Source organism: Deinococcus aquaedulcis, assembly GCF_019693445.1.
Classification (GTDB): Bacteria; Deinococcota; Deinococci; order Deinococcales; family Deinococcaceae; genus Deinococcus; species Deinococcus aquaedulcis.
Window position 1 is genome coordinate 1 of the sequence record NZ_JAHRBL010000003.1, and the last position, 55,086, is coordinate 55,086.

Sequence of the window (55,086 nt, forward strand, 5' to 3'; positions counted from 1 at the left end):
TGCACGGTGGAGTGCCGTTTTGGTGGCCGTGTCGAGAAACAGAGCGAGCGCAGCCCCGAGGCTGCGCTGCTGGTAGCAGGTGGTGGGGATGGCCAGAAATGCATCTGCCAGAATGCGAACGCGCTCCCCCGGAATCTGTGACGTAGACACTCCCAGAGTCTCCCGGCTGGGAGCGCTCTCCTGCTGTTATGCAGGTGCAACTCCTGAGTTATCCTTCCAACGATCCCTCCGTTACTGCCTTGCCCGGCCAGCTTCTGCACCCATCGTCTAGAGGTAAGGACCCCTGACTTTCACTCAGGAAACACCGATTCAATTCCGGTTGGGTGTACCACTCCTTGGGGTGGGCCGACCGCCATGAGTTCTCCCTTTCCAGGACATCTGCTCATGGTTCTGCCTTGCCCACCCGCCACCACGCAGGTTTCTTCTAATCAGCAAGATGCCCGGCAACCGTCGGGAGATGGCGGTGCAATTCCGACCAGCCTGCTCCACGGGACTTTGTGTCCCTTGTACACCCTTGCCCAGCCTGTGGGCCGACGCGCAGGGGTGATCTTCCCCACCGCTCCCCAGCCCTTACGAGGTCTCCTATGCTCCGGTATCCCAATCTGGTAGAGGAACACGGCTCAGAACCGTGCCAGTGCTGGTTCGAGTCCAGCCCGGAGTACCAGGTCCGTTCAGGATCTTTCATGGTGGGTGTCACGGCCCCTCATTCCCTCCTGACCGGTGTGGGCCAGCACTTTGGGGTGATTGGCGTTCGTGGTAGGAATCCAGACCCCCAAGCCACGTTCAGGCAGGGACGAAATTTCCATTTCCCACACATGGACGGCGCCGCTGATGCATCACGCGTGGGTATGTACCTTTTGCATTGGAATCCACAAGCCTGACACCCATCCATTCAATACGCAGCGGGTAGCTCAGCTGGTAGAGCAATTGGCTGCCCGAAAGGGCAGTTTCCTTCCACGCCCACTTGCCCGCTTTTGGGCCGACAGTGCAAGGTTACCTTTTCATCAATGGGGCGCGGGTTCGAATCCCGCCCCGCTGCACCCCTTCTTCAATCATCACCGTGGGGACGGTGGTGGAACTGGTCAACACGAATGTCGCTTCCCCTGAGGGGCTCTGCCTTTACAGCCCCTTGCCCGTCAACGCGGGCCGACGGCGAAGGCTGATCTGGAACATTTGTCGCAAGACGTTGCGGGGTCAAGTCCCGCCCGTCCCTCACGCAATTTCTGGAACGGTAGCTCAGTGGTTAGAGCACTTGCCAGCGCCGCACCTTGCCCGACTGGGCCGATGGCACTGGCTTATCGACTGCGGATCGAGAGGTCGTGGGTTCGAATCCCACCCGTTCCCCCGTGAACCGGTCGCTCAGAAGGCAGAGCGGCTGGCTGAAGCCCAGCAGATGCAGGTTCGATTCCTGCCCGGTTCACCACCCTGGCGCGTCGCGCCGGGTCGCTGCTGGCGCATGTCCAGCACCCATCTCCCCTGCCCCCACAGAAGGAGGGCCGATGCCCATGAAGAACCTCTTGAACGCGATCACCCCCGCCCGCACCCCCCAGACGGAAGCACTGGACCCCCGGCAGGTCAAAAACAACGCCGGCGGTTACGTGTACAGTCTGCCGGACGAGGCGCGCCTGACGCGATTCCTGATTCTGGGCACGGATGGGGGCACGTTTTACGCAGGTGAGCGCGCCCACACGGTGCAGGCCACCGACTTTGTGAAGACCTTCGTGCAGGTGGACGCCGCTGCGGCCCTGCGCATCACCCTGGATGTAGTGCGCGCTGCCCGCGCCCCCAAACCGGCCCCCGCGCTGCTGGTGCTGGCCCTGATTGCCAAAACCGCCCCAAACGCTGCCGACCGGCAGGCCGCCTGGGCGGCGCTTCCCGAGGTGGCGCGCACCGGCACCATGCTGCTGCACTTCCTGGCGTTTGCAGACGCCCTGGGGGGCTGGGGCCGCCTGACCCGCCGGGGCGTGGCGAACGTGTACGAAACCGCCGATGTGGGCAGGCTCGCCCTGTGGGCCGTGAAGTACAAGAGCCGCGACAGCTGGAGCCAGCGCGACGCCCTGCGCAAGAGCCACCCCAAGGTGGCCGACCCCGAGCGCAACGCCGTGCTGAAGTTCATGGCTAATGGCGCGCTGCCTGACCTGGGGGCAGAGGTCACTGCTCCAGCCCTGCGCGTGATTGAAGGGCACCTGTTGGCCACCAGCGCCGGCACCGACCGAGACGCGGCCACACTGATGCGCGGCTACGGCCTGCCCATTGAAGCGGTGCCCACGCACCTCCGGGGCCCGGAGGTTTACCGCGCGGCCATGGCCACCAACGGCCTGACGTGGCTGCTGCGGAATCTGGGCAACCTGGGCCGTGTGGGTGTGCTGAACGTAAATGACCGACACACCGTCCAGGCCGTCACCGAGCGCCTGACCAACCCGGACGCCCTGAAACGCGGGCGCATTCACCCGCTGGACGTGCTGAAGGCCCGGCTGGTGTATGCCCAGGGCCGGGGCGTGAAGGGCAAGGGCGAGTGGCTACCCGTCCCCCAGGTGGTGGACGCCCTGGAAGACGCCTTTCACCTGGCCTTCGGGAACGTGCAGCCGGCAGGCACGCGGCACCTGCTGGCCCTGGATGTCTCGGGCTCCATGACCTGCGGGCAGGTGGGCGGGGTGCCCCGCCTAAGCCCCAACATGGCCGCCGCTGCCATGAGCCTCGTGGCCCTGCGCACGGAAGCCCGCGCGCTGACCATGGGCTTCGCCGATCAGTTTCGGGCCCTGAACATCACGGCGCGCGACACGTTGGAAGCGGCCATGCGCAAGGCGCAAAGCGCCAGCTTTGGCGCCACCGACTGCGCGCAGCCCATGCTGTGGGCCCTGAAGGAGCGCGTGAACGTGGACACCTTCGTGGTGTATACCGACAACGAAACCTGGGCCGGGCCGGTGCACCCCACGGTGGCGCTGGACCGCTACCGCCAGAAGATGGGCATTGGCGCCCGCCTGATCGTGGTGGGTCTGACCGCCACCGGGTTCACGATTGCCGACCCCAACCGCACCGACATGCTGGACGTGGTGGGCTTCGACACGGCGGCGCCCGGGGTCATGGCGGACTTCGCCCGGGAGGCGCTGTAAGGGCAAAGGGCAGACGGCTTGTGGCAAATGGCCAGGGCCAAAAGGCAGATGGCAGAGGCCCCAGGGCGCCATCTGCCATCTGCCTTGTGTTATTTACCTGTTAGGGCAGAACGACGATGCGGCCCTTGACCGTGTTCGTCAGGCTGGGCCCCTTGGCCTTCAGGTAATTGCTCAGCACATCGGTGTCCGCGAGGCCCGGCAGCTGCACCACATCGGTGGCGCTCTTGAAGGCGGCAAAGTTGTCGCCGCCGCCCGCCAGGAAGTTGTTGGTCACGATGCGGTACTTGGCCGTGGCGCTGATCGGCGTGCCGTTCAGGGTAATGTCGGCGATGTTCACCTTGTTGCCGGCCGGCGCGCTCTGGCTGTACTTGTAGCTGAAGCCTTCAGACACCTGCAGCAGCTTGACCGAGGTGGCGTTGGCACCCGAGAACTGCTGCTCCAGGACGTCGTCAATCTGCTGGCCGGTCAGGCTCAGCACCGTGGTGGTGTTGCCAAAGGGGTGCACGGCGAACACATCACCGAAGTTCACAGCGTTGTTCGGCTTGATCTTGGTGCTGTCGGGCAGATCGGAGCGGATACCGCCGGGGTTCATCAGGCCGATCTGGGCGCCCTGGGGCTTACCGGCTTCCAGCAGCGCGTCGGCCACCACGTCACCCAGCGCGCTTTCAATGGTGCGGTCCTGCGCGCCAGCGGGCGTGTAGCCGCGCTTGATCTGCGGCGAGCCCAGGCGGGCAATTTCCACGCTGCTGATGGCCTCCACCTTGCTCTTGGCGGTGGTGACCAGCTGGGTCATGCCGAAGTCCAGCTGTCCGGCCTTGGCGCGGGCGTCGTAGTCCACCACGAGGTTGGCCGACTTCACGGTCATGACCTTGTGGTTGGCCTTGTCCACGGTCAGGTCCAGGCGCTGCAGCAGGTGGCCATACTGCTCGCCCTGAATCACGATGCGGTCCTTGCCCGCCGGATCAGGCACAAGGCAGTTGTAGCCCTTGTGGCTGTGGCCGCTGATGATCGCGCTGACGGCCGGGTCCACGGCCGCAGCGATCTTGTAGATGGCGCTGTCGGTCTTCAGGGTCTTGCAGCCCACGGTGGCGTAGTTGTCGGTGCTGCCCGAAGCGATTTCGCCGCCCTCGTGGATCAGCATGATGATCGCGTCGGGGTTCTGGGCCTTGATCTCAGGCATGACCTTGTTCACGGCGGCGGCCGGGTCGCTGAAGGTCAGGTCCTTGACGCCTTCGGGGGACACGATGCCGGGGGTTTCGGCCGTCACAGCGCCCACGAAGGCAATGCGGGCGCCGCCCACCTGCTCAATCACGTAGGACTTGAAAGGGCTGCCCGTTTTGCCAGAGGCGGCGTTGTAGGCCACGTTGGCGGCGATCCACTGGAAGCTCGCGCCCCTGTAGTTGGGGTCAAACTTACAGGCCTTGGCGGTGTCGTTGCTGGCGCAGCCGCCGTTTTGCATGCGCAGCAGTTCGCTCAAGCCCTGGTCGAATTCGTGGTTGCCCAGGGCGCTGACCCGCATGCCCATGGCGTTCATGGCGTACACGGCGGGCTCGTCGCGCAGCAGGCCCGAGGTGATGGGGCTGGCGCCGATCAGGTCACCCCCGCCCACGAAAATGGTGTTGGGGTTGGCCTTGCGGGCGTCGTTCAGCTCGGCGGCGATGGCCTCCACACCCCCGGCCTTGATGTCGGCCGTGGCGCCCGCCGGGCGGAAGCCACTGGGCTCCAGGTAGCCGTGGAAGTCGTTCAGACCCAGCACCGTCACATTGACTGGATCAGCGGGCAGCGTGGTGTTGGGCGGCGTGCAGGCGCTCAGGCCCAGGGCTACGGTCAGCAGCAACAGGGGGGTTTTTTTCATAAAGAACATTGGCATTGTACTCATTTGCTCTCATGCCTCTGTGAGCTTGTTGGCAGTTGGGGCCGCTCCACCTGCTGGGGGGGCCGCCGTCTCTGGTAGCCTCGCGCCATGCTCGACCCGCGCGCCGTGCCCTTTGCCGCCCACCTGCACCCGGGGGCCCGCCCCGCCACCCGCCTGACCTGGGACTCGCGGGAAGCTGGCCCCGAGACGGCGTTCGTGGCCCTGCCCGGCGAGCGCATGCACGGCAACGCCTTTGTGGACGCGGCGCTGGCGGCCGGCGCGCCCTTTGTGCTGACCGATCTGGACGTGCCGCGCGCCCTGCGCGTCCCAGATGCCCGCGAGGCGCTGTTTGCCTGGGCCCGCGCTGAGCGCCGGCGCGCGCCCCTGGTGGTGGGCATCACGGGCAGCGCGGGCAAGACCACGGCCAAAAGCTACGCCGCCGCCGCCCTGCAAGCCCTGTACATGCCGGTGTACAACACCATGCCCGCCATCGCCTGCTTTCTGATTGAGCACAGTGGCGCGGGCGCGCCCCTGGTGGTCGAAATGGGCATTGACCGCCCCGGCGAGATGGCCGAACTGGTGAACTTGGTGCGGCCCGATGTGGGGGTGGTGACCTCTATTGGGCCCGCGCACCTCGAACAGCTGGGCAGCATTGAGAACATTGCCCGGGAAAAGGGCGGGATTCTGGAGGGCACGCGCGGACTGGTGGGCACCCAGGCCGCGCCGTACTACCCCGGCGTGCAGAGCTACGGCTTTGACAAGGCCACCTTTGCTGGCGAGACGCTCCGGCTGAGCCCTGAGGGCGCGCGCTTTACTTTTGCGGGGGTGCCGGTCTCTCTCCCCCACGCGGCCCGGGTGCAGGCCGAGGCGGCGGTGCTGGCTCTGGTGCTGGCCCGCGAAGCCGGCGTGTCCCTGCCCGACGCCGCCGCCCGCCTGCGCGGCGTGGAGGTGCCCGGTGGGCGCTACCGGGTGCATCCGGGCCGCGTGACGGTCATTGACGACGCTTACAATGCCTCGCCTGTGGCCGTGCGGGCCGCGCTGGACGCCCTGACGGCCCTGCCGGGACGGAAAATCAGCGTGCTGGGCCGCATGCTGGAACTGGGCCCCACCGAGCGCGACCTGCACGCCGAGGTGGGCGCCTATGCCCGGCAGCGCGCCGACGTGACCTATGGCGTGGGGGCCTTCGCGGCCGAACTGGGCGAGCGTGCCTACGCCACAGTGCCCGAATTGACCGCCGCCCTGCTGGCCGATCTGCAGGTGGGTGACGTGGTGCTCGTCAAGGCCAGTCGCGGGATGTCCTGGACCCCCGAGCGCCGGGCGCAGGAGGGTGTGGGGCTGGACACGGTGGTGCAGGCGCTGCTGGCCGCCCGCGAGCAGGTGCCAGGGGACGCTGGGGCTTAAAGCCTTCCCCCTTTTTCACGCTGCCCCCTTTTTCACGCCCCTCAGGATGGCGTGCGGCCAGAATGCAGGCATGCGCTTCCTGCTGCCCGTGGCCCTGCTGCTTTCTGCGTGCGCGCCGACTGTGTCTTCTGGGCCTGCGGCGTGGCCTTTCCGGGCCGCCTTCAGTGATCTGGGCGTGGCCTGGACCAGCGGCGGGCAGGCCTGTGTGGCGCGCGCCCCGTCGTTTCAGGCGGTGTGCCCGAAGCTGTCCGGTGTGGTGGACGTGGCCTGGGCCCAGGGAGACGCCTGGGCCGCCGTGCCCGCCCAGGGACTGGTGGTCACCCTGGACCGGGCGCCGCGCACCGTGAATGTGGGCCGGGTGGTGGCCCTGAGTGCCAGCCGCGCCTACCGCGAGGACGGCAGCGCCGTGGACTACGCAGGCCAGCCTGCACCCGGCGTGCGCGGCGCCCCCCAGGCCGCGCTGACCGGTCCCCAGGGCGAGGACGCCGTGTTGCTGGGCGGCCGGGTGATCTCGGTACCGGGCCCCGGGGCCAGCCAGGGGCCCGCCGCCTTCCTGGCCCTGACCCCCACGGGCGTGGTGGGCGCCGCGCAGCCCCAGGTGCAGACGGCCACCGGGACCTACCGCCTGACCGGCCAGGCCCTGGTGCGTCTGGACGCTGCCGGGCAGGTACGGGCCCAGGTGCCCCACGGCGAGGGCCGCGTGGGCCTGGTGGGGACCGAGATCGTGACCGTCAGCCCAGCCGGGCAGGTCCGCCGCTTCAGCCCTGACCTGCAGGAGTGGCGCTGAAGCAAGAGGAAGGAATTCGGAGAGGAGTGAAGGGGTACGGTCGGCTCAAGCGTGCTGTTGCCATTCTTGAGGCTCAACAGCCAACCCCCAACCAAGGCCTCGCCGCTGAATAGGAGGCTCGTCATTGTTCGCACGGGCCGCCTGAATGCGCACAGCGGTTTCACCTTCGTGGCATCGGGACCTGGAAAGCGCTGGGCACGGCCGGACCAATGGGCATTGTTGAGCGAAACCGCTCAAGCACCGGCATCAAATTCAGAGCCGAAAGAGGATGGGACTTGAGGCTCAACCGTAGTCACGCCTGTTTCTCCTGATTCCCCGGACCGTAGAGAAGCTCCAACCCGGTCAATCTGCTGAGCTCATTTCTCCTTCAACGTGCCTGCCAAAGCTGGCACGTTCGATCTGACCTCATAGGGTGCAAGGGGCCGCAGCAAGACAGCTGGTCAGGCTCAAGAGTGGCTAAACAGTGTTCTCAGAGTGCCTTACCCCTCCTCTGTCCAAACCCAGGCCCTAATCCTGCACAAGGTCTCATTTTGCCGGCCCAGGCGGCAGTATTCGATTTTGTACAGATGTAAGTGTTCGGTAAGCGGAATGATGGTCATATGGCCCAAGCCCATGACCCTCACGCCGCTTTCCTGTCGCTCTGCTCGCATGCGCCTCCAGCCCCCTTCCCTCAGTCAGATGAGGGAATGCTAAAATCCACGTGATCCTGGAGGGAGAATGTCGAGTTTCCTGAACCGCTTACTGAATCCACGGCCAAACGCGCTGGGGGTCGAGATCGGCACCAGCGCCATCAAGGTTGTGGCCCTGCGTCCCGGCTCTCCGCCTTCCCTCCAGCACGCCATCATGGTGCCCACGCCTATTGGCAGCATGCGCGACGGACTGGTGGTCGAGCCCCAGGCAGTGGCCACCGAGCTGAAGAACCTGCTGGCCGAACACCGCATCACCACCCGTCACGCCGTGACGGCTGTGCCCAATCAGGCGGCGGTCACGCGCAACATCATGGTCCCCAAGATGGAGCGCAAGGACCTGCAAGAGGCCATCAAGTGGGAAGCCGAGCGCTATATCCCCTACCCCATTGATGACGTGAGCCTGGACTTTGACCTGCTGGACGACCCCGCCAACGTCCCCGACGACGGCCAGATGGAGGTCGTGATTGCTGCCGCCCCCACCGAGGCCGTGGCCCGGCAGGTGGAGGTGCTGCGCCTGGCAGGCCTCGAGCCCACGGTGGTGGACCTCAAGAGCTTCGCCTCACTGCGCGCCCTGCGCGGCAACCTGCTGGGCGAGCACCTGACCAAGAGCACCCTCACCGGCAGCAACTACACCGAAGCCGGCGAGGTGGCGCTGGTGATGGAGATTGGCGCGAGCAGCTCGGTCATCAACCTCGTGCGCGGCGACCGCGTGCTGATGGCCCGCAACATCAACGTCTCGGCCGACGATTTCACGATGGCGCTGCAAAAGGCTTTTGATCTGGACTTCTCGGCCGCCGAGGACGTGAAGCTGGGCTACGCCACCGCCACCACCCCCACCGAAGACGAAGAAGACCTGCTGAACTTCGATATGGCCCGCGAGCAGTACTCCCCGGCGCGCGTGTTCGAGGTGATTCGCCCGGTGCTGGGCGACCTGATCACCGAGATTCGCCGCAGCCTGGAGTTCTACCGCGTGCAGAGCGGCGACGTGGTGATTGACCGGACCTTCCTGGCCGGCGGCGGCGCCAAGCTGCGCGGGCTGGCCGCCGCCATCAGCGACGCGCTGGGCTTCCGCGTCGAGGTGGCCAGCCCCTGGCTGACGGTGCAGACCGATCAGGCCAACGTGGACACCGGCTACCTGCAGGCCAACGCGCCGGAATTCACCGTGCCGCTGGGCCTCGCGCTGCGGGGGGTGGGCAGCCGTGGTTGAAATCAACCTGCTGCCCCAGCAGTACCGCAAGCAGGCCGAGCCCAACGCCTGGATTCCTGCCGCCATCGGTGTGGCTGTGGTCACAGGGCTGGCCCTGCTGGCTGGCGAGATCGCCACCGGCACCCGCTCGGGCGAACTGCGCAAGCAGCTCGATGCCCTGAACGGCGAGGCGGCAGCCCTGGCCCCAGCGAACGCCGAATTTGTGCAGCTCACGCAGCAGAAGACGCAGCTGGAGCAGGTGACTGGCGTGGCCCAGCAACTGCGCGCCAGCAAAACCTACTGGACCAACGATCTGGCGGCCTTCACGGCGCAACTGCCCACGGGCAGTGGCGTGGCCCTGCAGAGCATGAGCATCAAGGCGGTGGATGCCAATGCTCTGGGCTCGTTGCAGCAGAATGGGGTCTACACCGGCAAGAATGTGACCCGCGAAATTGACCTGACGGGCAACGCCAGCAGCCAGCAGGCGGTAGTGAACTTCCTGCGCACTTTTGAAAACAGCCCCAATTTCGGGGTGAACTTCCGCAGCCTGCAAAGCGAGGGGGACACCGGGCGCTACACCTTTAGCGCCTCGGTGGGCATCGTTCAGGCCAATGCCCCGGCGCCGGCAGAGACCCCAGCCGCACCCGGGACGACCCCCCCCCCGCCCAGTGCACCAGCGGGCACCACGGGAGGCGACAGTGTCAACTAAGCTTGCCCCGCGCAACATCTTTCTGCTGGTGCTGGCCGCCTGCCTGATTATAGGTGCGCTGTGGTACACCATGCGCTTTCAGGCCCGCCAGGCCGAAATCAGCCAATTGCAGACTGAACTCGACAGCGTCAATGCCCGCGTGCTGACCCTGCGCGCCAACGCGGCGCGTCTGCCCACCCTGCGCGAAGAGGTCGCCAAGCTGACCCAGGAGCAACAGGTGTTCCTGGCGGCACTGCCTCAGACCGCGAACTACAACGCCGTGCTGGACGAGGTGCGCCTGAATGCCAGCGCTGCCGGTGCGACCATGAGCGGCTTTACTGTGCAGAGTGGCAACACCGCCAGCCTGCCGGCAGGCGTGCGGCCTATCAACCTGAACCTGAGTGTCAGTGGGCGTTTTAACGAACTGTTCCGGCTGCTGCGCTCGCTGGAGACCATGAACCGCTTCTCCACCGTGACCTCCGTGAACCTGCAGCTGCCCGCTGCCACCAGCCTGGACCCGCGCCTGGAAAGCACCATGGGCCTGACGGTCTACACCTTTGACCCTACCCAGGCGGCCACCAGCCCAGCTGGCACGCCTGACGCGCCCAACGCCGCCCCTGCGGCGCCGGCGGCGCCTGCCGGAGGCACCCAGTGACCCGCGCGCCCGTCAAGCTCTCCCGCGAAATGAAGGTGCTGCTGGGCCTGCTGCTGCTCGTGGCGGCCATCAGCCTGTGGTATTTCCTGACCAGCCAGCGTTCAGGCACGGACGATCTGACGGCCACCCAGCCGCCCGTCACCACCGACCCAGGCGCGACGGTCCCGGTGACCCCTACCCCCGGAGGCACCGAAAACGAACCGACCGGCGTGCAGCCCGACGGCCAGGTGGACGTGGAGGTGATCCCGCCCTTCCCCACTGAAGCCGCCCCCGACCCGGACGCGGCCCCTGAAGACGTGCCCCCGACCCCCGGCGGAATCAACCCGGACACCGCGCTGGCCTCGGTGCCGGGCAGCAACCCCTTCCGGCCCCTGGCGGTCAACGCGCAGGACCAGGGCAACGCGGGAGGCACCACCCCTGCGGCCACCACCCCAGTGCCCGGGCCCGTGGCGACCACTCCCACACCCCAGCCCACGCCCAACGTCACCCCCATTACCTCCACGGGCGGCGCCCTGGGCCTGAGCCCGGTGGCAGGAAGCGCGGGCGACAGCAGCGGCAGCAGCAGTGGCCCCATTCCCGTGCCCCAGATTCCCGGCGGCAATGGCCAGACCAGCGCGGGCAGCGGTCCCGTGGATGTCATCCCACTGCCCACCGTGGACGGCCCCGTGGTGGTGGGCGGTCCGGGCACCGGCGCGAACGGCGCTGGCGGCACCGCCAGCGGCGCCAATAGCAGCAACGCCGGGGGCAGCAACAGCAGCGGCGCCAACAGTGGCGCGCCTGCCCCCCGCCCCCCAGCGCCCCCTGTGGCCGGCGTGAGCGTCCCCAGCGTGACCCGTCTTCCCTCGGCCACCCCGGCGGCGCCCGGCGCAGGTGCCCCTGGCACCAGCCCCAGCGGCACACCCGGCGTCAATGGTGCGGCCGGCGCAGGCACCTCGCCTGCCACGGCGGCCCCCACGCCCGGCACCCCCCAGGTCATTACCGATCTGAGCGCGCCGCCTGCCGCTGGCGGTACGGCGGCCCCCACCAATGCGCTGGACACCTTCGTGCAGACGCAGCAACTGGCCTTTAACGCGGTGGTGCTGGGCCCGGTGAACACCGCCATCTTCCGCAGCAAGGACGGCTTTGTGGTGGTGTCGGTGGGCCAGACCCTGCCCGATACCCAGGTGACGGTCAAGGAAGTCACCGCCACGGGCGCGACCCTGAGCCTGGGCAACAACACGACGACACTCGAACTGGAAAAAAGGTGAGCCATGACTAAACGCTTCGCATCCCTCCTGCTGACCGCCGCGCTGGGCATGGCCGCCGCGCAGACCGCTGGCCCGGCCGCGCCCGTATCCCCCGCCGCCGCCGATCCCTCGCTCTCCGGGGCCAACGTGACCATCGAGATTGGCCGCTACGGCGGGCCGCTCTCCAGCCTGCTGGCGGCGCTGGCCAAGTCGGCTGGGTACGGCTTGATTCTGGATACGAACGTGGACGCCCTGCCGGGTGCGGGCAACACGGCGAGCCCCGACGCCGCCGGCACCGGCACGGCGACGGGCACCCCAGCCACGGGCACAGCGCCCAGCGCGGCCGGCACGGCCACTGCGCGGCCCATCGTGTACTCCTTCCAGAACAAGCCCTTCAACGAGGTCTGGCCCCTCTTGATGGACGTGTACGGCCTGAGCTACGACGTGCTGCAACTGGGCGGCCAGCCAGTGCTGCGCGTGAGCAACACGCCGATTCAGCGCACGATCACGCTCCGAAACGCCGACGCCACGCAGGCGGCCCAGCAGGTCAAGCTCTTTTTCGGCACCCCCACCTACAGCGAAACCCCGCAGCGCGACGCCCAGGGCAACACCGTAGGGGTTACGCGCACCCTGGTGGATGTGAAGCTGGACTCCCCGACCCTGCGCATCGTGCCCGACGTGCGCAGCAACGCCGTGATCGTGCGCGGCACCAACAAAGAGGTGGCGGAAGTCACGCGCCTGCTGGGCCAGCTGGACACCAGCGCGGCGGCGCCCACCACCACGGGCACCGCCCCCTCGGCCGAAACGCAGACCGTGCAGCGCGTCTACGCCGTGCGCGGTGCCCAGGCGGATATCACGGCCCTGCTGGCCGCGCAGTACCCCGGCCTGAAGGTGACCCCTGTGGGCCAGACCGGCCAGCTGGTGATCACCGGGCCGCAAAACCAGCTGGATGCCGCCCTGACTCTGCTGGGGCAGGTGGACCGTCCCGCCCCCTCTGTAACCAGCGCGCAGATTACGCAGCGCGTCTTCCAGCTGGTCAACGCCAGCGCCGAGGAAGTCAAGGCCACTCTGGAAGGCACCCTGGCGCGCGACGTCACCAGCACGGCCAACACGCCCGGCAGCGGCACGACCTCCAGCACATCGGTGAGCACCTCGGTCACGACGGGCACAGGGACTGGGACGGGCACGGGCACCACGCCCAGTGCCCAGGCGCCCACGCCGTCCGCTGCCCAGGCCAACGCGGTCACCATCATTGCCGACAAGCGCACCAACACCCTGATCGTGCGCGGCACACCCGATCAGGTCACACAGGTGGCCGAGCTGATTCCGCAGCTGGACCAGCGCGTACCGCAGATCAACGTGCAGGTGCGCATTCAGGAAATCACCGAGCGCGCCGCGCGCAGCCTCGGTGTGAACCTGCGTGCGGGCTTCGGGGGCTTCACGGTGTCCACCAGCGGCGGCACCGGGCTGGCGGCGTCCTTTGACCCCACCCAGAGCCTGATTGGCTTTAACCTGGGCGCGACCCTGAACACCCTGCAAAACCAGGGCCTGAGCAAGAGCGTGTACGACGGCAGCATCACCATGCAGAGCGGCCAGCGCTCGCTGGGGGCTTCGGGCGATACGCAGAACGCGTCAAGCACCGCTGCCGCCACCATCAAGAGCGGCGGACGCCTGGAAGTGAACATTCCCTCGGCAGCGGCCAACGTGCAGGCCATTCAGAAGCAGATCGATTATGGCGTGAACCTGGACTTCTATAGCCCCCAGGTGGCCCCCGACGGCACCATCACCCTGCGCGTGCGCGGGCAGGTCAACGCGCTGCAAACGGCCATCAACGCCAGCACGCTGCCCAACCTGCTGCAGTTCACCAACAGCGAGGCCCAGACCACGCTGACCTTCAAGAATGGCGAAACGCTGCTGCTCAGCGGCCTGCTGGCCACCAAGGAATCCACCACGAACGCCGGTGTGCCGTTCCTGTCCAGCATTCCGGTGGTGGGCGCGCTGTTCGGCAACCAGAGCACCACGCGCGAGCAGACCCAGCTGCTGGTGGTCATCACCGGCAACATCGTTCGCTGACCCCCTCTTGCCCCCGCCGCGCTCCCTTCACCGGGGGCGCGTTTGTTTGTGCAGGGAGCGCCGCCCAGCCTGGCACGCGCGCTACAGTCGCCCCCATGAGGTATCTGACCGCCGGGGAATCGCACGGGCCGCAGCTGACGGCCATCATCGAGGGGTTACCGGCACAGCTGCCGCTGGGCAAGGCCGATATTGACCCCTGGCTGAAAAAGCGGCAGGGCGGCTACGGGCGGGGCCGCCGCATGGTCATCGAAACCGATGAAGCGGACATTCTCAGCGGCGTGCGCGCCGGGCGCACCACCGGGGCTCCGGTCACCCTGGCGATTGCCAACAAGGACCACCGCAACTGGGTGGAGATCATGTCGCCCGAGCCCGGGGGCGAACCCCGAAAGAAGGCGCTGACCGACGCCCGCCCCGGCCACGCCGACCTGACCGGCGGCATCAAGTACCGCCACAAGGATCTGCGCGACGTGCTGGAACGCGCCAGCGCCCGCGAGACCGCCGCCCGGGTGGCGGTGGGCAGCGTGGCCCTCAAATTGCTGGCCGAACTGGGCGTGGAGGGCGCGAACTACGTGTCCAGCCTGGCGGGCATCGAGACGGGGGTACCGTTCTCCTGGGACACGCTGGCCGCGATTGAAGACAGCGACCTGCGCACCCCCGACCCCGACGCCGCCGCCCAGATGCGCGAGCGCATTGACCAGGCCAAAAAGGACGGCGACACCCTGGGCGGCATTCTGGAGGTGCGCTTCCGGGGCCTGCCGGTGGGCCTGGGCAGTTACGTGCACGCCGACCGCAAACTGGATGGCCGGATTGCCGCCGCCTGCCTGAGCGTGCAGGCGATGAAGGGCGTGGAGATTGGCCGCGCCTTCGAGAACGCCCGCAAGCCCGGCAGCGGCGTGCACGACCCCGTGTTCTACCGGGACGGCACCTACGCCCGTGACAGCAACGGCGCCGGGGGCCTGGAAGCGGGCATGACCAACGGCGAGGAACTGATCGTGCGCGTGGCCATGAAACCCATCGCCACCCTGATGAAGCCGCTGCCCACCGTGAATGTGGTGACCCACGAGGCCAGCGACGCCGCGCGCGAACGCAGCGACACCACCGCCGTCCCCGCCGCCGGGGTGATTCTGCAGTGCGCCGTGGGCTGGGTGCTGGCCGAGGCCATGCTGGAAAAGTTCGGCGGCGACACCCTGCCCGAGCTGCAGGAGCGGGTGGCTGCCGCGCGCGCCTACGCGCAGCACTACTGAAGGCCGCGTGTTCAGCGACGCGGCGGGTGAGCCGCCCCCCACCGACTGGCAGGCCCGCCTGGACTGGGCCCTGAACACCGAACTGCGCGGCCCTGGCCCGGTGCCAGAGGGTGCGCCCGTCACGCCGCCCGGGGAGGACTGCCGTACACTGTCCCCCATGTTCAGTTCCGGCCTGATTGAGCGCCCGGTGTCGTGGGTGGCGCTGGCGGGCTTTATGGGCACGGGCAAAAGCCGCATCGGCTGGGAACTGTCGCGCGCCCTGGCGCTGCATTTTGTGGACACCGACAAGCTGATCACCCGCGTGGTGGGCAAAAGCATCCCCGAGGTCTTTGCCCAGGAGGGCGAGGGCTACTTCCGCGCCTGCGAGCACGAGGTGGTGCGGCGCGTGACGCGGCTGGAACACGCGGTGATCAGCCTGGGAGGCGGCACATTCATCAACGAGGACAACCGCCACGAACTGCTGGAACGCGGCCCGGTGGTGGTGCTGTGGGCCAGCCCCGAAACGGTCTACCAGCGCACCAAGCACAGTGACCGCCCCCTGCTGCGCGCCGAGGATCCGCTGTCCAAAATCCGCACCCTGATGCACGAGCGAGAGCCGGTCTACCGCCAGGGCACCATCCATGTGCACAGCGACGGCCGCCCCAGCGAGGAGATTGTCGAGGAGATCATCGAGCGTCTGTGGGCCTGGGCCGACGTGCAGCAAGCGTGGGCCGATGCCGGCCCCGAGCGGCCCGAGCTGGGGGACCGTGCGGCGGATTGAGGTGGGCGGCGCCTCGCCCTACACCGTGCAGGTGGGCGCTGGGCTGCTGGGCACGCTTCAGGTGCCCGGGCGCCACACCGCCCTGATTCATCCGGTGGACCTGCCCCCGGCGTTCGTGGCGGCGGTGCAGGCGGCCACGCAGCCGGTGGTCACCATCCCCGTCCCCGCCCGCGACGACTGCAAGACGATGGCGGTGCTGAGTGGGGTGCTCTCGGCGCTGGCGGGCGCGAACATTCCGCGCGACGGCGCCGTGATCGGCCTGGGCGGCGGCGCGGCCACCGATCTGGCGGGCTTTGCGGCGGCCAGCTACCTGCGCGGCGTGGCCTTTTACACGGCGCCCACCACCCTGCTGGGCATGGTGGACGCGGCGGTGGGCGGCAAAACCGGCGTGAACCTGCCCGAAGGCAAGAATCTGGTGGGCGCGTTCTGGCCCCCGAAAGCCGTGTGGTGCGACACCGAGACGCTGTCCACCCTGCCCGGCGCCGTGTTCCGCGAGGGCGCTGCCGAGGCGTACAAACACGGCCTGATCGCCGACCCTAGTCTGCTGGAACGTGTTCTCTCTCCTGATTTCCGTCCCGGTGGCCCTGGCCTGCAGGACACCCTGGCCGACGCCATTGCCGTCAAGGCGGGCGTGGTCACCCGCGACCTGACGGAGCAGGGCGAGCGGGCCTTTTTGAACTTCGGGCACACGCTGGCCCACGCGCTGGAAGCGGTGACGCACCACGCCCTGTCGCACGGCGAGGCGGTGGCTTACGGGATGCACTACGCCGCCCGGCTTTCCCGCGCCCTGGGCGGCGCCGACCTGACCGCCCACACCCTGGCGTTCCTGCACTGGCAGCGGCCCCAGCCCCTGCCCCCCCTGACCTACGACGACGTGGCCCCCTACATGGCCCGCGACAAGAAGGCCGATGCCGAGGGCGTGCGCTTTGTGCTGCTGCGTGGCCTTGCCCAGCCGTATCTGGCGCGGGTGCCAGAAGGGGTACTGCGGGCGGAGTTTGAAGGGTGGGAAAAAGAGGTGCGCGGGTTGCGGAAAGCGGAGGACGGGGAAGGCTGAGGGCCGCCAGTTTGTATGGCGGCCCCTACTCCATCTCTGGGCCTGAGCGCTCAACATCTCCCGCGCACTGCCTCCTGCACACTGCTACCCTCCTCTCATGCTGCTCGTGCTGAACGGCCCCAATCTGAACCGCCTTGGCCTGCGTGAACCGGGCGTGTACGGCTCGCAGACGCTCGAAGACCTGGAGCGGCAGTGTGAGGCCTGGGGCGCAGAGCTGGGTCAGTCGGTCACCTGCCGCCAGAGCAACTACGAAGGCCAGCTGGTGGAATGGGTGCAGGACGCCGAGGAGCACGGCTTTACCGGCATCGTGATCAACCCAGGCGCCCTCACGCACTATTCCTACGCCCTGCGCGACGCGATTGCCGGGCAGCGCGTGCCGGTGGTGGAAGTGCACATCAGCAACGTGGACGCCCGCGAGGAATTCCGGCACCAGAGCGTGACGGCCGCCGTCTGCCGGGGCAAGATCAGTGGCCTGGGCTTCCTGGGCTACCGGCTGGGAATGGAGGCGCTGGTAGAGGGGTGAGCAAGAGGTTCGCCTGCCCCTGCTGCGGCTTTCTCACCCTGGCGACGCTTGGGGAATATGAGGTCTGCCCGGTGTGCTTCTGGGAAGACCAAACCGACTGTGCGCTCAAACCCGATGAGCTGAGCGAAGCCAACGGTCTCTCGCTGTCACAGGCCCGGCTTCACTTCAACCGATATGGTGCCTGTGAGCCTGGCCTTGCGGCCCATGTCCGTCTGCCCTTGCCACACGAACTCCCGTGAACCGCTTGCCCCGCTTCCCCCCTTTCTGATACCTTGGCCTTTAGTGTCTTGTGCTTGGTAGGGCACGGGGCGACCGGGAGGCACCCGGACACGCACGCTAGTTTCTTCCCCCGAAAACGCGGGGCGTGTCGCAGCCAAATTCCCTTCTGTATGGAGTTTCACGGTGAAAACCTACATCCCCAAAAATGACGAGCAGAACTGGGTCGTCGTGGACGCCGCCAACGTGCCCCTGGGCCGTCTGGCCACCCTGATCGCCAGCCGTATCCGTGGCAAGCACCGCCCCGACTTCACCCCCAACATGATCCAGGGTGACTTCGTGGTCGTGATCAACGCCCAGCAGGTCGCCCTGACCGGCAACAAGCTGGACGGCAAGGTCTACACCCGCTACACCGGCTACCAGGGTGGCCTGAAGACCGAAACCGCCCGTCAGGCGCTGGCCAAGCACCCCGAGCGCGTCATTGAGCACGCCGTGTTCGGCATGCTGCCCAAGGGCCGTCAGGGCCGCGCCATGCACAGCCGCCTGAAGGTCTACGCCGGCGAAACGCACCCCCACGCGGCTCAGAAGCCCCAGACCCTCGAGGTTAAATAATGGCGATTCAGCAACCTGAACAGTTCTACGGCACCGGCCGCCGCAAGAGCGCCGTGGCCCGCGTGTTCCTCCGCCCTGGCGAAGGCAAGATCATCGTGAACGGCAAGGAGTTCCAGACCTACTTCCGTGGTCTGCTGCGCGCCGTGCACGCCCTGCAGGCGTTCCGTGAAACCGGCACCGCTGGCCGTTACGACGCTGTGATCACCGTAGCTGGCGGCGGCCCCACCGGTCAGGCCGACGCCATCAAGCTGGGCATCGCCCGCGCGCTGCTGAAGGTCAACCCCGACTTCCGCGCCCAGCTGAAGCCCAAGGGCCTGCTGACCCGCGACCCCCGCGAAGTCGAGCGCAAGAAGTACGGCCTGAAAAAGGCCCGCCGCGCCCCCCAGTTCAGCAAGCGCTGATCCTTTCCCGCCCCCTGCCCCCCTTCTTCGCGGAGGGGGGTTTTTCCTGTCGCGGAAGCCGTACGCTGCTTCCGTGCCCAAGGAGGTGTTCGTGACCCCATCCAATCCGGCCATGACCGTGCCTTCGCCCACCTCGGCGGCCCCCGAAGGCGTGACGCTGGTGATCACCGAGCGGGTGCGCCCGTCGCAGGTGGAGCCCTACGAAAGCTGGGCACGCGGGGTGCATGCCCTGCTGGCGCAGCAGCCCGGCTTTCTGGGCCTGCACGTGCTGCGTGACCCCTCTGGCCCCGTGCCCGAGTACATCACCCTGCTGCGCTTCGCCACGCAGGAGGCGCTGGACGCCTGGCGGGCCAACCCGGCCTACGCGGCGGCCCTGCGCGAGTTGCCCAGCTTTACAGCGTCCGATGTGGACTACCGCGAAGCGCGCGGCCTGGAGGCGTGGTTCGACCTGCCCGGCAGCCTGCCGGCCCCGCCACTGTGGAAGAACATCGTGGTGGGCTTTGTGGGCGTCTACCCCCTGATTCTGCTGTTCAGCTACCTGTGCGGCTTTTTCACGAAAGGCTGGCCCTGGTGGGCGGCGATCATTCCGTCGGCGTTTCTGGCCACCGTATTCCTGAACTGGCCGGTGCTGCCGCTGCTGTCGCGGCTGCTGCGGCGCTGGCTGTATCCGGCTCAGGCTCGCTGAACCGGGCTATCGGCGATGGGCCATGAGCTGTGGGGCAACCCCCCACAGCTCATGGCCCATCGCTCATCGCCCCTCAGGTCCAGGTGCCGTTCACTTCACGCACGTGCAGGGTGGCGCCGTCGGCAGCCACGATCAGCACGCGGGCGCCTTCAGGGGTGTCGGGGCCCGTAACGCGCCACTCGCCGTCGCCCACGCGCACGCGGCCCACGCCATTTTCGATGGCGCGGGTGACCACCACGGTCTGCCCCACCAAGCGGTGCGAACCCTGGTTCAGGCGCTCGGCTTCGGGGGAATCGGGGAGCAGCCGGGCCATGTAGCGGCGGCCCAGCACCACCGCCACCACGCTGAGCACCGCAAAGAGCAGCAGTTGCACCGCCACCGGCAGCGGCAGCACGAACACCAGCAGCCCCAGGGCAAAGGCCGCCAGCGCCAGCCACACGAAGAAAACGCCGGGGGCCGCCACCTCCAGCATCAGCAGCAGGGCGCCCAGCACCCACCAGTGCCAGGGCGCCACGCGGTTCAGGGTGGGCCACCAGTCCACCGTTACCCCTTCCGCCCGCCGAAGGCCTCGCGGGCCACCTCGGCAATGCCCTGCAGGCTCCCCAGCACGCTGGTGGCCTCAATGGGCAGAATCAGGGTTTTCTGGTTGGGAGCCGCCGCCACGTCGCGCAGGGCCTCCACGTACTTCTGGGCCACGAAGTAGTTGATGGCCTGCGCGTTGCCGGCCTCAATGGCCTCGCTGACCATACGGGTGGCCGCCGCCTCGGCCTGGGCAGCGCGCTCTCTGGCCTCGGCCTCCAGAAAGGCGGCCTGCCGGCGGCCCTCGGCCGACAGGATCTCGGCCTGCTTTTCGCCTTCGGCCTTCAGAATGGCGGCCTGACGGAAGCCCTCGGCATCCAGAATGTTGGCGCGTTTTTCGCGTTCGGCCTTCATCTGGCGGGCCATGCTGGCCACCAGATCGGCAGGCGGCTTGATGTCCTTGACCTCAATGCGCGTGGCCTTCACGCCCCACGGCTCGGTGGCCTCGTCCACCACGGTCAGCAGGCGGGCATTGATCTGGTCGCGGTTCGAGAGCAGTTCGTCCAGGTCCATGCTGCCCATCACGGTGCGGATGTTGGTCATGGTGAGGTTCAGGATGGCCTGCTGCAGGTTGCTGACCTCGTAGCTGGCCTTGGCGGCGTCCAGAACCTGATAGAACACCACGCCGTCCACCGTGACCAGCGCGTTGTCCTTGGTGATGACCTCCTGGCTGGGCACGTCCAGCACCTGCTCCATCATGTTGACCTTGCGGCCAATGCGTTCAATGTACGGAATGATGACGTTCAGGCCCGGCTTCAAGCTGCGCTGAAACTTGCCGAAGCGTTCCAGGGTCCACTGCGAGCCCTGCGGCACACTTTTGACCCCGGCAAACAGCGTGACGATCACCAGCAGCACCAGCACCGCCACAAAAATCGTAAATCCCATAACTCATTCCCCCCCGTGTGTTTCCAGCATTTACGCGGCTGGCCCGGCGTGGGTTCCCAGGAGGTGCCCGTCAGACGGGTTAAGCCACCGCGCCGTCCCGGCCCGCTAGACTCGCAGGGATGCCGCCCCTGGTTCGCCTGCTGAACGTGACTGCGCTGCAAGGCGGCCAAGCGGTGCTGCGCGGGGTGGGGCTGGAGGTGGCCCCGGGCGAGGCCCTGCGGCTGTGGGGGCCCAACGGCGGCGGCAAAACCACGCTGCTGCGCCTGCTGGCCGGGCAGGTGGCCCCGATAGCGGGCGAGCGTACCTACCACCTGGGCCGGCAGAACCAGCGCTCGGCGGTGCAGGCCCGGCGCACCCTGCGCGTGGTGGGCCCCGACGCCGAGGCGTTTTACCTGTCGCGCGACTGGGTGCAGAGTGCCGAGGACGTGCTGCTGGCCGCTTACAGCGGCGAGGTCCTGAACCTGTGGACCCCCAGCCCAGCGGCGCGGGCCCGGCTGCAGGCGGTGGCGGCCCTGACCAGCCTGGGGCCGCTGCTGGCGCGCGATTTTCGCACCCTTAGCCACGGGCAGCGCCGCCGGGTGCTGCTGGCCGCCGCCCTGATGCCCGCCCCCGAGCTGCTGCTGCTGGACGAATTCACCGATGGCCTGAGTGAACGCGCCCGGGCCGAGCTGGGCGCGGTGTTGGCGCGCGTGCACGCCGCCGGGGTGGCGGTGGTGCTCGCCACGCACCGCCCCGAAGAGGCGCCCCCCTTGCCCTGGCGCACGCTGCGGGTGGGGGGCGGCCAGGTGACCGAGGCCACGCCGCCAGAAGAACCTGTGGTCCGGCCCATGCCCCTCCCCCGCCTGGGCGCCCACGCTGGCACGCCCCTCGTGCGGCTGCAAGACGCCACCGTCTACCGCAACGGCGGGCGCGCCCTGGGCCCCCTGAGCTGGACCTGGGCGGCAGGGCAGCACTGGCTGGTAACGGGCGAGAACGGCAGCGGCAAAAGCACGCTGACCCGCCTGATCGCCGGTGAGCTGCACCCGGCCGTGGGCGGGCACATCGAGCGCCCCTTCCTGAACCGCGACCGTCTGGAAGATCGCCGCGCCGCCACGGGGCTGGTGGGCGCCGAGGTGGGTATTCGCCAGCGGCGCGACTGGACCGGCCGCGAGGTGGTCGGCAGCGCCTGGAGCGGCAGCGAGGGCTTTGCCCCCGCACTGACCCCGGCCCAGGCCGCCGAGGTGGAGCGCCTGGCGGCCGAGCTGGGCGCCCGCGAACTGCTGGAGCGCCCCGCCGAGGGGCTGTCGCAAGGGCAGTGGCGCCGCCTGCTGCTGGCCCGCGCGGTGATTCACCGTCCCCGCCTGCTGCTGCTGGACGAGGGCCTGGATTTTCTGGATGCGCCGGCGCGCGCCGCCTTCCTGGCCCTGCTGCCCAGTCTGGTGCAGGGTGGCACGCACCTGCTGGTGGTCGCGCACCGCGCCGCCGACGCCCTGCCGGGGCTGACCCATCACCTGCACCTGCAGGCGGGGCAGGCGGCCTTTACCGGGCCACTGGCGTCAGATTGGGCTCACCTTCAGGCTCTACCTTGAGGCCCATGAACCGCGTGTTTCTCAGCCTCGCCCTGCTTGCTGCCCCCCTCGCACCTGCTCAGGCCCAGACGACGCCTGCGACCTCTGCGCCGGCCACCACGGAGCCCCGCGTGATCGAGGCCATTACCGCCACCAGTAACAAGGGCTACAGCATCCGCGTGCCCAGCGGCTGGACGCCACTGAAAAACGTGCCGGGCGCGGACATCGCCTTTATCAACAGGACCATCGGCGCGCTGCGGCCCACCGTGACGGTGGTCGTGCAGGACATTCCCGCCGATCTGAAGGCCACCCTGGCCGACGTGCGCGACATCAACGAGCGCAAGATGCCCGAAGTGGTCACCAAGCTGAAGTTTCTGGGCGAGAAGAACGTCAAGGTGAGCGGCCAGCCCGCCATCCTCTGGAGCTACACCGGCGACGGCGAGGGCGGCACCGTGCGCTGGACCCAGCTGTTTACCCTGAAAAACAACCGCCTGTACACCGCCACCCTGATGCTCCCCAGCGGCACCCCCGCCGATCTGGCCGAGCAGGGCCGGGCCATTCTGACCAGCATGACGCTGAAGTAAGAGCGTGCCGTGTGGGGGTAGAGCGTGGGGAGAGGTCCCAGACGCTCTGCCCCTTTCCGTGTGGGCGTGAAGGCCCGCGCCGGTAGGCCATGCTTCTTCTGGACTGCGTTAGGAACGGCTGTCCATTTCAGTGTTCAGGTTGAACAGGGTTCAGGTGGCGAGGCGCTCGGTAGCAGGAACCGGAAGAGCGGTGGCATAGCCTGTGCCCGCCTGCCCGGCCTAAATGGTGACTCCTCTTAATCCCAGAGCCCGTATCAGCACCTCACGGGCCCCAGCACTCCTTCACCACGTTCTACAGGCCACGCTCCACGCTGGCCCCTCCCCTCTCCATCCGCTCGGCCCAGGCGTGCAAAAACGCCCCCAATTCTTCCTGCACCGGCACCTGGGCGCGGGCGTGGGGGGCCAGAAGGGGCAAGGTACCCACCTGCACGCCGTAGCCAGCGACTTCCAGCATGGCCTCGTCGTTGTCGCTGTCGCCGTAAGCCACAGTGCGGTTGTGGGGGATGCCCAGGGTGTCGGCAATCAGGGTCAGTGCGGCGCCCTTGTGCGCGCCTTCGGGGGTCACGGTCAGGAAATGGGGGTAGGGGGCCTGCGCGCCCGTCAGCACGAGGTGGGGGTGAGACTGGCGCAGGCGCGAGGCCAGATCGGCCACGCCGGGGTGGTAGAAGCCCACCTTCAGAATGCCGCTGCTGGGCGCCTCGGCCAGGGGGCGGAACTGCCGGGCCACCATCCAGGCTTCGGGCTGGGTGCCGGGGGGCAGATCCACGTACAGGGCCTCGGCGGTAAACAGCACCACCCGCGCGCCGTGCAGTTCGTGGGCCAGCACCGCTTCCAGGTCGGTGTCCGAGAACTGCGCTTCCACATGCAGGTCCTCGCCCACCAGAATGCGCCCGCCGTTGTTGGTGGCCACCGCGTCGGGCTGCACGCTGAGGCGCACCTGGGCGGGGGGCGTGTCGCGCCCGGTGATGATCGCCACCTTCACGCCCAGCGCCCGCAGCCGCGCCAGGGCGGCAGCGGTCTCCTGGGGCACCTCGCGCCCGGCATCGGGAATCAGGGTGCCGTCCAGGTCGAAGGCCATGAGCAGCGGCAGCGTGGTCGGCACGTCGGCAGGCAGGTCCCTCACGGGCGGCAGCCTAGCGCATTTGGGTCAGCGCGGCGGACAGGTGGGGAGGGGCAATGCCCTGCCGCAATTGCCGCAGCATCCGGCCCAGCGCGGCGGGATCGGCCACGGTGTGGTCGGCGTGGGCCAGCGCCACCTCCCCGCCCACCCGCACGAATACGCCCGCCTGGGCCTGCATGGGGGCGTCGGCCGGACCGTCGCCGGCCGCCAGCACCCGTGCGCGGGGCACGCCCAGCCGGCGGCGCAGCTCGGCCAGGGCCGCCCCCTTGTCGGCGCCCCGGGCCACCAACACCACGCGGTCGGCGCGCTCGCGGATCACGCCTGCACCTGGCAGGGCGGCCCACGTCGCCTCCACCTCGTCCAGCCGCGCCGGGTCGGGGCCGCCATGCACCAGCTTCAGGACCCCAGGGGCCACCGCCGCCCGGCGCGCGAAGTCCGGGTCCGTGTGGCGCAGGGCCGCCGCTGGATCGCGGGTGACCACCACGGTCTTGCCCCCACCCGCCAGATCCGCCGGGCGCAGCGTATTCAGGGCTGCCGCCACGGTTTCGGGCGCCAGCGCCCGCTCGGAAATCACCTGCCCGCCCTGGAGCAGTTGGGCCCCGTAGCAGCGCGAGACCGTGCCCACTGGCCAGTCGGCCAGGAAGGTGGGCACCCAGGCCCGCGCGGTCAGAATGGCGAGGTGCGCGCCCCCGGCCTGCCACGCCCGCAGTTCGGGCAACAGGTCGGGGGGGGTCTCGCCCGCCGCGTTCAAGAGCGTGCCGTCCAGATCCAGGGCCAGCAGGGCAAAAGGCAGAGGCGACACCCCTCTACGGTAAACCGGCCACTGCCTGGCCAGCCACAAGAAAGCCGCCCCCGCACGTGGCGGGGGCGGCGCAGCGGAACCGTCGCTTATTCGGCGTCGCTGGCCGGGGCTTCTTCGGCCTGGGCCTGGGCAGCGGCAGCAGCGGCCTGCTTGCTCTGCTGGGCGCGGGCGGCGTCCTTCATCACGCGGCTGCGGTCGCTCTTGATACGGGCGGCCTTGCCGCGCAGGTCGCGCAGGTAGTACAGCTTGGCGCGGCGCACCTTGCCGCGCTCCAGCACGGTCACCTTGGCAACCAGGGGGCTGGAGAAGGGGAACACGCGCTCCACGCCCTCACCGAAGCTGATCTTGCGCACGGTGAAGCTGCGGCGGCTGCCCGCGCCGTTGATGGCAATGACCACGCCCTCAAAGGCCTGGTTGCGGGTACGGTTGCCTTCCACCACTTTGGTTTCCACGCGCACGGTGTCGCCGGGGCGGAACTCGGGGTGGTCGGCCTTGATGTGGGGCTGCTCGACGGCGCGCAGAATGGCGCCACGGTTCACTTTGATGCTGCTCTGCATGATGACTCTCCTTTGGGCAGCGGACCGTCCCACACTGCTGCGGCGAGGCAGCCAGAGACGTTCTTACTCCTGCACTGGCCCCGGCAATTGCCGCGCGGCCAAACCGGAAAAGTATACGCGCCCCGCCCCAGTGGCGGCAAGGGGCAAGGCCAGCGCAACCCAGCTCACCATGTGCGGCGCGCGGGTGCGGCACCCTGAAGACTTGATGAACGGCGGCGAGACGGCACAGCGGGTGGGCGAGGTCCGGGCAGCTTCTCTGGCGCAGCGCCGCCGGGTGGCCGAGATGCGCGCCCGGCAGCATGTGGGCGCCGCTGGCTGGGCCCAGAGCAGCGCCCTGGACGCCATCGTGCGCGCGGGGCGTGAGGGGCTGGCCGCCACCGACGCCCTGCGGCAGGTGATGCACCTGACCACCGAACAGCTGCGCGCCCTGCCCCTGGGTGATACGGCCGGGGAGCAGCTCTCGCAGGCGCGCGCCCTGCAGCAACTGCTGGAAAGCGGCGAGGCCCAGCTGACCGCCGCCCAGGCCCTGGACGCCCTGGTGTGCGAGGCGCTGGGTGACGTGGCCGATACGCCCGTGGAAGAAGTGAACGTGCGCCGCCTGAAAGACATTCACGCTCGGGTGCGCCAGCAGGTGGCCGCCCTGGACACCCTGGTGCACGCCGCGCAGGTGCAGGCACAGACGCTGGAGCAGGTCAGCGAACTGTCGCGCGTGAGTGCCGAATTCCACGACAAGGTGGCGGGCCTGGGTCAGCTGAGCGCCCATGAGGAAGCCGAGGCGCTGGGCGAGGCTGGCGAGCAGGTGGTGGCCCGCCTGGGCCAGCTGGACGACGCCCCCCCGGCCCAGGTGGCGGCCCTGACCCGGATTGGCGAGGCGGTGGCCGCTGGCCTGGGGGACAGCGGCGCCCCGCCCGCCCAGCAGGCCCAGGCCCTGGACGAACTGGCCCAGCTGATGGGCGAAAAAGCCGAGGAAGTGCGCCAGGGTTAAGACGGACCGCCGTCTCTGTCCTTTGCAGCCCGATAAGAGCGGCATGTTCCCCGCCTTCGGCGCTGTTCCAGTTCACTTCCCGGACATCCGTCTTTTTCCCCCTCCTTCCAGTCGGAAACAGTCCAGCATGTCTTACGCATGCTTCGGAAGTCGTGTAAGACAGCCTCCCAGGCCTCTGGTCCGGAGGCTGGCGTCACGCGGGGAGCGGCGCCTTTCTCCTGTTCAGGTTGAACCGCCGTGCCAACGATTCACCCCACGTCAGACACCCTGGGGCCCGCCGCCGGGGTGGGCACCCAGTAGCGGCGGATGGGTTTGTCGTGGTCTAGCACGGTGAATTCGCCTTCTAATTCGCCGCCGTTGGCTTCAATCACGGCGCGCGAGCCTAGGTTTTCCACGTCGCAGCTGACCAGGGCGCGCGCTATGCCCAGTTCGCGGGCCCGCACCAGGGCCAGCTGCAGGGCCAGGGTGGCGTGACCCTGGCGGCGGGCACTGGGCCGGATCTCGTAGCCGATGTGGCCGCCGAATTCACGCAGGCGTTCGTTCAGCGTGTGGCGAAGGCTCACGCGGCCCAGGTAGGTGTCGCCCTGCACCAGCCACAGCGCCTCGGAGTGTACGTAGCCCGCTGGCAAGGCGTTGCCGGGTTCATACGCACGCAGCGCGGCGAGAAAGGCCGGGAAGTTGGCTTCTAGCTCGGACAGGTTCCAGTTGAGGGTGTCCCCCAGGCCGCTGCCCTGCACCTGGGCTTCGCGCACGGCGTCGAGAAAGCTGGCTTGATACCGAAGGGCGGGAGGCACAAGGTCCGGCATGGCCCAGGGTAGGGGCCCCAGCCCCAGGCCGCCCTCGGCCATCTGGCGCAGGGCCTGCCCCGCCGTCCCCGCTGCCCGGACGGGCGCGACCAGCGCAGGGCGCGGGATTCACCAGCCTCCCTGGTCAATGGGGGGCAGACCGCCGCCTGTGACACGGTGAAAAGGGCCTTGCGCGGCGTACCATGAACCCCATGAGCGACCCCGCCTTTGCCGTGCTGGACCTGGGCACCACCGGGTACCGGGACGCCTGGGACCTTCAGAAAACCCTGCACGCGCAGGTGGTGGCGGGCGAGGCCCCGCCCACGCTGCTGCTCGTTGAACACCCGCCCGTGCTGACGCTGGGCCGCAAGGCCAGGGAAGGCACCAACATCGTGGTCACACGCGAGTACCTGCGCGCGCAGGGCATTGAGGTGCTGGACGTGGAGCGCGGCGGCGACGTGACCTACCACGGCCCCGGGCAACTGGTGGCCTACGCCATTTTTCCCGTGGGCCGTAAAGTGGCCGACTTTCTGCGCCTGCTGGAACAGGCCACCATTGGCGCCCTGCACACGCTGGGGCTGGAGGACGCCCGCCCCAACCCCGGCTACGCGGGCGTGTACGTGACCCCGCGCAAGGTCAACGGCCTGACCTACGAGCAGAAAATCGCCTCGTTCGGGGTGGCGGTGCAGCGGCATGTGGCCCTGCACGGCCTGGCCCTGAACGTGACCACGCAGCTGCAGCACTTTGACCTGATCGTGCCCTGCGGCCTGCACGGCACCCAGATGACCAGCGTGGCGCGCGAGTACGAGTTGCGCGGCCTGCACATGGCCCCCACCATGACCGACGCCAAGGCGGCCCTGACAGACGCCTTCACCACCACTTTCGCCCCCTACGACTGGACGCTGCCCACCTTTGCCGCAGCCGGGAGCTGAGACCCCACCATGACCCAGACCGACCCCACCGCCAAAGAACCCAAGTTCATCAAGAACGGCATCTACCGCAAAGACAGCGTGCCGGTGCGCGACAAGAAGCCCGAATGGCTGAAGGTGACCATCCCCACCGGGCAGGTGTTCACCGAGGTGCGCAAGATCGTCAAGGAGCACCGCCTGCACACCGTGTGCGAGGAAGCGATGTGCCCCAATATTGGCGAGTGCTGGTCGCGCGGCACAGCCACCTTCATGCTGATGGGCCACATCTGCACGCGGGCCTGCCGCTTCTGCGCCGTGGACACCGGCAACCCTATGGGCAAGCTGGACCTGGATGAGCCGCAGGGCGTGGCCGAGAGCGTCAAACTCATGGGCCTGAAGTACGTGGTGCTGACCAGCGTGGACCGTGACGACCTGCCCGACGGCGGCGCCTACCACTTTGCCAAGACCGTGCAGGCGATCAAGCGCCTGAACCCTGAGACCCGCGTGGAGGCCCTGACCCCGGACTTTGGCGGCAACCCCCACTGCGTGGATCTGGTGCTGGACAGCGGTGTGGACACCTACGCCCAGAACCTGGAAACCGTGCGCCGCCTGACCCACCCGGTGCGCGATATCCGCGCCAGCTACGACCAGACCCTGAAGGTCCTGGCCCACGCCAAGGCGGCCCGCCCCGACGTGATCACCAAGACCAGCATCATGCTGGGCCTGGGCGAAACCCGCGAGGAACTGCGCGAAACCATGCGCGACTGCCGCGCGGCGGGTGTGGACGTGCTGACCTTCGGGCAGTACCTGCGGCCCACCATGCACCACCTGCCCGTGGAACGCTACGTCTCCCCGGCCGAATTCAACGAGATCCGCGAGGAAGCCATGCAACTGGGCTTTCTGGAGGTCGTGTCGGGGCCGCTGGTGCGCAGCTCGTACAAGGCCGAGCAGATCGTGATGGACAAGCCGGGCACCCTGCCCGAACATCTGGCGCACCTGGACGGCAGCGAACAGCTCAGCCTGATCTGAGGGCGCAGACAGGGGGCGCGGCCGGGTCTTGGCACCCACCGCGCCCCTGCGCCTGCCGTAATGCCTTCGTAATCCGCGCGGGCCACCCTGAGGGCAGGAGGTTTCACCATGACCATGCCCACCCGGGTTCAGGACGCCATGCACCCCCGCGCCGTGACCGTTTCGCCCCACGACCCCCTGCCCTCTGCGGTGGTGACGATGGAGGCCCTGGAGATCAAGCGGCTGCCGGTGGTGCAAGACGGGCGCGTGGTGGGCATCGTGACGGACGGCGAGGTACGGCGTGCCCTGCCCACGCTCACCGAGGGCCTGAGCCCCTGGGCCTTTACGGCGCGGGTGGGCCGCGCGTGCCTGCGCGAGATCATGCGGGCGCCCGTGCATACCGTGACCCCCGAGACCCCCCTGCGCGCCGCCCTGCAGACCATGCTGGACCGCCGGGTGGGCGGCCTGCCGGTGGTGAATGAAGACGGCGAGCCGCTGGGCATGCTGACCCTGACCGACATCCTGCGCGCCGAGGTGCGGGCGCCGCGCCTGCACTGGGGGCTGGCGGATCAGCACATGACCCGCACTGTGGTCACCACCGCCCCCGATGCCCCCGCCGCCGAGGCCGCCGCCAAACTGAAGGTGACGCGCCTGCGGGTGCTGCCGGTGGTGGACGGCGAACAACTGGTGGGCGTGCTGCACGAAAAGGACATCGCGGCGGCCATTGACCGCGCTGGGGCCTCGCACGGCCCCACTGTGCTGGCCGCTCAATTCGTGCTGGGCGGCGTGACGGTGCTCGACCTGATGCGCCCGCCCACCGGCTACCTGATGGAAGGCGTGCCCCTGCACGACGCCGTGCGGCGCATGCTGGACCTGCATGTGCGCGGCCTGCCGATCATCACCCAGGAGGGCGAGCTGCTGGGCGTGCTGACCATCAGCGACGTGATCCGCGCGGTGCTGGGGCAACCGCAGACCGCGTAAGCCGCCACCAGCAGCAAAAACCCCCGCGCATGGCGGGGGCATTTTCTGACCGTTGGGCCTCAATCTCCCTTCAGCGGCAGGCTGTTCGCTGAAGCAGGGGCACCCCACGCAGGCCAGGGGTCAGTTGGCGTGGCAGATCGGCCGGCCGCCGCTGAAGTCGCACGAGCCCCACCAGTCCGGGGTGGCCAGACCCAGTGCACCAGCGGTCGTGAAGGTGGCGGCGGCGGTGACGAAGAGCAGGGTGCGCAGTCGCTTCATAGGTCCCTCCTGTCAGGCTTGGCCTGAACATCTGCTGTTGTACGGCCCGCAGCATCCAGAGGACAGCCTTGCTTTTGGAGAGGATATGTGGGCCAGGGAGCTGCCACATGGCCTGTTACCAGTGGGAATGCCCCTACAAGCGCATTGATTCGACCTACAAGCAAAAACCCCCGCGCGTGGCGGGGGCTTCTCTTTGGTGCGAATGCCCAGACTTGAACTGGGGACCTCACGCTTATCAGGCGTGCGCTCTAACCAGCTGAGCTACACTCGCGCCCTTCGTGGCCGCGCCCTCTCGGGCAGGCGGGCATAAATGTAGCAGGGCCGGCAAAGGCTGTCAACGCCCGCCCCGATCCGTCACTCAGCGCGGCCACAGCGTGGGCGTGGCGGGCGGGGTAATAGAACTGTGGGCGTCCAGCGCGTAGCGGTCGGTCATGCCCGCCAGGTAATCGCACACGGCGCGGGGCAGGTCGCCTGCCTGGGCGCGGGCGCGGAAGGTGGGGGGCAACATGCTGGGGCGGTTGGTCAGCGCGTCAAACAGGGTGGTGAGCACGCGGGTGGCCTGCTCTACCTGCATCTCCACGCGCCAGTGGCGGTACAGGTTCTCGCGCAGAAAGGCGCTGGTGTCCCGCAGGCGCTCCCGCATGCCTGGGCTGTAGGTGATCAGAGGGCCGGCAAAGGTGCGGGCAGCTTCGGGGGTGCGCACGCCACTGGCCTGAATGGCCGCGTGGCTGGCGTGGGTCAGGTCGCGGATCAGGGTGCCCAGCAGGCGGCGGTGCAGGGTGCGGCGCTCGCGTTCGGTCAGGGTGTCGCCGCGCAGCCCGGCGCCTTCGAGCAGCTCACACCACAGCGGCAGGGCGCACAGCTGGGCCGGGGTGATCAGGCCGCTGCGCAGGCCGTCGTCCAGGTCGTGGGCGGTATAGGCCAGGGCGTCGGCGGCGTCCACCAGTTGCGCTTCCAGGCTGGGCCGGGACAGGCCGGCGCGGTCATGCTTGTTCAGGCCGTCCAGGGTGTTCAGGGTCAGGTTCAGGCCCGCGTATTCGGACTTGGGGCGCTCCAGCTCGGTCACGATGCGCCTCGCCTGGGTGTTGTGGTTAAAGCCGCCGCGTTCCTGCATCAGGGCGTTCAGCACCCGCTCGCCCGCGTGGCCGAAGGGTGGGTGGCCCAGGTCGTGCGCCAGGGCCACGGTTTCGGCCAGTGTCTCGTTCAGGCCCAGCGTCAGCGCCACGCTGCGCGCCACCTGTCCCACTTCCAGGGTGTGGGTCAGGCGGGTGCGGTAGTGGTCGCCCGCCGCCGAGAGAAACACCTGCGTCTTGGCCTCCAGGCGCCGGAAGGCCGTGGTGTGCAGCACCCGGTCGCGGTCTTTCTGAAAGGCGGTGCGGGTGTCGCTTTCCGGCTCGGGGTGCTCGCGCGTGGCGTCGCGGCTCAGGGCGGCGTAGGGGGCCAGGGTCGCGGCCTCGCGCGCTTCGAGCTGGGCCCGGGTGATCATCCCCCGCAGTGTACGGCGCACGCTGAGGGCGGGGGCCCGTGCATTACAGTTGCCGCAAGATGAGTGAACAGACGCAGGTGATCTACGACGGCCACATCGTGCGGCTGGAAGTGCAGGGGGGCAAGTGGGAAATCGTGCGCCACGCCAGCGCGGTGGCGGTGCTGGCCCTGAATGACCGGGGCGAGATGCTACTGGTGCGCCAGCAGCGGCGCGCCATCGGTCAGCACACGGTGGAAGCCCCGGCGGGCCTGATTGACGAGGGCGAATCGCCCGAAACCGCCGCCCGCCGCGAGCTGCAGGAAGAAGCGGGTCTGGACGGCGACATGACGCTGCTCACCCGCTTTTATTCCAGCCCCGGCTTCTGCGATGAAGAACTGCTCGTCTTCGAGGCCACGAACCTGTGCGAAAGCCGCCTGCCGCACGATGAGGACGAGGAGGGCATTGAGGTGCTGTGGCTGCCCCCCGCCCAGGTGCTGCAGGGCCTGAAAGACGGCTCGCTGGTGGGCAGCGCCTCCACCGTCACGGCGGCGCTGTTTGGCATGCAGCGTCTGGCGGCGCGTTCATGAAAACCTACGTCTCGCCCGCCCAGCGCCCGAACACCGCCACGGCTGTGGCCATCGGCTCGTTTGACGGCATGCACCTGGGCCACCAGGCCCTGATTGCCCAGCTGAAAGCCAAGGCGCGTGAACACCGCGTGCCCAGCGTGGTCTACACCTTCGATCCCCCCACCCGCGTGCTGACCCAGGGCGTGGAATTCCTCTCGACCCTGCCGGAGAAACTGGACCTGCTGGCCCGCTACGGCGTGGATGAAACCATTGCCGCTGCCTTTACCTCCGAGTTTGCCGCGCGCCCCAAGGACGCCTTTCTGGACGACCTGCGCACCCTGCGCCCGCAGGCGATTGTGGTGGGCGAGGATTTTCATTTCGGCAAGGGCCGGGCCGGCGGCGTGGAGGACCTGAAAACGGTGGCCCCCGAGGTGGTGGTGGTGCCTATTCACGGCCTGGGCGGCGAGGACATCAAGAGCACCCGCGTGCGCGAGTACCTGAAGGCAGGCGATGTGGACGGCGCCCGGCGCCTGCTGGGCCGCCACTACGACGCGCAGGGCGTGGTGGTGCAGGGCGACCGCCTGGGCCGCACCCTGGGCTGGCCCACCGCGAATATTCAGGTGCCAGACGGCAAGGCGCTGCCGCTGGGCGTGTTTGCGGTGGTGGCCCTGGGCGACCACGGGCGCTGGCACGGCGTGGCGAATGTGGGCTTCCGGCCCACGGTGAACGGCCGCACCCGCCGCTTCGAGGTGCACCTGTTCGATTTTGAAGGCGACCTGTACGGGCAGGAACTGCAGATCAAGTTCTTTACATGGCTGCGCGGCGAGCAGAAGTTCAGCGGCCTGGACGAACTGAAGGCCCAGATTGCCCGCGATGCCCAGGCGGCCCGGGACGCCCTGAAGGACGTGCGGTGAGATCAACCCCGGTTGAATCGCTTTTGTCAACGATTCAAGCCGAGCGAAGTGAGCAGGAGCAAAACGGGTTCCGGGTGTGGGATGGACAAGTCGGCTCTTCCCCGATTGGTCCACGGACCAGACGAAAGCCGTGAAACCCGGCATGAGGCTGGTCTGGTGGCGGTTGGTGCTGCCCCTGAGCCTCGCGCTTCCGTCCTGGGTCACGATGCGCACAACGGTGATGGTGGCGGACACGGCCGCCCCCTCTCCGGGCGGTCTCGCCCCACTGAGCCTGTACGGCTTTCCTCTGCCCTCCACGCCTTTCGGTGGAAGTTCAAGCGGGGAGTACGCCTTCTCTGTCCTGCCGCTGCTGCTGAACTGGGGAGTGGCGCTTGCCACCCTGAGTTTGGGGGCTTTTCTGGCTCGCCATGCTCTGGCGCGGCGGCGCTGGCGGGGCCTGGGCGCGCTGCTCTGGTGCGCAGCCGCCCTCACGCTGGGGCTGCTGGGCGTGCGCATGGGCATAGGCCGGGTGTCCTGGCAGCTCTCTCTCCCCCTCTCCCCGTGGTCGAGGTCAGTGAACGGGCACTCTGGCTGGGCCCAGCTGATTGACCGCCAGGAGGTGGGGCTGAGCCTGGGTGGGTCGGGAGAAGGCCCCGTCGCCCGTCCCCACAAACGCCAGTGGGGCTGGCTCTGCCAGTGACCCCCTGTGCCACGCCGGCAGGGCCGCCCGCACTGGGCGCGGGGGCCGCAATTCCTGAGCCAGGGCCGGGCGGTATCCAGGCCCATAGCGCCCTTCAATCCAGCGTTCGTGCGCTTGCAGCGCCGCGCGCACCTGCGTGCGCCCCAGGGCCAGTGGCACATGCTGCCCGGCCAGCGTGAAGGTCTGGGTCCGGCGGTTGAAGTGCAGCGGGCCGCGCGGTGTCTGCAGGGTCAGGCCGGCGCTGTGCAGCGACAGGTCGCCCAGGGTGTAGCTGCTGCTGCCCTGCGCAGCGCGCGTCTTGGAAAAGCCCCGCAGCGCCAGATCCCCCTGGCGGGCGTCCACGCCCAGGAACCAGAACTGGGCGGTCAGGGGGCAACAACAAACCGTATGAAACCTTGCCATAAATTTGATAATAGTTTATCGTTATCAGTCATGACCAGTCCTGTCCGGCCTGCCCCCTCCCCCACCTCCATTCCCATCACCGTGCTGTGCGGCTTTCTGGGGGCCGGCAAGACCACGCTGCTCAACCACCTGCTGACCCAGACGAATGGGCAGCGCATCGCCGTGATTGTCAACGAGTTCGGGGCTGTGAATATTGACGCCTCGCTGGTGGTCAAGACGGATGAGCAGATCACGGAACTGTCCAACGGCTGTATCTGCTGCACCCTGCGCGGCGATCTGCTGCACGCGGTGGACGACTTGCTGCGCACCCGCGAACTGGACGCCATCCTGATCGAGTCCACTGGGATCGGCGAGCCGCTGCCCATTGCCCAGACGTTCTGCCTGACCCCCGAAGAACTGGAACTGGAGCCCGAAGACGGCCAGCCCGCCCTGCCCAACCTGCTGGGCCGCGTGCATGTGGACGCGATGGTAACGGTGGTGGACAGCGCGCAGTTTTTTGCGCTGTGGAACCGGCAGGACGCCATTCCCGGCGATGACTTTGAGCGTGGCTTCGGCGAACTGCTGGCCGAACAGCTGGAATTCGCAGATATCGTGGTGTTGAACAAACTGGATCTCGCCGCCCCCGAGGATGTGCGCCTGCTGCGCGACCTCGTGCGGATTACCAACCCGCGCGCCCGGGTGCTGGACGCTGTGCGTGGCGTGCTGCCCGCCGGGACCCTGCTGAACACCGGCCTGTTCGACTTCGATCAGGCCAGTCAGCTGGACGCCTGGATGGCCGAACTGGGCAAGGTGCACACGCCGGAATCGGAAACCTATGGCCTGGAGACGCACCTGTTCCGCGCCGAGCGGCCCTTTGACCCCGACAAGCTGACGCGGGCGCTGACCGCCGGATTGCCGCGCAACGTGATTCGCTCCAAGGGCTGGGTGAACCTGGGCGACGGCACTGCGACCCTATGGAACCACACTGGGCGGCAACTGGCGCTGGAACAGGCCGGCGAGTGGCTGGACCCCACCCAGGCCCACAGCGAACTGGTGTTCATTGGCCGCGCGCTGGACGGCGCCGCGCTAGATCACCTGATGACCAGCGCCCTGCAGAACTGACAGCGGTCTTCCGTTCCGTGCAGGGGAGGAACGCACCCCCCCAACGCCACGCCACCCGCCCTCTGTCGCGGTGACTCGCTCTGCTCCGCAGCTTTGCAAGTCCATTCCCCCCACTTGGCCTGAAGGCGAACCCTTCAGGTCATGCGGTGACCGCTCTGAGCCCAGACCACCCGAAGGTGTGGCGCAGCCCCTTTCCCCACCCGGCAGATATGATAAGGAGAACTCAATATGAGCCGTGAATGTTACCTGACAGGCAAGAAGAACATGGTGGTCAACAGTGTGATCCGGCGCGGCAAGGCCCGCGCCAAGGGCGGCGTGGGCCGCAAGATCACGGGCATCACCAAGCGCGTGCAGCGGGCCAATCTGCACAAGCGAACCATCCGCGAGGGCGGCGTGGTCAAGACCGTGTGGCTGAGTGCCTCGGCGCTGCGCACCCTGGGCCGGGGCCCGGTGCGGGGCATCGAACTCGTATGAGGCGGGCCGTTGCCCTGGTCGCCCTGCTGGCGGGCGCGGCGCAGGCTGCGCCCCTGCAGGTCAGTGCCACCACCAGCATCATGGCGGACTTTGTGCAGGTCGTGGGGGGCAGCCGCGTGAAGGTGACCACCATCGTGCCCCCGGGCGGTGACACCCACACCTTTCAGCCCTCGACCGGCGTGATTCGCGCCCTGACCCAGAGCCGCGCGCTGTTTGCCAACGGGGCCGGTCTGGAACCCTGGCTGCCCAAACTGCAGGCCAGCGCCCCAAAGGTCCCGGTGAAGCTGCTGACCCAGGGCCTGAAGCTGCACCCGGCGGAACATGAGGCTGAGCCGGGAGCCGGGCACGATGACGATCACGGCCACGGCGACCACGGCGCGCTGGACCCCCATGCGTGGTGGGATGCGGGGCTGGCGGCCGGCTACGTGAACAACGCCCAGGCCTTTCTCAGCGCGCTGGACCCGGCGGGCAAGACCGTGTATGCGAAGAACGCCGCCGCTTACCGCAAGGCGCTGGCCGCCGCCGACGCCTACGCGAAAAAACAGTTCGCCACCGTCCCCGCCGCGCGCCGGGTGCTGGTCACCAACCACGACAGCCTGCACTATTTCGCCGAACGCTACGGCCTGAAGGTGGTGGGCGCCGTGATTCCCGGCATGGGCACCGAGCGAGAACCCAGCGCCCGCGAACTGGCAACCCTGGCCCAGACCATGAAAAAGGCTGGCGCCCGCGTTATTTTCACCGAGAACACCGTCAACGCCCGCCTCGCCCAGACCCTGGCCCGCGAGGCCGGCGCCGTGGTGGCCCCGCCCCTGTACACCGACGCCCTGGGCCCCAAGGGCAGCGCGGGCGACACCTTCCTGAAGGCCCTGCGCGCCAATGTGGACATCATGGTGCGGGCGCTGAGACAAGCCCGCTAGGCGCCACGCCCCCCCCCATCGCCCGGCTTCCTTTGCAGCCGGGCGACGTTTCGTTCTTGATTCTGCACTCGCAACATCAAGCGCCGGGGGAGTATGCTGGTCTGATGCTGGGCGTGGAGAACCTGACCGTCACCTACGGCGCACACACCGCCCTGGAGCGGGCCAGCGTGCGCTTTGAGGCGGGGTCGTTCAGCGCGGTGATTGGGCCCAACGGCGCGGGCAAAAGCACCCTGCTCAAAACCCTGGTGGGCATTCTGCCTGACCCCCAGGGGGCGGTGCGCTTTGACCCCGGGCACACGGCGCGCGGCTGCATTTCCTATGTGCCGCAGCAGCAGACCCTGGACTGGGCCTTTCCGGTGACTGTGTGGGACGTGGCCATGATGGGCCGCACCGGCCGCCTGGGCTGGCTGCGCTGGCCGGGGCGCCGTGACCGCCAGCTGGTGGAAGGGGCCCTGAAGGAAACCGGCGTGTACGAGCTGCGGAGCCGTCACATTGGCGCGCTCTCGGGCGGGCAGCGCCAGCGGGTGCTGCTGGCCCGCATGCTGGCGCGCCAGGGCCACCTGCTGCTGCTGGACGAACCCCTGACCGGCGTGGACGCCGCCACCCAGGAACAGCTGATGGCCCTGCTGCGCGCCCAGGCCGACAAGGGCCGCGCCGTGGTCATGGTCACCCACGACCTCGAACAGGCCCGGCGCTGGTGCGACCATCTGGTGCTGATCAACCGCCGCGTGGTGGCCGACGGCACCCCCGAGCAGGTCTATACCCCCGCCAACATTGAGGCCACCTTCAGCACCAGCCACCTGGGGCCTACGCATGCGTAGGGGCGGTGATGGAAGAAGGTTGATGGTTGATGGAGGGGCACCCGCGCTCCCCCCTGTGTTTGGCCTTTCCCATGCTTTACGCACCACGTGCCACGCTCGCCCTTCCTCTGTTCCCACACCCCACACCCCACGCCCCACATCCCCCTATGGACTGGCTCACTGACCCCCTGCAATTTGGCTTTTTCGTGCGCGCCCTGCTGGCTGTCACGCTGGTCAGTGCGCTGTGTGCGCTGGTGGGCGCCTGGGTGGTGCTGCGCGGGCTGAGTTACATCGGGGACGCCATGAGCCACGCGGTGCTGCCGGGCATCGTGGCGGCGTTTCTGATGAAGGGCAACCTCCTGCTGGGCGCACTGGTGGCCGCCGTGCTGACCGCCCTGGGCATCGGCGCGGTGGGGCGGCGCAGCGGCCTGAAACAGGACAGCGCCATTGGCATCGTGTTCGTGGGGATGTTCGCGCTGGGCATCGTGCTGCTTTCGCGCGTCCCCACCTTCACCACCGACCTGAGCAACTTTCTGATTGGCAACCCACTGGGCGTGACCCCGGCGGACCTGTGGGGCGCCCTGGCCGTGACGGCGGTGGTGGGCGGCGTGCTGCTGGCACTGCAAAAGGAACTGCTGCTGGCCGCCTTCGACCCCACCGAGGCGCGCGCTGTGGGCCTGCCGGTGCGGCGCCTGGACAGCCTGCTGCTGATTCTGATTGGGCTGGTGGTGGTGCTGACTGTGCAACTGGTGGGCACCACCCTCAGCGTGAGCCTGCTGATCACGTCCAGCGCGGCGGCGCGGCTGCTGTCGCGCAGCCTGAAAAAGATGATGGCCCTCTCGGCGCTGCTGGGCACAGCTGGCGGCGTGACGGGGCTGTACCTCAGCTATTTCCTGAACACGGCCCCCGGCGCGACCATCGTGCTGGTGAATACCGCGATCTTTCTGCTGGCCCTGCTGGTGAGAAAGCGGGAATAGGCGGGCAGGGCGCGGCGGCGCACAGGGCCTTCAGGCGCCTTTCAACCCTTCATCCGGGACGACACGGATGCCGAAGCCTCTTGGGAAGAGCGGAGGGCTGCGTTCCATCGCCGTTGCCCCGGCTTGCCTCGTGTTCGCTCCGCAACGCCGCTCCACGTGGCCGCTCACCCCTCGCCTGCGGCGCACCTGAGTGCCGTATCAGGCCAATACCTCGGCCCGCACCGCTTGAAGCGGCTGAGCAAAGCCCATCGTGGCGGGCAGCATCAGGGTCAGGGTACTGGCCGCCTCGTTCACCGTCACGGTCCAGTGAAAGCCAGCTTCTATCCACAGCAGCGTGACGAGCAGTTCGCCGTCGCGCGTGGGCACAGCCCGGCCCAACACAGGTTCCTCGCTGACCGGCCACGCGGTGGTGCGGCCCTCGTGCCAGTCGGGCCAGCCCACGGGCACCGGGTGCTCGCCCCGCTCATCGGTGAAGGTGAGGGTGCCGCCCCCCGGGCCCAGCGCCACGCGGCAAGAGGCCAGGCCCAGGTCGTTGGGCTCGAACCCGTAGGTGGCTTCCTGGGGTGCCTTGGGTGCGGGAACGCCCGGCGTGGGCAACGGCAGGTGCAGCCCCTCGCAGCGGGCGTGCAGGGCGGCCAGCGCGGTGGGGTCCTCTGGGCATGCCCCGGCGCCCATGCCTTCGCGCAGATGGGTCCAGACGTGATTCAGCACCCGCCCCATGTCAGCGACGTTGGCGGTGATTGCCAGCACCGCCTGCTCGCGCGGCATCACGATGCAGAACTGACCGAAGGCGCCGTCGGCCCGGTAGGCGCCGTGGCGGCAGCGCCAGAACTGGTAGCCGTAGCCCTGGGCCCAGTCACTGCCGGGGTCGTCGCCGGGCGGTACGTGGGCCTGCACCGCCGCGTCCACCCACGCGGCAGGCAGCAGGGCCTGCCCCGCCCACTCGCCCCGCTGCAAGCAGAACTGCCCAAAGCGCGCTACTCCTTCGGTGGTCAGGTGCAGACCCCAGCCGCCCAGGTGGATGCCCTGGCCGTTCGCGGCCCAGCGCGCCTCTTCAATGCCCAGCGGCCCCAGCAGCCGGGGGCGCAGGAAATCCAGCAGGGGCTGCCCCGACAGACGCTGCACCAGCGCCGAGAGCATGAAGGTGGCCGCGCTGTTGTAGACGAACCCGGTGCCGGGCGGGTGCGCCACGGGCTGCGCCAGAAAGGCCCGCACCCAGTCGCCATCCTGGGCCGCCATCAGGGCGCCGGTGATGTCCTCGGCGTGGCCGGTGCGCATGGTCAGCAGGTCCTGGGTGCGCATGGCGGCCAGGTGGGGCGACACGGCCTCCGGCAGCGCGTCCGGGAAATGGTCCACCAGCCGGTCCTCTACCCGCACCCGCCCATCCGCCACCAAATAGCCCACCGCCATCGCCGTCACGCTCTTGCTGAGCGAATACAGATGATGGACGCGCGCCGGGGTGTAGGGGGCCCAGTGCCCTTCGGCCACCACCGCGCCCGCGCGCAGCAGCATGAAGCTGTGAAGTTCCAGGCCGCCTTCGGCCAGCGCGTCCAGCCACGCCAGCACGGCGCGCGACGACAGGCCCTGCGCTTCGGGAGAGGTGCGCGGCAGTGGAGGGGTCACCTCTTCACTGTAAGGGGGTGCCTCGGGGCGCGGAGGAGGCCAGCAAGACAGCACCCGACCTGCTCTGGTCAGCCAGGAGCGCGTCATCTGCGCCGCGCTTTCTTGGAAGTTCTACGGGATGAAAAACACTTTCCTCTCCCCCAACCGTTTTCCATGTGCCCCTCTCCCCTGGTGGGAGAGGGAGGGAGGAGCGGAGCGACGGAAGGGTGAGGGGGCCACCGCGTGGCTCGGACGGGTATGCACTCCATGGGGAGGGCCATATGAGCAGCCGTCCGGGTTCCAAGCCTCCGGTGCCTCGCCCACCCCATTTCTAGCGCTCCAGAGCTGTCCCTCACGTGGTCCACCACTCTGCACATCACTGCGACCTAAAAAAATGACCGACGTTCCCGCACCCCAGCTAAGCCACTCGGCGCACCCTTTTCCGGGCGGCGGGGCGTACCCTGGGGACAGCGCGCCCACCCCCAGGCCCTGTCCTGGCGACTTGCGGCGGCTTGACCCCTTCGCCCATTCAAAGGACCCTGTTGCCCTTGCGTTGGTAATCCCTGAAAGCACGTGTTGAGAGCTGCCCTGCCCGCGCCGCTGTGCGGGCGTGCGGGGCCTGTTTCTTCAGGGAGACAACCTATGCTGAAGGCCGCAGGGGTCGCGCGTTCCTACGCCGACCGCACCATCTTTGACAACCTTGATCTGGACGTGGGCCCCGGGGACCGCGTGGCGCTGATCGGCGCCAACGGCAGCGGGAAAAGTTCGCTGCTGCGGCTGCTGGCCGGCCTGGACGCCCCGGACGCGGGCACCGTGACCCGCACGGGCCGGGTGGCCCTGCTGGCCCAGCAGGCCGAACTGCAAGGCACGGTGCTGGACGCCGTGACCCCCGCCGAACTGCAGCGCACCCGCCTCGCCCTGGCCGCCGCGACCCTGGCCCTGGACAGCGGCACCGACGCGGCGCTGCAGACCTTTGCCGACGCCGAGGAACACTGGTGCGTGGCGGGCGGCTACGACTTCGAGGCGCGGGCCGAAGCGGTGCTCTCGGGGCTGGACCTGCGCGGCGACGCCCCCGCTGACCGGCTGTCGGGCGGGCAGACGCGGCGCGTGCTGCTGGCCCGGCTGCTGCTCTCGCCCGCCGACCTCTATCTGCTGGACGAACCCACCAACCATCTGGACAGCGCAGGGGCCATGTGGCTGGAAGGGTGGATCCGGGCCTCGCCCGCTGCCTTCGTGCTGGCCAGCCATGACCGCGCCTTTCTGGACGCGGTGGCCACGCGCACCGCCGAACTGGAACGTGGCGAGCTGCGCGAGTATCCCGGCGCCTACACGGAGGCCATGCGCCTGAAAGCCACCCTGCGCGAGGCCCAGGCGCGCGACTACGCGGCCTATCAGCGAAAGCGCGCCGCCCTGGACGAGGAGCGGCGCCGGCAGGCCAGCAAGGGCGCCGCCGAAGAGAACCGCCGCCGCGCCCGCGACAACGACAAGTTTCTGTCCAGCCACAAGGCCGGGCGTGCCCAGCAGATTCATTCGGCCCGTGCCCGCGCCATGCAAAAGCAGCTGGACCGCCTGGACGAGCAGGCCGTGCCCAAGCCCTACGCTGATGGCCGGGTGGTGCGTCTGAACCTGCCCCCAGCGGCCCCCGGCCCGGCCGAGGTGCTGCGCGCCCAGGGCCTGACCGTTGCGCGGGGCGGGCAGCCCGTGCTGAGCGGAGTGAACCTGCAGGTGCGCCGGGGTGACCGCGTGGCCCTCACAGGCCCCAACGGCGGCGGCAAAAGTACCCTGCTGCGCGCGCTGCTGGGCGAGCTGCCAGCCCAGGGCACCGTGCACTGGGGCGCGGGGCTCACCCGGTCCGTGACCATGCAGGGCGGCGAGGAGCTGCGCGGCCTGCATACGGTGGGGGACGCCCTGCTGGACGCCAACCCGCACCTCAGCCCCCACCAGCTGCACGAGGTGGCCGCCGCCCTTCAGGTGCCCGGTGGCCCTGCCTTTGCCCTGAACGCCCTCTCGGGCGGGCAGCGCACCCGCCTGAGTCTGGCCCGCCTGAGCGTGACCCGCGCCCAGGTACTAGTACTGGACGAACCCACCAACCACCTGGACGTGCAGGCCATTGAAGCCCTGGAGGGTTTGCTGCTGACCTTTCCGGGCACAGTGCTGTTGGCCAGCCACGACCGCACACTGATTTCGCGGGTGGCCACCCGAGTCTGGCGCGTGGAGGGCAAACAGGTGAACGAGATAGAGGCGAGCCCCGAGCACCCGCTAGAGCCGCCGGCCCTCAATGCTTCGCTGTTCTCCTGAGAGTGGGGGCAGGTACCTGCCCTGATCCTGAAGCGGGATTTGCGGTGGCGCACCAGGAGGGCGCCCACGGGACTTCAAGACTTCCGAGCCCTACCGTCACATGTGGCGTCCTGTCAGGGAATCGCGCGATCGCGGCGCAGGAAAGGCGACGGATACTCGGGCATCGGACCTGAATGGCGCTCAGGGCAGGGAACATGTCGTGCTTTCCCGGCTGTGACGGGCCTGGACGGCCGTCCAGGCCATAAGGCTTCCGGTTCATCAGTGGTGGCATCACTGGTAAACCCGACCAGAGGGGCTCGTAGAGCGGCGCAGCAGAGAAAGAACAACGGCGATGGAGAGGCGTGGACGCACCGAAGCGGAGGGTCTGCAACGGATGATCTGGAATCCATATCACGTACCTTGCTCATCCACCAATGCAAAAGGGAGAGCGCGCGGCTCTCCCCTTCTGTTTGGCCCGGCTTCAGTTCAGGCGGGTGATGCGCTCGGCCGCGTCGGGCGAGACGGTGCCGGCGGTCAGGAAGGCCTGGAAGGCGTTGATGTCCAGGTCGCCGCCCAGGCGGTTCGTGCCCTGGGCAAAGACGGTAAAGCCGTCGCCGCCGTCGGCCAGGAAGTTGTTCACGGTCACGCGGTAGCTGGCGGCCGGATCAATGGCCTGCCCGTTCAGACGGATGTTGCTGACCTTCTCGCCCTTGGGCTTGCTGTTGTCCCAGGTGTAGGTAAAGCCCTTGCTGACCTGCAGAATGCGGTTGCTGCCCGCCGAGGGGTTGTCGAACTGCTGCTCCAGCACGGCCTTGATCTGCGCGCCGGTCAGGGTGATCACGGTCAGGATGTTGCCGAAGGGCTGCACGGCAAAGGCGTCGCCGTAGGTGACCTGCTTGCTGGCGTTGGGCACGTTCACGGGTAGGTCGGCGCGGATGCCGCCGGGGTTCATGAAGGCGATCACGGCGCCGCCCTTGTCCGCGCTGCTGGTGGCGGCCAGCTGGCTGTCGGCAATCACGCGGCCCAGGGGGCTTTCGCCGGCCGGGGTGGCCGCGCGGGTGATCTGTTCCACGCCCAGGGTGGCAATCACGGTCTTGGCAATCGGGTCGGTCAGGCCCCTGGCCTTGTTCACCAGCGCGGTCATGGCCGGGTCCTTGGCGGTGTTCGCGGCGTCCACCACCACGTTGCTGGCCTTAATGGCAAGCACGCGGTTGGTGCGCAGGTCCACGGTCATGTCCAGGCGCTGCAGCAGGTGGCCCAGGGCGTCACCCTGAATCACCACGCGGGGGGTGCCATTGGGGTCCGGCACGCGGCAGTTGTAGCCCCGGTGGGTGTGCCCGGTCATGATGGCGCTGATCGCCGGGTCCAGGCCCCTGGCGATGTCCACAATGGGCCCGGAGAGGGTCGTGCAGTCCACGATGTCAAAGGCGTCGCGGGCGGTGCCGCCCTGGTGCACCAGCGCCACGATGGCGTCGGCACCCATGCGCTTGATGGTCGGGATGGCGGCGTTGATGCTGGCCACCTCGTCGGCGAACTTCAGGCCCGCCACGCCGCTGGGGGTCACCACGGTGGGGGTGTCTTTCAGCACGGCGCCCACAAAGGCGATCTTGGCCGGGCCCACCTGCACGATCTTGTAGGCGGGCAGCACGGGTTTGCCGGTCCGTTCGTCCAACACGTTCGCGGCGATGTAGGTGAAGCCCGCACCCGCAAAGGTGTTGTTGAACTTGCAGGCCTTGGCGGCGTCGTTGCTGTTGCAGCCGCCCTTCTGGTAGCGCTGCAGCTCGGCAAAGCCGTAATCGAATTCGTGGTTGCCCACCACGTTCACCTGCATGCCCAGGCCGGTCAGGGCGTCAATGGTGGGCTCGTCGCGCAGCAGGCCGCTGATCAGGGGGCTGGCGCCCGTCATGTCGCCCACGCCCACGAACACGGTGTTGGGGTTGGCGCGGCGGGCGTTGGCCAGGATGGTGCCCATGGCCTCCACCCCGCCGGCCTGCACGGTCACCGTCTTGCTGCGGTCGGCGGGGTCCGGCACGCGGAACGAGGTGGGCAGGAGGTTGCCGTGAAAGTCGTTCACGCCGATCACGGTCACATCCACCTGCGAGGGGCCGAACACAGCGGCGCAGCTGCTCAGGCTCAGGGCGGCGCCGATCAGAAGAAGGTTGTGTTTCATGCGCCGCACATTTTAGCGGTCCCTCTGTCTGCCGCTGGTCAGTTGCCAGCCCCCGGACCCTCAGCGGATCTTAAGGCAGCAGGGTGACCCGGCCGCATACCCCTCCAGCCTCCACCTGCTGGTGGGCGCCAGACGCCTGGGCCAGCGGCAGCGCCAGGGGACTGTGCACCTGCACCTCACCCCGTGCCAGGGCCTCCAGGGCCGCCTGCGCGGTCTGCCGGGCCTGCCCGGGGCGGTGCTGGCGCAGGGTGCCGCCGGAATACCCGATCACCGACCGACCCTCGCGGTGCAGGGGCGCGGTGGGGATCAGGCCGGGGCGCCCGCCTGCGTGCCCGTAAGTCACCAGCCGGCCAAAACGGGCGAGGCAGCCCAGGCCGCGTTCGGCGGTCTCGCCGCCCACCGAATCCAGAATCACGTCGGCACCCCGGCCACCCGTCAGGTCCAGGGTCAGGGCCACGAAGTCCTGGGCGTGACGGTCCACCACGGCGTCCGCCCCCAGGCCACGAACGAACCCGGCGCGGGCCTCGCCGCCCACCACCGCCAGCACCCGCGCGCCCCGCGCCCGGGCCAGTTGCACAGCCAGGTGCCCCACTCCGCCCCCGGCCGCGTGAATCAGGACCGTTTCGCCGGCCTGCACGCCAGCAGCCTGCAGCACCCCGTACGCCGTGGACAGGGGCACCAGGGCGGCGGCCTGCCCAGGGGTGACCCCGGGCGGAAGGGGAAGGCAGAACGCGGCCGGCGCCAGCACATGCGTGGCGTAGCTGCCGCCAGCCGTGAAGCAGGCCACCCGCGTGCCCAGCACCAGCCCGTCAACCCCCTCACCCAGCGCGTCCACGGTGCCGGCGGCGTCCAGCCCCGGGACAAACGGCAGCGGGGCGCCGGGGCCGTAGCCGCCGCGCCGGGACAGCACATCGGCGTAGTTCACGCCCGTGGCCTCCACACGCACCCGCACCTGCCCGGGGCCCGGCTGGGGCAGCGCCCGGGCCTGCCAGCGCAGCACCTCGGGGCCTCCGTGTTCTGCCACGATGACGGCAAATGAAGCGGGGCTCATCCCTTCAGCAAACGGCAAAACCCGCCCCCGGGTGTGGGGACGGGCTGTTACTGCCCGAGAGGCGCCCGCGCGCGCGGGCCCGGACCTCCCAGTGTGGGCCGGTGTGGGTCAGTAAAACTTGGTCAGGCGCTCAACGCTGTGGCGGTGGTGGGGGAAGCCTTCCTCGGCGCGCTTGCCGATGGGGAGCAGGCCCGCAAACTGCACGTGCTCGGGCAGGCCCAGGATGGCCTTGACCTTGTCGGGCTGGAAGCCCAGCATGGGCACCGTGTCGTACCCCAGGCCACGGGCCGCGAGCATCAGGAACCCGAAGGCGATGTTGGCCTGCGACAGCCCCCACTGGCCGCGCTGGGCCACGTCCTGGCTGCCGAACACGCGGTCAAAGGTGGTGCGCTGGCCGGTGCGGCCCTGCTCGCCCATGCCGGGGTGGGCGGTGTCTTCCACAGTCTGCAGGGTGTCTTCCATGTCGCTGTACACCACGATCACGGCGGGCGCGTTCGTTACCTGGCCCTGGCCGTAGGCGGCCTCCTGCAGCTGCGCCTTGACGGCGGGGTCCTGCACCACGGCAAAGCGCCACGTCTGAGCGTTCCAGGCGCTGGGTGCGAGGCTGGCAAGACGCAGGATTTCGCGCAGGTCATCCTGGTTCATGGGCTCCTGCACGTACTTGCGGATGCTGCGCCGGGTTTCAATGGCTTCGGTGACAGTCAGGGGTTTGGTGGCAGTGGCGGTCATGGCAGGAGGTTATGCCCACTGCTTTGAAATGTCAAGCGGTGTGTGTTCCGTCATGATTTGATCAGCAGCATCTGTGTACACTCTGACCATGAGCATGGAACACACTGGTTTTTGCCCGGTCTACCGGGCCATCGGGGTGTTGCAGGAAAAATGGGTGCTGCATATCGTGCGGGCCCTGCTGAATGGTGAAAAGGGCTTTAACGAACTTGCCCGGGCTGTTGGCGGCTGCAACAGCGCCACCCTGACCCAGCGCCTGGAGCACTTGGAGCACCTCAGCCTGATTCACAAGCGGACCGAGGACAGCCACGGCAAGCTGGCCCGCAGCGTCTACAGCCTCACGCCGGCTGGCCTGGAACTGCAAAGCGTCATTGACGCCATTGGGTCCTGGGCGCAGTCTCACCTGCAAGAGCCGGGCACCCCGGTCGAGCCCACGCCCTGCTGAGGGGGGGGCAGCCCTTTTTCGGCGCGCTGTCACCCCCGCCCGGGCCAGCGCGCCCTTTTCATGGGTTCAGGGTCAGCCGTCCTGCGCGGCTTGCCCGCACCCGGAGGTGCCATGACCGGCGTTCTGCTGTTTCTCGTGCTGCCCACCGCCCTGATCGCGCTGGCCTTTCGCGTGAGGCCCCTGGTTCCCCCGGACGAGCAGCGCGGCGACCCCATGGGCCAGGGCCTGAGTGCCCAGGGCCTCTTTGGCGGACATGGTCTGGCGGCCGATGAACGCCCCGTGCCCGAAGACACCGAACCCGTGCGCTTTGACCTGAGCAGCGTGAGGCCCCGGGAAGGTCAGTAAAGGTCAATAAATGCCCAAGCCAGCCCGGGGCGGGGCCGCGTAGGCTGAACGCCATGAGCCTCAAGGACAAGTTCTCGGGCGAAGAATGGTTCACCGTGATGAACGGCCCTGGCCGGGCCGGCGCCGCCGTGGTGGCGGCCAGTCCCAGCGGTGTCACGGGGCTGGTGGCCGAAGCCCAGGCGCTGGGTCAGGCCGTGCGCCAGGGCCTCAGCGCCGCCGGGCGCACCCCACTGCTTGAAGCGATGGCCGCCGACCTGCTGGGCACGCCGCCGGACCCCGCCACCGCTCCCCGCCAGGAACGGGCGCGGAACATGGACGAGGCCCGCGAGCAGAGCCTGCAGGGCGTGCGGCAGGCCGCGTGGCTGGTGAGCGCCAAGACCAGCCCCGAAGACGCCGCCGCCTACCGGCAACTGCTGCTGAGCGTGGCCGAGCAGGTGGCCCTGGCCGCCAAGGAAGGCGGGTTTCTGGGCATTGGCGGTGAGCAGGTCAGCGAGCGCGAACGCGCGGTCATTGAGGAACTGCGCCGCCTGCTGGGGGGCAGCGAGGCGGCGCCGGCCCCCACCCCCCTGTCGGCCCCGGCCCCGGACGGCAGCGGCAACAGCAACTGAGGCGGGGAGGCTGGTACCGCCCTGGGTGAACGCCTCCCGGCGGCGGTGGTGCGAATGAAGTGCTCTTCGACGCAAAAAGCGGTGTAGGCACGTTGAAAGGCAACCTGCAGGTAAACCGGGGCGCCGCACTCAGGTCGGTGCTTCCCGCGCGCACCCTGGCCTCTACGGGCCTGCATCCTCCGGGGGCAGGTTGGGCGTCAGGGTCAGGCGCAGCAGGTAGGGGGTTTGCCCCGGGGCCTTGCGTCCACTGTACCGGCGCTGCAAGGCATGCAGTTCGCGCTGCAGGGCCTTGGCCTCGGCGGCCGACAGCTTGAGGGTGGTGGTGTTGTCCCAGATGGCCGGGCTGCCCTCGGCCAGCAACGGGTCCAGAAAAGCCTGTGGGGCCGGTCCCAGGTGGGCTTCGGCTGGGCATTCGGCTGGGCGGTAGGGCAGCAGGGCGTGGCTTTTCAGGCCGGTTTCGTCGCCGTAGGTGTACAGCCCGAACCAGCGGGGGTCCTCGGCCAGCTGGCTCCAGGCGTGGGTCAGGGCCTGCAGCACCGAGCGGCGCGCATTGTCCAGCGAGGCCTCGTACAGGGCCGCAATGGACTCAGCCGAGGTGGCGGCAAATGGCACGAAATAGCCCCGCGAGGTGGCGCGGTAATACCGGATGGCCCGCCCGGCGCGCGGCTCGGTGCGCGTGACTTCCAGAAGCCCCAGCCGCAGGAACTGCCGCACCCGGTACAGCACCGCTGTCTTACTGACCCCCAGCTCCCGCGCCACGTCACCCACCCGCCGCTCGCGCCAGATAAACGGCTCGAAAAACTGCCGGGTGTAGGCGTCGGCCAGCACCCGCGCCGCCGCCGGGTCGTCCAGGCGCTGCCACAGCGAAGGCTGGGTCGGCGCCCCGGCGGGGCTGGGTGAATCTGGGCCTGTCATGTTCACCAGCCTACGGCCCAGGCTGCCCCCATGACACCTCGGGCGCACCTGCGGCACACCTCTTTTCGCTGGCTCTGGCTGGGACAGGCCGTTACAGTGCTGGGCGACCGGGCGCTGGGGGTGGCGCTGCCCTACGCGGTGTATCAGCAGACCGGCTCGCTGCGGGCCACGGCGCTGCTGGCGCTGGCCGGCTACTTGCCGGGTCTGCTGTTCGGTTCGCTGGCCGGGGTGCTGGCCGACCGCTGGGACGGGCGCCGGGTATTGGTGGTCACGCAACTGCTGCAGGGCGCCGTGATTCTGCTGCTCCTGGGCGCCGGCCCCGAGCGGCTCTGGCTGGCCACGGCGGTCATGTTCGCGGAACTGACCCTGAGCCTGCTGGCCCTGCCCGCCAGCGCCGCGCTGCTGCCCCGGCTGGTGGGCGAAACGCACCTGGCCCGGGCCACGGCTCGGCTGGCGGTGGCCACCACCACCGCGCGGCTGCTGGGGCCGGTGCTGGGCGGGGTGCTGGCCGCGCAGGCAGGCATGCCCGGCGTGGTCGTGCTGGACGCCGCCAGCTTCTTTCTCGCCGCCCTGCTGTTCAGCCGCCTGCCCCGCGCCCGGCAGGCTGCACAGGGGGCAGCGGCCCCGGAATCCCTGCTGGGCACCTGGCGGGCCATGGGCCGCGAATGGCGCGCCGGCCTGCAGGTGATCGCGCGCCGGCGCGTGATTGGCACGCTGTTCGTGACCCTGGGCCTGACCAGTCTGGGCGGCACCCTGGTGGACCCCTACTACATGGGATTCGTGCAGGGCGCCCTGCACGCCAGCGCCGCGCAGGTGGGACTGCTCAGCGCCGTGATTGGCGCCGGCACCCTGGCCGGCAGCCTGCTGTCCACCTGGGCCGCCGAACGGTTCGATCTGCGGCGGCTGGTGGCCCTGGGCACCCTGCTGGTGGGCGGCCTGATGCTGGCGATGTACCAGCAGACCCAGGTGCCCCCCGTGCTGGTGCTGGGCGCCCTGCTGGGCCTGCCCATGGTGGTGGCGAACGTGGCGGCCTCTACCCTGCTGCAACTGGCCACGCCCCCCGACTACCGGGGCCGGGTATACGGGGCCCTGGGGACCACCACCGCGCTGGTGGGCGTGGCCGCCACCGGCAGCGCGGCCCTGATCGGCAGCCGGGTGGACGCCGTGCCCATGCTGACCGTGGCCGCGGCCCTGACCCTGCTGGCTGGGGTGGCCGCCCTGACCTTGCCGGCCCCCCAGCCCCGGCCGCAGGAGGTGGCCCAGGCCTGACGGCGGACGCCAGGGGCTGGGGGCCTGTCCGGCCCTGCCGAGCACCGCCGCTGCCTGCCCGTGACCGCGCCGGGCCGCCCGCGCACCGGGCAGGGTATGCTGGCGCCCAGAGCGGAAGGCGACTGGCGCCCTGGACGTGGACCCAACCACGGGGAAGCCTTCCGGACCTTTTCTGATCGCGCGCCTGGGTCGAGTTGCTGCTCTGTCTGGGGCGGCAACTCGTGGTTTCCCCTGGAGGACCAACATGGCAAGACGGGCACTGATCTCCGTGAGCGACAAGACCGGCGTGGTGGAATTTGCCCGCCAGCTGGCCGAGCGCGGCTGGGAAATTCTCAGCACGGGCGGCACCTACCAGAGCATTGTCGAGGCGGGCATTGCCGCCCGGCAGGTCAGCGACGTGACCGGCTTTCCCGAGATGCTGGACGGCCGGGTCAAGACCCTGCACCCGGCGGTGCACGGCGGCATTCTGGCGCGCCGGGAAGAAGGGCACCTGGGCCAACTGGCACAGCACGGGATTGGCACCATTGACTTGGTGTGCGTGAACCTCTATCCCTTCCGCGAAACAGTGGCGCGCGGCGCGGCTTTCCCCGAAGTGATCGAGAACATCGACATTGGCGGGCCTGCCATGATCCGCTCGGCGGCCAAGAACCATGCGGGCGTGCTGGTGCTGGTGGACCCGGCCGATTATCCGGTGGCCCTGCAGGACGAGGTGTCCCCCGCCGAGCGCCAGCGGCTGGCAGCCAAGGCCTACCGCCACACCAGCGAGTACGACGCCGCCATCACCGCCTACCTGGAAGGCACCTCCGACGAGTTGCCCACCGCGCTGCCCGAGCAGCTGACCCTGAACCTGACCCGCGCCGCGCAGGTGCGCTACGGCGAGAACCCGCACCAGCCCGGCGCGATCTACCGCCTGGGCGCCGCGCAGGGCCCGGTGCTGGACGCGCGGCTGCTGAGCGGCAAGCCCATGAGCTTCAACAACTACGCCGACGCCGACGCCGCCTGGGCCCTGTGCCAGGAACTGAGCGAGCAGGAAGCGGCGGTGCCCGGCCACGAGGTGGCCTGCGTGGCGGTCAAGCACGCCAACCCCTGCGGCGTAGCCCTGGCACAGAGCGCCCGCACCGCCTGGGAACGCGCCCGGGACGCCGATACCCTCAGCGTGTTCGGCGGCGTGGTGGCCCTCAGCCGCCCGGTGGACCTGGAAGCCGCGCAGGCCATGCGCGGCACCTTCCTGGAGGTGCTGATCGCCCCCGAGGTCAGCCCGGAGGCCGCCGCGTGGTTCGCCGAGAAGAAGCCGGACCTGCGCGTGCTGGTGGCGGGCCCGGCAGCCGGGATCAGCCGGCTGGACGTGCGGCCCCTGACCGGCGGCTTTGCCGTGCAGGAACGCGACACCCGCCCCTGGGACGACCTGTGCCCCGAGGTGGTCACAACCCGCGAACCCACCGAGCAGGAATGGCTGGATCTGCGCTTTGCCTGGGCCACGGTCAAGCATGCGCGCAGCAACGCGGTGGTGCTGGCCCGAGACGGGGTCACGGTGGGCCTGGGGGCCGGGGCGGTGAGCCGCATCTGGGCCGCCGAGCGCGCGGTGGCCAACGCGGGCGAGCGCGCCCAGGGCTCGGTCCTGGCCTCGGAGGCATTCTTTCCCTTCGACGATGTGGTGCGGCTGGCCGCCGGAGTAGGGGTGCGCGCCATTCTGCAACCCGGCGGCGCCAAGCGCGACCCCGAAGTGATTGCCGCCTGTAACGAACTGGGCGTGAGCATGGTGTTCACGGGTTCGCGCCACTTCCGGCACTAAGTCAGGCGGGAACGGGACGCGGCGGGGTTTTGGCCCCCGCCGCGTCCCACGTTTTGCCTCTCACGCAGCTGACGCCTCCAGAGGCCCGCGTGCAGCGGTGATCTGCCTTCTGAATCAAAAACCGAAAAGCTCCAGCCCTTCGTCCACCCTCCTCTCAGCTTCTTCTGAACAAATAGTTGCAGAATGCAATCATGTCTGCTTCCTCTCCCCCTTCGCCGGACCTGCAGGCCCAGCCGCTGCGGTTTCTGGCGGCGTACTGGGGCGTGTGGCAGGTCATGAGCACGCGGCTGCACGCGGCGCTGGAGCGCCAGCACAGCCTGGACCTACGCACCTTCATTGCGCTCAGTTATGTGCAGGCGGGGCCCATCACCCCGGCTGAACTGGCCCGGCAGCTGAAGGTGCCCCGCTACGAGGTGGCGCGCATCCTGCGCCGCCTGGACGACCTGCACGCCATTGCCCGCCGCCGCGACCCGGGGGACGCCCGCTCGCACGCCCTGCACATTGAGCCGCTGGGGCAGGCCATCTGGGCCAGCGCCATGCAGACCGTGCAGGCCGTGACCGCCCCCGCCCTGGCCACGCTGAACACCGACCTTGACCCGGTGACGGCCGCGCTCGAACGCCTCGCCGCCCTTTCCCCGGAGGACCCCCGCCCATGACCACCCCCGCCCAGTGCCCCTTTGGCCACGGCAGCCTGACCCGCCCATCTGCAGCCTCGCCCCGCCCCGGCGCCCCCCTACGCCTGGAGGGCGAGGCGTACCAGATTCACGACTTCCAGACCGCGCGCGAGGTGCTGCGCAGCGACGACGTGGTGCAGGCCGGCTTCGGGGCCGACCAGTTGCAGGGCGCCAGCGTGCTGCGCAACAAACCCGTGCTGTACACCGAAGGCGACACCCACCACGAGATGCGCCGCGACACCGCGCGGTACTTCACCCCCGCCGCCGTGGCGACTTACCACCCCATGATTGCCGCTCTGGCCGACGACCTGCTGGGCCAGCTGGCCCGGGCCGGCGAGGCGAAGGTGGACGACCTGAGCCTGACCATGGCCGTGCGGGTGGCCGCGCAGGTGGTGGGCCTGACCGACAGCGCCCTGCCAGGGCTGCACCGCCGCGTGACCACCTTTGTGGAGGGGGACCGGCCCCGGGGCGAACAGGCCTCGCGGCTGCAGCAGGTGCTGGACCAGCGCCACCTGCTGGCTTTTTACCTGCTGGACGTGAAACCGGCCATTGCCCGCCGCCGGCGCCAGCGGCGTGACGACCTGATCAGCCACCTGCTGGACCAGGATTACAGTGACCTGGAAATCCTGACCGAGTGCCTCACCTACGGCACGGCAGGCATGGTGACCACCCGCGAGTTCATTACGGTGGCCGCTTGGCACCTGCTGCGCGAGCCCGAACTGCGCTGGCACTATGTCCACGGCACCGAGCGCGAGCGCCACGCCGTGCTGCACGAAATTCTGCGGGTCGAGCCGGTGGTGTCCACCCTTTACCGCCGCACCGTGCGCGACCTGACGGTGGGGGGCGAGGTGATTCCAGCGGGCCGCCTGCTGGCCCTGAACATCCGCGACACCAACGAGGACCCGGCCGTGGCGGGCGCGGACCCGGCGACCCTGTGCCCGGGGCGCCCGCTGCCGCGCGGCGTGCAGCCCCCAGTCCTGGCCTTTGGGGACGGCCACCACCGCTGCCCGGGGGCGTTTCTGGCCATTCGCGAAAGCGACGTGTTCCTGCGCCGCCTGCTGATGTGGCGCGACCTGCGACTGGTCGCCCCACCCACCGTGACCTTTAATGAGGTGGTGCAGGGCTACGAACTGCGCGGCATGCGCGTGGCCCTGGGCCGCTGACCAGGGCAGCCGAAGGACGCGGCCAGGACAGACAGCTGTCTGGGCGGCACTCATAGCGGAACACAGAGCTATTGATAAGGATTCCGGTTCATCAGTGATGGAACCCCTGATGAACCCGACCGAAGGGACTCTCAGAGCGGCGCAGCAGAGAAGGAAAAACGGTGACGGCAAGGCGTGGAAGCACCGAAGCGACGCGGAGGGGCTGTCACGGATGATCCGGAATCCGTATGAGAGGCCGCTCTTTGGCCCCAGGGTGGAATTGGCAGCCGCTGTCAGGGGCTCTGCCGTGACCGCAGGTGGATCTGGCCACGGTCAGGCCGAACCGGGTAACGTGACGCTGTGCCTTTCCAGCCTCTGCCACAGGACCAGCCCAGCATCATCCTGGGTTGCCCGGACTGCCACACGTCCTGGGTGATCTACGAGCAGCAATTGGGGCTGCCCGTTTCCTGCCCGGGCTGCTCTTCTACGGCCCGGCCCACCCACCTGGGGCATACCAAGGCCGGCAGTGGCCGTCAGGTGTCCTTTCCCAGTTTCCGGCGCCTCTTGGAACAGCCGGACACGGCACACAGAGTCATTCCCATAGTGGAACGCTGGCTGAATCTGCGTTATGAAGGCGCGCTGCGCTTCGTGGACCCGGCCGGGCAGCCAGTCCCGCTGACCGAGGTGCATTTCCAGCTTCAGGGGCAGGCCGAGTGGCAGGGGGCGATCTACAACCTGTTCATGTCCAGCGTGCGCTGAGCGGCAACCACGCGGGCCGCCGGGTGACGCTTCATCGCCCGGCGGCCCAACGTGTTGCCTGCCCTCCTACGCGCTCTTTTTCCAGCGGCCCTTGCCCCGGTGGCCCACACGGTTGCCGGCGTGGGCGGTGCGGGCGCGCACGGTCTGTTCGTCGTAACGAAGCATCAGCGCCAGCCGGGCGCGGCTGATGATGTGGTGCGGGTGCTTGGGCACAAAGGCCGTCACGATGTCCACGTGGCCGTCCCCGTGCGGCTCGGCCACCACATGCAGCGGCAGGGCCACCCCACAGGCCTCAAAGTAGCCGCACACCAGCCAGCGGCGTTCCTCGGTGTACACGGCGCGCACCCGGCCCGTCAGCAGCACGTTCAGCACGTCGTGCTCCAGAAAGCCCTCGGCGCGGGCGTGGCTGATGGCGTGCGGGCACAGGTGGTACCGGCCATCGTAGACCGCGTCGCGTAGCCGGGCGTGGGCCCGGGCCAGGCTGAAGTCGTCGGTGCTGACCCCGGCCAGTTCCGCCTGCCGCTGCGGCTTCAGGGGCGCCTGCGGGCTGGCCGCCCGGGGTGGGGGCGAAGGCGGCGTGCGCCGCGCGGCCTTTTCGGCGCGCGACAGCTGGGCGCGGAGTTGCAGCAGGTCCGTACTGGCCTGCACTTCACCCAGTTTGATGGCCTGTGGCGGTCCGCCGGTCTTGGGCGCGCCTGGGCTTCTGCTACGGTGTCTGGTCACGGCGAAGCACCTCCGGGAAAAGCGCGCCTGAACAGGGGGGCTAAAAAAGAAAAGGCCCCTCAAACACGCGGTTCGTGTCTGTGGGGAAGGCGGCGTCGTACCCTGTTCAGGGCATGGGCGCAGCAT

At 68.9% G+C, this 55,086-nt stretch carries 54 protein-coding genes, 6 tRNA genes, 1 pseudogene and 1 riboswitch; of the genes and pseudogenes, 43 read left to right on the forward strand and 18 right to left on the reverse strand.

Features of this window, described 5'->3' with window-relative positions:
* Positions 1 to 150: pseudogene (locus tag KMW22_RS04870) on the reverse strand (IS701 family transposase); the annotation flags it as partial.
* Positions 151 to 256: 106 nt separating this feature from the next.
* Here KMW22_RS04870 and KMW22_RS04875 point away from each other — a divergent pair.
* From KMW22_RS04875 to rsr, 6 genes are all read left to right on the forward strand, one after another.
* Positions 257 to 331, forward strand: a tRNA-Glu gene (locus KMW22_RS04875).
* Between the two features lie 255 nt (positions 332 to 586).
* Positions 587 to 664, forward strand: a tRNA-Leu gene (locus KMW22_RS04880).
* 235 nt (positions 665 to 899) lie between these two features.
* Positions 900 to 1,040 (forward strand) — tRNA-OTHER (locus tag KMW22_RS04885).
* 185 nt (positions 1,041 to 1,225) lie between these two features.
* Positions 1,226 to 1,344, forward strand: a tRNA-OTHER gene (locus tag KMW22_RS04890).
* A 4-nt stretch (positions 1,345 to 1,348) separates the two neighbouring features.
* Positions 1,349 to 1,423: transfer RNA gene (locus KMW22_RS04895), tRNA-Phe, on the forward strand.
* 82 nt (positions 1,424 to 1,505) lie between these two features.
* Positions 1,506 to 3,113: an RNA-binding protein Rsr gene (rsr, locus tag KMW22_RS04900; protein ID WP_221088926.1), complete on the forward strand. Its 1,608-nt coding sequence runs from the start codon at positions 1,506 to 1,508 to the stop codon at positions 3,111 to 3,113.
* A 100-nt stretch (positions 3,114 to 3,213) separates the two neighbouring features.
* Here the strand turns inward: rsr and KMW22_RS04905 are convergent, their stop codons facing one another.
* Complete coding sequence (locus KMW22_RS04905) at positions 3,214 to 4,968, reverse strand: bifunctional metallophosphatase/5'-nucleotidase (RefSeq protein WP_221088927.1); 1,755 nt, start codon at positions 4,966 to 4,968, stop codon at positions 3,214 to 3,216.
* Positions 4,969 to 5,076: 108 nt separating this feature from the next.
* On the opposite strand from KMW22_RS04905, the gene murF reads away from it, so the two are divergent.
* The 15 genes from murF (at position 5,077) to KMW22_RS04980 (ending at position 19,168) form a co-directional block, all read left to right on the forward strand.
* The gene (gene murF, locus KMW22_RS04910) at positions 5,077 to 6,369 is read left to right on the forward strand and encodes a UDP-N-acetylmuramoyl-tripeptide--D-alanyl-D-alanine ligase (RefSeq protein WP_221088928.1); all 1,293 of its coding nucleotides are present in this window, start codon (positions 5,077 to 5,079) and stop codon (positions 6,367 to 6,369) included.
* Between the two features lie 70 nt (positions 6,370 to 6,439).
* On the forward strand, positions 6,440 to 7,156 hold the full coding sequence (locus KMW22_RS04915) for a hypothetical protein (protein ID WP_221088929.1): 717 nt from the start codon (positions 6,440 to 6,442) through the stop codon (positions 7,154 to 7,156).
* Between the two features lie 717 nt (positions 7,157 to 7,873).
* Positions 7,874 to 9,052 (forward strand): type IV pilus assembly protein PilM, encoded by a 1,179-nt coding sequence (gene pilM, locus KMW22_RS04920; protein ID WP_221088930.1) that lies wholly within the window; start codon positions 7,874 to 7,876, stop codon positions 9,050 to 9,052.
* Positions 9,045 to 9,740: a fimbrial assembly protein gene (locus KMW22_RS04925; protein WP_221088931.1), complete on the forward strand. Its 696-nt coding sequence runs from the start codon at positions 9,045 to 9,047 to the stop codon at positions 9,738 to 9,740. Before pilM ends, KMW22_RS04925 begins: the two co-directional genes overlap by 8 nt.
* Positions 9,730 to 10,374, forward strand: coding sequence for a type IV pilus inner membrane component PilO (locus KMW22_RS04930; RefSeq protein WP_221088932.1), 645 nt, complete (start codon positions 9,730 to 9,732; stop codon positions 10,372 to 10,374). Before KMW22_RS04925 ends, KMW22_RS04930 begins: the two co-directional genes overlap by 11 nt.
* On the forward strand, positions 10,371 to 11,621 hold the full coding sequence (locus KMW22_RS04935; RefSeq protein ID WP_221088933.1) for a hypothetical protein: 1,251 nt from the start codon (positions 10,371 to 10,373) through the stop codon (positions 11,619 to 11,621). Before KMW22_RS04930 ends, KMW22_RS04935 begins: the two co-directional genes overlap by 4 nt.
* 3 nt (positions 11,622 to 11,624) lie before the next feature.
* Positions 11,625 to 13,673 (forward strand): secretin N-terminal domain-containing protein, encoded by a 2,049-nt coding sequence (locus tag KMW22_RS04940; protein WP_221088934.1) that lies wholly within the window; start codon positions 11,625 to 11,627, stop codon positions 13,671 to 13,673.
* A 95-nt stretch (positions 13,674 to 13,768) separates the two neighbouring features.
* Positions 13,769 to 14,917: a chorismate synthase gene (gene aroC / locus KMW22_RS04945; protein ID WP_221088935.1), complete on the forward strand. Its 1,149-nt coding sequence runs from the start codon at positions 13,769 to 13,771 to the stop codon at positions 14,915 to 14,917.
* 100 nt (positions 14,918 to 15,017) lie between these two features.
* A complete protein-coding gene (locus KMW22_RS04950; RefSeq protein WP_328774619.1) occupies positions 15,018 to 15,677 on the forward strand; it encodes a shikimate kinase in 660 nt (219 codons plus the stop codon).
* A complete protein-coding gene (aroB, locus tag KMW22_RS04955) occupies positions 15,664 to 16,731 on the forward strand; it encodes a 3-dehydroquinate synthase (protein ID WP_328774599.1) in 1,068 nt (355 codons plus the stop codon). The genes KMW22_RS04950 and aroB overlap by 14 nt, the downstream gene beginning before the upstream one ends.
* 97 nt (positions 16,732 to 16,828) lie before the next feature.
* Positions 16,829 to 17,254 (forward strand): type II 3-dehydroquinate dehydratase, encoded by a 426-nt coding sequence (aroQ, locus tag KMW22_RS04960; protein WP_221088937.1) that lies wholly within the window; start codon positions 16,829 to 16,831, stop codon positions 17,252 to 17,254.
* Positions 17,251 to 17,493, forward strand: a complete 243-nt coding sequence (locus KMW22_RS19705; protein WP_221088938.1) for a CPCC family cysteine-rich protein — start codon at positions 17,251 to 17,253, stop codon at positions 17,491 to 17,493. Before aroQ ends, KMW22_RS19705 begins: the two co-directional genes overlap by 4 nt.
* 163 nt (positions 17,494 to 17,656) lie before the next feature.
* Positions 17,657 to 18,082 (forward strand): 50S ribosomal protein L13, encoded by a 426-nt coding sequence (rplM, locus tag KMW22_RS04970; RefSeq protein ID WP_221088939.1) that lies wholly within the window; start codon positions 17,657 to 17,659, stop codon positions 18,080 to 18,082.
* On the forward strand, positions 18,082 to 18,483 hold the full coding sequence (rpsI, locus tag KMW22_RS04975) for a 30S ribosomal protein S9 (protein WP_221088940.1): 402 nt from the start codon (positions 18,082 to 18,084) through the stop codon (positions 18,481 to 18,483). Before rplM ends, rpsI begins: the two co-directional genes overlap by 1 nt.
* A gap of 73 nt (positions 18,484 to 18,556) precedes the next feature.
* Entirely contained in the window at positions 18,557 to 19,168 is a 612-nt protein-coding gene (locus tag KMW22_RS04980; RefSeq protein WP_328774600.1) for an antibiotic biosynthesis monooxygenase, read from the forward strand.
* Positions 19,169 to 19,241: 73 nt separating this feature from the next.
* Here the strand turns inward: KMW22_RS04980 and KMW22_RS04985 are convergent, their stop codons facing one another.
* A complete protein-coding gene (locus tag KMW22_RS04985; RefSeq protein WP_221088941.1) occupies positions 19,242 to 19,709 on the reverse strand; it encodes an NfeD family protein in 468 nt (155 codons plus the stop codon).
* A 2-nt stretch (positions 19,710 to 19,711) separates the two neighbouring features.
* Positions 19,712 to 20,632: an SPFH domain-containing protein gene (locus tag KMW22_RS04990; RefSeq protein ID WP_221088942.1), complete on the reverse strand. Its 921-nt coding sequence runs from the start codon at positions 20,630 to 20,632 to the stop codon at positions 19,712 to 19,714.
* 119 nt (positions 20,633 to 20,751) lie between these two features.
* On the opposite strand from KMW22_RS04990, the gene KMW22_RS04995 reads away from it, so the two are divergent.
* A complete protein-coding gene (locus tag KMW22_RS04995; protein ID WP_221088943.1) occupies positions 20,752 to 22,200 on the forward strand; it encodes an ATP-binding cassette domain-containing protein in 1,449 nt (482 codons plus the stop codon).
* A 5-nt stretch (positions 22,201 to 22,205) separates the two neighbouring features.
* On the forward strand, positions 22,206 to 22,763 hold the full coding sequence (locus KMW22_RS05000) for a PsbP-related protein (protein WP_221088944.1): 558 nt from the start codon (positions 22,206 to 22,208) through the stop codon (positions 22,761 to 22,763).
* A gap of 292 nt (positions 22,764 to 23,055) precedes the next feature.
* On the opposite strand, the gene KMW22_RS05005 is transcribed toward KMW22_RS05000, so the two are convergent.
* The 3 genes from KMW22_RS05005 to rplS all read right to left on the reverse strand — a co-directional run bounded on the left by KMW22_RS05005 (position 23,056) and on the right by rplS (position 25,242).
* A complete protein-coding gene (locus tag KMW22_RS05005; protein WP_328774602.1) occupies positions 23,056 to 23,886 on the reverse strand; it encodes an HAD family hydrolase in 831 nt (276 codons plus the stop codon).
* A gap of 10 nt (positions 23,887 to 23,896) precedes the next feature.
* The gene (locus KMW22_RS05010) at positions 23,897 to 24,685 is read right to left on the reverse strand and encodes an HAD family hydrolase (protein ID WP_221088945.1); all 789 of its coding nucleotides are present in this window, start codon (positions 24,683 to 24,685) and stop codon (positions 23,897 to 23,899) included.
* Between the two features lie 86 nt (positions 24,686 to 24,771).
* On the reverse strand, positions 24,772 to 25,242 hold the full coding sequence (rplS, locus tag KMW22_RS05015; RefSeq protein ID WP_221088946.1) for a 50S ribosomal protein L19: 471 nt from the start codon (positions 25,240 to 25,242) through the stop codon (positions 24,772 to 24,774).
* Between the two features lie 205 nt (positions 25,243 to 25,447).
* On the opposite strand from rplS, the gene KMW22_RS05020 reads away from it, so the two are divergent.
* On the forward strand, positions 25,448 to 26,227 hold the full coding sequence (locus KMW22_RS05020; protein ID WP_221088947.1) for a hypothetical protein: 780 nt from the start codon (positions 25,448 to 25,450) through the stop codon (positions 26,225 to 26,227).
* A 248-nt stretch (positions 26,228 to 26,475) separates the two neighbouring features.
* On the opposite strand, the gene KMW22_RS05025 is transcribed toward KMW22_RS05020, so the two are convergent.
* Positions 26,476 to 27,033: a GNAT family N-acetyltransferase gene (locus KMW22_RS05025; protein ID WP_221088948.1), complete on the reverse strand. Its 558-nt coding sequence runs from the start codon at positions 27,031 to 27,033 to the stop codon at positions 26,476 to 26,478.
* Between the two features lie 191 nt (positions 27,034 to 27,224).
* On the opposite strand from KMW22_RS05025, the gene lipB reads away from it, so the two are divergent.
* From lipB to KMW22_RS05040, 3 genes are all read left to right on the forward strand, one after another.
* Positions 27,225 to 27,944 carry a lipoyl(octanoyl) transferase LipB gene (gene lipB / locus KMW22_RS05030; protein WP_221088949.1) on the forward strand — a complete coding sequence of 240 codons (720 nt, stop codon included), beginning with the start codon at positions 27,225 to 27,227 and terminating at the stop codon, positions 27,942 to 27,944.
* Between the two features lie 9 nt (positions 27,945 to 27,953).
* Positions 27,954 to 28,949 (forward strand): lipoyl synthase, encoded by a 996-nt coding sequence (gene lipA, locus KMW22_RS05035; RefSeq protein WP_221088950.1) that lies wholly within the window; start codon positions 27,954 to 27,956, stop codon positions 28,947 to 28,949.
* A 108-nt stretch (positions 28,950 to 29,057) separates the two neighbouring features.
* Positions 29,058 to 29,909, forward strand: coding sequence for a CBS domain-containing protein (locus KMW22_RS05040; protein WP_221088951.1), 852 nt, complete (start codon positions 29,058 to 29,060; stop codon positions 29,907 to 29,909).
* 120 nt (positions 29,910 to 30,029) lie between these two features.
* Here the strand turns inward: KMW22_RS05040 and KMW22_RS05045 are convergent, their stop codons facing one another.
* The 3 genes from KMW22_RS05045 to dgt all read right to left on the reverse strand — a co-directional run bounded on the left by KMW22_RS05045 (position 30,030) and on the right by dgt (position 31,653).
* Positions 30,030 to 30,167, reverse strand: coding sequence for a hypothetical protein (locus KMW22_RS05045; RefSeq protein WP_221088952.1), 138 nt, complete (start codon positions 30,165 to 30,167; stop codon positions 30,030 to 30,032).
* Positions 30,168 to 30,361: 194 nt separating this feature from the next.
* A tRNA-Ile gene (locus KMW22_RS05050) sits at positions 30,362 to 30,438 on the reverse strand.
* An 87-nt stretch (positions 30,439 to 30,525) separates the two neighbouring features.
* Positions 30,526 to 31,653, reverse strand: coding sequence for a dGTP triphosphohydrolase (dgt, locus tag KMW22_RS05055; protein WP_221088953.1), 1,128 nt, complete (start codon positions 31,651 to 31,653; stop codon positions 30,526 to 30,528).
* 59 nt (positions 31,654 to 31,712) lie between these two features.
* Here dgt and KMW22_RS05060 point away from each other — a divergent pair, with 59 nt between their 5' ends.
* Entirely contained in the window at positions 31,713 to 32,219 is a 507-nt protein-coding gene (locus KMW22_RS05060; protein WP_221088954.1) for an NUDIX domain-containing protein, read from the forward strand.
* The gene (gene ribF / locus KMW22_RS05065) at positions 32,216 to 33,112 is read left to right on the forward strand and encodes a riboflavin biosynthesis protein RibF (protein WP_221088955.1); all 897 of its coding nucleotides are present in this window, start codon (positions 32,216 to 32,218) and stop codon (positions 33,110 to 33,112) included. Before KMW22_RS05060 ends, ribF begins: the two co-directional genes overlap by 4 nt.
* A gap of 550 nt (positions 33,113 to 33,662) precedes the next feature.
* Here the strand turns inward: ribF and KMW22_RS05070 are convergent.
* Entirely contained in the window at positions 33,663 to 34,193 is a 531-nt protein-coding gene (locus KMW22_RS05070) for a hypothetical protein (RefSeq protein WP_221088956.1), read from the reverse strand.
* Positions 34,194 to 34,223: 30 nt separating this feature from the next.
* Between KMW22_RS05070 and KMW22_RS05075 the strand changes: the two genes are divergently transcribed.
* From KMW22_RS05075 to KMW22_RS05095, 5 genes are all read left to right on the forward strand, one after another.
* The gene (locus KMW22_RS05075) at positions 34,224 to 35,294 is read left to right on the forward strand and encodes a CobW family GTP-binding protein (RefSeq protein ID WP_221088957.1); all 1,071 of its coding nucleotides are present in this window, start codon (positions 34,224 to 34,226) and stop codon (positions 35,292 to 35,294) included.
* Positions 35,295 to 35,522: 228 nt separating this feature from the next.
* Positions 35,523 to 35,768 (forward strand): 50S ribosomal protein L28, encoded by a 246-nt coding sequence (gene rpmB / locus KMW22_RS05080; RefSeq protein ID WP_221088958.1) that lies wholly within the window; start codon positions 35,523 to 35,525, stop codon positions 35,766 to 35,768.
* A complete protein-coding gene (locus KMW22_RS05085) occupies positions 35,765 to 36,685 on the forward strand; it encodes a metal ABC transporter solute-binding protein, Zn/Mn family (protein ID WP_221088959.1) in 921 nt (306 codons plus the stop codon). The genes rpmB and KMW22_RS05085 overlap by 4 nt, the downstream gene beginning before the upstream one ends.
* A 104-nt stretch (positions 36,686 to 36,789) precedes the next feature.
* Positions 36,790 to 37,506 carry a metal ABC transporter ATP-binding protein gene (locus KMW22_RS05090; RefSeq protein ID WP_221088960.1) on the forward strand — a complete coding sequence of 239 codons (717 nt, stop codon included), beginning with the start codon at positions 36,790 to 36,792 and terminating at the stop codon, positions 37,504 to 37,506.
* 146 nt (positions 37,507 to 37,652) lie between these two features.
* Entirely contained in the window at positions 37,653 to 38,462 is an 810-nt protein-coding gene (locus KMW22_RS05095; protein WP_221088961.1) for a metal ABC transporter permease, read from the forward strand.
* 198 nt (positions 38,463 to 38,660) lie between these two features.
* Here the strand turns inward: KMW22_RS05095 and KMW22_RS05100 are convergent, their stop codons facing one another.
* Positions 38,661 to 40,085, reverse strand: a complete 1,425-nt coding sequence (locus KMW22_RS05100; protein WP_221088962.1) for a serine hydrolase domain-containing protein — start codon at positions 40,083 to 40,085, stop codon at positions 38,661 to 38,663.
* Positions 40,086 to 40,706: 621 nt separating this feature from the next.
* Between KMW22_RS05100 and KMW22_RS05105 the strand changes: the two genes are divergently transcribed.
* Positions 40,707 to 42,362 (forward strand): ABC-F family ATP-binding cassette domain-containing protein, encoded by a 1,656-nt coding sequence (locus tag KMW22_RS05105; protein ID WP_221088963.1) that lies wholly within the window; start codon positions 40,707 to 40,709, stop codon positions 42,360 to 42,362.
* Between the two features lie 460 nt (positions 42,363 to 42,822).
* On the opposite strand, the gene KMW22_RS05110 is transcribed toward KMW22_RS05105, so the two are convergent.
* The 3 genes from KMW22_RS05110 to KMW22_RS05120 all read right to left on the reverse strand — a co-directional run bounded on the left by KMW22_RS05110 (position 42,823) and on the right by KMW22_RS05120 (position 46,291).
* Positions 42,823 to 44,511, reverse strand: a complete 1,689-nt coding sequence (locus tag KMW22_RS05110; RefSeq protein WP_221088964.1) for a bifunctional metallophosphatase/5'-nucleotidase — start codon at positions 44,509 to 44,511, stop codon at positions 42,823 to 42,825.
* 70 nt (positions 44,512 to 44,581) lie between these two features.
* Positions 44,582 to 45,562, reverse strand: a complete 981-nt coding sequence (locus KMW22_RS05115; protein WP_221088965.1) for a quinone oxidoreductase family protein — start codon at positions 45,560 to 45,562, stop codon at positions 44,582 to 44,584.
* Between the two features lie 108 nt (positions 45,563 to 45,670).
* The gene (locus KMW22_RS05120; RefSeq protein WP_221088966.1) at positions 45,671 to 46,291 is read right to left on the reverse strand and encodes a nitroreductase family protein; all 621 of its coding nucleotides are present in this window, start codon (positions 46,289 to 46,291) and stop codon (positions 45,671 to 45,673) included.
* 88 nt (positions 46,292 to 46,379) lie between these two features.
* Between KMW22_RS05120 and KMW22_RS05125 the strand changes: the two genes are divergently transcribed.
* The 3 genes from KMW22_RS05125 (at position 46,380) to KMW22_RS05135 (ending at position 47,686) form a co-directional block, all read left to right on the forward strand.
* The gene (locus KMW22_RS05125; RefSeq protein ID WP_221088967.1) at positions 46,380 to 46,733 is read left to right on the forward strand and encodes a winged helix-turn-helix transcriptional regulator; all 354 of its coding nucleotides are present in this window, start codon (positions 46,380 to 46,382) and stop codon (positions 46,731 to 46,733) included.
* Positions 46,734 to 46,844: 111 nt separating this feature from the next.
* The gene (locus tag KMW22_RS05130) at positions 46,845 to 47,078 is read left to right on the forward strand and encodes a hypothetical protein (RefSeq protein ID WP_221088968.1); all 234 of its coding nucleotides are present in this window, start codon (positions 46,845 to 46,847) and stop codon (positions 47,076 to 47,078) included.
* Between the two features lie 53 nt (positions 47,079 to 47,131).
* Positions 47,132 to 47,686 carry a hypothetical protein gene (locus KMW22_RS05135; protein ID WP_221088969.1) on the forward strand — a complete coding sequence of 185 codons (555 nt, stop codon included), beginning with the start codon at positions 47,132 to 47,134 and terminating at the stop codon, positions 47,684 to 47,686.
* Between the two features lie 162 nt (positions 47,687 to 47,848).
* On the opposite strand, the gene KMW22_RS05140 is transcribed toward KMW22_RS05135, so the two are convergent.
* Positions 47,849 to 48,601, reverse strand: a complete 753-nt coding sequence (locus tag KMW22_RS05140) for an ArsR/SmtB family transcription factor (RefSeq protein WP_221088970.1) — start codon at positions 48,599 to 48,601, stop codon at positions 47,849 to 47,851.
* 30 nt (positions 48,602 to 48,631) lie between these two features.
* Between KMW22_RS05140 and KMW22_RS05145 the strand changes: the two genes are divergently transcribed.
* The 5 genes from KMW22_RS05145 (at position 48,632) to KMW22_RS05165 (ending at position 54,237) form a co-directional block, all read left to right on the forward strand.
* Positions 48,632 to 49,870, forward strand: a complete 1,239-nt coding sequence (locus KMW22_RS05145) for an MFS transporter (RefSeq protein WP_221088971.1) — start codon at positions 48,632 to 48,634, stop codon at positions 49,868 to 49,870.
* Positions 49,871 to 49,978: 108 nt separating this feature from the next.
* Positions 49,979 to 50,067, forward strand: a riboswitch (ZMP/ZTP riboswitch).
* Between the two features lie 47 nt (positions 50,068 to 50,114).
* A complete protein-coding gene (gene purH, locus KMW22_RS05150; RefSeq protein WP_221088972.1) occupies positions 50,115 to 51,662 on the forward strand; it encodes a bifunctional phosphoribosylaminoimidazolecarboxamide formyltransferase/IMP cyclohydrolase in 1,548 nt (515 codons plus the stop codon).
* 191 nt (positions 51,663 to 51,853) lie between these two features.
* Complete coding sequence (locus tag KMW22_RS05155; RefSeq protein WP_221088973.1) at positions 51,854 to 52,318, forward strand: MarR family winged helix-turn-helix transcriptional regulator; 465 nt, start codon at positions 51,854 to 51,856, stop codon at positions 52,316 to 52,318.
* Entirely contained in the window at positions 52,315 to 53,499 is a 1,185-nt protein-coding gene (locus tag KMW22_RS05160) for a cytochrome P450 (RefSeq protein WP_221088974.1), read from the forward strand. The genes KMW22_RS05155 and KMW22_RS05160 overlap by 4 nt, the downstream gene beginning before the upstream one ends.
* A gap of 339 nt (positions 53,500 to 53,838) precedes the next feature.
* Positions 53,839 to 54,237: a hypothetical protein gene (locus KMW22_RS05165; RefSeq protein WP_221088975.1), complete on the forward strand. Its 399-nt coding sequence runs from the start codon at positions 53,839 to 53,841 to the stop codon at positions 54,235 to 54,237.
* A 66-nt stretch (positions 54,238 to 54,303) separates the two neighbouring features.
* On the opposite strand, the gene KMW22_RS05170 is transcribed toward KMW22_RS05165, so the two are convergent.
* On the reverse strand, positions 54,304 to 54,885 hold the full coding sequence (locus KMW22_RS05170; RefSeq protein WP_328774620.1) for a DUF4258 domain-containing protein: 582 nt from the start codon (positions 54,883 to 54,885) through the stop codon (positions 54,304 to 54,306).
* Between the last annotated feature and the right edge of the window lie 201 nt (positions 54,886 to 55,086).

Bases quoted from the DNA above. Each gene is read 5' to 3' on its own strand.
- purH (WP_221088972.1), top strand. From the start codon at position 50,115: ATGGCAAGACGGGCACTGATCTCCGTGAGCGACAAGACCGGCGTGGTG.
- KMW22_RS04905 (WP_221088927.1), bottom strand. From the start codon at position 4,968: ATGAAAAAAACCCCCCTGTTGCTGCTGACCGTAGCCCTGGGCCTGAGC.
- KMW22_RS05070 (WP_221088956.1), bottom strand. From the start codon at position 34,193: ATGGCAAGGTTTCATACGGTTTGTTGTTGCCCCCTGACCGCCCAGTTC.
- KMW22_RS05075 (WP_221088957.1), top strand. From the start codon at position 34,224: ATGACCAGTCCTGTCCGGCCTGCCCCCTCCCCCACCTCCATTCCCATC.
- KMW22_RS05160 (WP_221088974.1), top strand. From the start codon at position 52,315: ATGACCACCCCCGCCCAGTGCCCCTTTGGCCACGGCAGCCTGACCCGC.
- KMW22_RS05095 (WP_221088961.1), top strand. From the start codon at position 37,653: ATGGACTGGCTCACTGACCCCCTGCAATTTGGCTTTTTCGTGCGCGCC.
- KMW22_RS05090 (WP_221088960.1), top strand. From the start codon at position 36,790: ATGCTGGGCGTGGAGAACCTGACCGTCACCTACGGCGCACACACCGCC.
- KMW22_RS05060 (WP_221088954.1), top strand. From the start codon at position 31,713: ATGAGTGAACAGACGCAGGTGATCTACGACGGCCACATCGTGCGGCTG.
- KMW22_RS05145 (WP_221088971.1), top strand. From the start codon at position 48,632: ATGACACCTCGGGCGCACCTGCGGCACACCTCTTTTCGCTGGCTCTGG.
- ribF (WP_221088955.1), top strand. From the start codon at position 32,216: ATGAAAACCTACGTCTCGCCCGCCCAGCGCCCGAACACCGCCACGGCT.
- KMW22_RS05045 (WP_221088952.1), bottom strand. From the start codon at position 30,167: ATGAAGCGACTGCGCACCCTGCTCTTCGTCACCGCCGCCGCCACCTTC.
- KMW22_RS04995 (WP_221088943.1), top strand. From the start codon at position 20,752: ATGCCGCCCCTGGTTCGCCTGCTGAACGTGACTGCGCTGCAAGGCGGC.
- KMW22_RS05025 (WP_221088948.1), bottom strand. From the start codon at position 27,033: ATGCCGGACCTTGTGCCTCCCGCCCTTCGGTATCAAGCCAGCTTTCTC.
- KMW22_RS05140 (WP_221088970.1), bottom strand. From the start codon at position 48,601: ATGACAGGCCCAGATTCACCCAGCCCCGCCGGGGCGCCGACCCAGCCT.
- aroQ (WP_221088937.1), top strand. From the start codon at position 16,829: ATGCTGCTCGTGCTGAACGGCCCCAATCTGAACCGCCTTGGCCTGCGT.
- lipA (WP_221088950.1), top strand. From the start codon at position 27,954: ATGACCCAGACCGACCCCACCGCCAAAGAACCCAAGTTCATCAAGAAC.
- KMW22_RS04990 (WP_221088942.1), bottom strand. From the start codon at position 20,632: ATGGGATTTACGATTTTTGTGGCGGTGCTGGTGCTGCTGGTGATCGTC.
- KMW22_RS05135 (WP_221088969.1), top strand. From the start codon at position 47,132: ATGAGCCTCAAGGACAAGTTCTCGGGCGAAGAATGGTTCACCGTGATG.
- KMW22_RS05040 (WP_221088951.1), top strand. From the start codon at position 29,058: ATGACCATGCCCACCCGGGTTCAGGACGCCATGCACCCCCGCGCCGTG.
- aroC (WP_221088935.1), top strand. From the start codon at position 13,769: ATGAGGTATCTGACCGCCGGGGAATCGCACGGGCCGCAGCTGACGGCC.
- rpsI (WP_221088940.1), top strand. From the start codon at position 18,082: ATGGCGATTCAGCAACCTGAACAGTTCTACGGCACCGGCCGCCGCAAG.
- KMW22_RS05125 (WP_221088967.1), top strand. From the start codon at position 46,380: ATGAGCATGGAACACACTGGTTTTTGCCCGGTCTACCGGGCCATCGGG.
- KMW22_RS04915 (WP_221088929.1), top strand. From the start codon at position 6,440: ATGCGCTTCCTGCTGCCCGTGGCCCTGCTGCTTTCTGCGTGCGCGCCG.
- KMW22_RS05105 (WP_221088963.1), top strand. From the start codon at position 40,707: ATGCTGAAGGCCGCAGGGGTCGCGCGTTCCTACGCCGACCGCACCATC.
- KMW22_RS05020 (WP_221088947.1), top strand. From the start codon at position 25,448: ATGAACGGCGGCGAGACGGCACAGCGGGTGGGCGAGGTCCGGGCAGCT.
- KMW22_RS05085 (WP_221088959.1), top strand. From the start codon at position 35,765: ATGAGGCGGGCCGTTGCCCTGGTCGCCCTGCTGGCGGGCGCGGCGCAG.
- murF (WP_221088928.1), top strand. From the start codon at position 5,077: ATGCTCGACCCGCGCGCCGTGCCCTTTGCCGCCCACCTGCACCCGGGG.
- KMW22_RS05155 (WP_221088973.1), top strand. From the start codon at position 51,854: ATGTCTGCTTCCTCTCCCCCTTCGCCGGACCTGCAGGCCCAGCCGCTG.
- rplS (WP_221088946.1), bottom strand. From the start codon at position 25,242: ATGCAGAGCAGCATCAAAGTGAACCGTGGCGCCATTCTGCGCGCCGTC.
- pilM (WP_221088930.1), top strand. From the start codon at position 7,874: ATGTCGAGTTTCCTGAACCGCTTACTGAATCCACGGCCAAACGCGCTG.
- dgt (WP_221088953.1), bottom strand. From the start codon at position 31,653: ATGATCACCCGGGCCCAGCTCGAAGCGCGCGAGGCCGCGACCCTGGCC.
- KMW22_RS05000 (WP_221088944.1), top strand. From the start codon at position 22,206: ATGAACCGCGTGTTTCTCAGCCTCGCCCTGCTTGCTGCCCCCCTCGCA.
- KMW22_RS05130 (WP_221088968.1), top strand. From the start codon at position 46,845: ATGACCGGCGTTCTGCTGTTTCTCGTGCTGCCCACCGCCCTGATCGCG.
- KMW22_RS05120 (WP_221088966.1), bottom strand. From the start codon at position 46,291: ATGACCGCCACTGCCACCAAACCCCTGACTGTCACCGAAGCCATTGAA.
- rpmB (WP_221088958.1), top strand. From the start codon at position 35,523: ATGAGCCGTGAATGTTACCTGACAGGCAAGAAGAACATGGTGGTCAAC.
- lipB (WP_221088949.1), top strand. From the start codon at position 27,225: ATGAGCGACCCCGCCTTTGCCGTGCTGGACCTGGGCACCACCGGGTAC.
- KMW22_RS04940 (WP_221088934.1), top strand. From the start codon at position 11,625: ATGACTAAACGCTTCGCATCCCTCCTGCTGACCGCCGCGCTGGGCATG.
- rsr (WP_221088926.1), top strand. From the start codon at position 1,506: ATGAAGAACCTCTTGAACGCGATCACCCCCGCCCGCACCCCCCAGACG.
- KMW22_RS05110 (WP_221088964.1), bottom strand. From the start codon at position 44,511: ATGAAACACAACCTTCTTCTGATCGGCGCCGCCCTGAGCCTGAGCAGC.
- KMW22_RS05115 (WP_221088965.1), bottom strand. From the start codon at position 45,562: ATGAGCCCCGCTTCATTTGCCGTCATCGTGGCAGAACACGGAGGCCCC.